The sequence below is a fragment of the Sphingopyxis sp. GW247-27LB genome, from assembly GCF_002277025.1.
Taxonomy (GTDB): Bacteria; Pseudomonadota; Alphaproteobacteria; order Sphingomonadales; family Sphingomonadaceae; genus Sphingopyxis.
On record NZ_NIWD01000005.1, the window covers coordinates 1 to 57,671 of the forward strand.

The 57,671-nt window shown below is 59.2% G+C and carries 55 protein-coding genes (1 of these 55 running past the window's edge); 20 read left to right on the forward strand and 35 right to left on the reverse strand.

What is annotated here, in order from left to right:
- The 4 genes from CD928_RS04515 to CD928_RS04530 form a co-directional block, all read left to right on the forward strand.
- Positions 1–687 (forward strand): TonB-dependent receptor (locus tag CD928_RS04515; RefSeq protein WP_141237085.1); only part of this gene is annotated, 687 nt, incomplete at its 5' end.
- A 111-nt stretch (positions 688–798) separates the two neighbouring features.
- Positions 799–2,313: an IS21 family transposase gene (gene istA / locus CD928_RS04520; protein ID WP_095385560.1), complete on the forward strand. Its 1,515-nt coding sequence runs from the start codon at positions 799–801 to the stop codon at positions 2,311–2,313.
- Entirely contained in the window at positions 2,300–3,028 is a 729-nt protein-coding gene (gene istB / locus CD928_RS04525) for an IS21-like element helper ATPase IstB (protein WP_095385564.1), read from the forward strand. Before istA ends, istB begins: the two co-directional genes overlap by 14 nt.
- A 268-nt stretch (positions 3,029–3,296) precedes the next feature.
- Complete coding sequence (locus CD928_RS04530; RefSeq protein ID WP_176473449.1) at positions 3,297–3,950, forward strand: NADP-dependent oxidoreductase; 654 nt, start codon at positions 3,297–3,299, stop codon at positions 3,948–3,950.
- A gap of 47 nt (positions 3,951–3,997) precedes the next feature.
- On the opposite strand, the gene CD928_RS04535 is transcribed toward CD928_RS04530, so the two are convergent.
- The 3 genes from CD928_RS04535 to CD928_RS04545 all read right to left on the reverse strand — a co-directional run bounded on the left by CD928_RS04535 (position 3,998) and on the right by CD928_RS04545 (position 8,283).
- Positions 3,998–4,843, reverse strand: coding sequence for an SDR family NAD(P)-dependent oxidoreductase (locus CD928_RS04535; RefSeq protein WP_095385570.1), 846 nt, complete (start codon positions 4,841–4,843; stop codon positions 3,998–4,000).
- A gap of 89 nt (positions 4,844–4,932) precedes the next feature.
- Complete coding sequence (locus CD928_RS04540; protein WP_095385573.1) at positions 4,933–5,979, reverse strand: CaiB/BaiF CoA-transferase family protein; 1,047 nt, start codon at positions 5,977–5,979, stop codon at positions 4,933–4,935.
- A gap of 57 nt (positions 5,980–6,036) precedes the next feature.
- Positions 6,037–8,283: a TonB-dependent receptor gene (locus CD928_RS04545; protein WP_095385576.1), complete on the reverse strand. Its 2,247-nt coding sequence runs from the start codon at positions 8,281–8,283 to the stop codon at positions 6,037–6,039.
- Between the two features lie 29 nt (positions 8,284–8,312).
- On the opposite strand from CD928_RS04545, the gene CD928_RS04550 reads away from it, so the two are divergent.
- Positions 8,313–9,752, forward strand: coding sequence for a CaiB/BaiF CoA-transferase family protein (locus CD928_RS04550; protein WP_095385579.1), 1,440 nt, complete (start codon positions 8,313–8,315; stop codon positions 9,750–9,752).
- Positions 9,753–9,836: 84 nt separating this feature from the next.
- On the forward strand, positions 9,837–11,126 hold the full coding sequence (locus tag CD928_RS04555) for an MFS transporter (RefSeq protein WP_176473450.1): 1,290 nt from the start codon (positions 9,837–9,839) through the stop codon (positions 11,124–11,126).
- Between the two features lie 6 nt (positions 11,127–11,132).
- Here CD928_RS04555 and CD928_RS04560 read toward each other — a convergent pair whose 3' ends face one another.
- The gene (locus CD928_RS04560) at positions 11,133–11,939 is read right to left on the reverse strand and encodes a FadR/GntR family transcriptional regulator (protein WP_095385584.1); all 807 of its coding nucleotides are present in this window, start codon (positions 11,937–11,939) and stop codon (positions 11,133–11,135) included.
- Between the two features lie 228 nt (positions 11,940–12,167).
- On the opposite strand from CD928_RS04560, the gene CD928_RS04565 reads away from it, so the two are divergent.
- Positions 12,168–12,860 carry a pentapeptide repeat-containing protein gene (locus tag CD928_RS04565; protein ID WP_095385586.1) on the forward strand — a complete coding sequence of 231 codons (693 nt, stop codon included), beginning with the start codon at positions 12,168–12,170 and terminating at the stop codon, positions 12,858–12,860.
- A 302-nt stretch (positions 12,861–13,162) separates the two neighbouring features.
- Here the strand turns inward: CD928_RS04565 and CD928_RS04570 are convergent, their stop codons facing one another.
- The 5 genes from CD928_RS04570 to CD928_RS04590 all read right to left on the reverse strand — a co-directional run bounded on the left by CD928_RS04570 (position 13,163) and on the right by CD928_RS04590 (position 19,668).
- On the reverse strand, positions 13,163–15,181 hold the full coding sequence (locus tag CD928_RS04570) for an FAD-dependent oxidoreductase (protein WP_095385589.1): 2,019 nt from the start codon (positions 15,179–15,181) through the stop codon (positions 13,163–13,165).
- Positions 15,182–15,354: 173 nt separating this feature from the next.
- Positions 15,355–16,020, reverse strand: coding sequence for a TetR/AcrR family transcriptional regulator (locus CD928_RS04575; protein WP_217983716.1), 666 nt, complete (start codon positions 16,018–16,020; stop codon positions 15,355–15,357).
- An 82-nt stretch (positions 16,021–16,102) separates the two neighbouring features.
- Entirely contained in the window at positions 16,103–16,951 is an 849-nt protein-coding gene (locus CD928_RS04580) for an alpha/beta fold hydrolase (protein ID WP_095385595.1), read from the reverse strand.
- Positions 16,952–16,996: 45 nt separating this feature from the next.
- Entirely contained in the window at positions 16,997–18,556 is a 1,560-nt protein-coding gene (locus tag CD928_RS04585) for an acyl-CoA synthetase (RefSeq protein ID WP_217983717.1), read from the reverse strand.
- A 116-nt stretch (positions 18,557–18,672) separates the two neighbouring features.
- A complete protein-coding gene (locus CD928_RS04590; protein WP_255247035.1) occupies positions 18,673–19,668 on the reverse strand; it encodes an alcohol dehydrogenase catalytic domain-containing protein in 996 nt (331 codons plus the stop codon).
- A gap of 218 nt (positions 19,669–19,886) precedes the next feature.
- Here CD928_RS04590 and CD928_RS04595 point away from each other — a divergent pair, with 218 nt between their 5' ends.
- From CD928_RS04595 to CD928_RS04605, 3 genes are read left to right on the forward strand one after another with little or no spacing between them, the layout of a single operon-like run.
- On the forward strand, positions 19,887–20,669 hold the full coding sequence (locus CD928_RS04595; RefSeq protein WP_176473462.1) for an NUDIX domain-containing protein: 783 nt from the start codon (positions 19,887–19,889) through the stop codon (positions 20,667–20,669).
- A gap of 53 nt (positions 20,670–20,722) precedes the next feature.
- Positions 20,723–21,499: an SDR family NAD(P)-dependent oxidoreductase gene (locus CD928_RS04600; protein WP_095385603.1), complete on the forward strand. Its 777-nt coding sequence runs from the start codon at positions 20,723–20,725 to the stop codon at positions 21,497–21,499.
- A gap of 29 nt (positions 21,500–21,528) precedes the next feature.
- Positions 21,529–22,317 carry an enoyl-CoA hydratase/isomerase family protein gene (locus CD928_RS04605; protein ID WP_095385606.1) on the forward strand — a complete coding sequence of 263 codons (789 nt, stop codon included), beginning with the start codon at positions 21,529–21,531 and terminating at the stop codon, positions 22,315–22,317.
- A gap of 205 nt (positions 22,318–22,522) precedes the next feature.
- Here the strand turns inward: CD928_RS04605 and CD928_RS23710 are convergent, their stop codons facing one another.
- The 14 genes from CD928_RS23710 to CD928_RS04670 form a co-directional block, all read right to left on the reverse strand.
- Positions 22,523–22,957, reverse strand: coding sequence for a fumarylacetoacetate hydrolase family protein (locus CD928_RS23710; RefSeq protein ID WP_255247049.1), 435 nt, complete (start codon positions 22,955–22,957; stop codon positions 22,523–22,525).
- Entirely contained in the window at positions 22,947–23,387 is a 441-nt protein-coding gene (locus CD928_RS23715; protein ID WP_255247036.1) for a fumarylacetoacetate hydrolase family protein, read from the reverse strand. The genes CD928_RS23710 and CD928_RS23715 overlap by 11 nt, the downstream gene beginning before the upstream one ends.
- A gap of 20 nt (positions 23,388–23,407) precedes the next feature.
- On the reverse strand, positions 23,408–25,039 hold the full coding sequence (locus CD928_RS04615; protein WP_095385609.1) for an FAD-dependent monooxygenase: 1,632 nt from the start codon (positions 25,037–25,039) through the stop codon (positions 23,408–23,410).
- Positions 25,040–25,122: 83 nt separating this feature from the next.
- On the reverse strand, positions 25,123–25,617 hold the full coding sequence (locus tag CD928_RS04620; protein ID WP_095385612.1) for a nuclear transport factor 2 family protein: 495 nt from the start codon (positions 25,615–25,617) through the stop codon (positions 25,123–25,125).
- Positions 25,618–25,671: 54 nt separating this feature from the next.
- The gene (locus tag CD928_RS04625) at positions 25,672–27,003 is read right to left on the reverse strand and encodes an MFS transporter (RefSeq protein ID WP_095385615.1); all 1,332 of its coding nucleotides are present in this window, start codon (positions 27,001–27,003) and stop codon (positions 25,672–25,674) included.
- A 191-nt stretch (positions 27,004–27,194) separates the two neighbouring features.
- Positions 27,195–27,557 carry an SgcJ/EcaC family oxidoreductase gene (locus CD928_RS04630; protein WP_095385617.1) on the reverse strand — a complete coding sequence of 121 codons (363 nt, stop codon included), beginning with the start codon at positions 27,555–27,557 and terminating at the stop codon, positions 27,195–27,197.
- Positions 27,554–28,456, reverse strand: a complete 903-nt coding sequence (locus CD928_RS04635; protein WP_095385620.1) for an NAD(P)-dependent oxidoreductase — start codon at positions 28,454–28,456, stop codon at positions 27,554–27,556. The genes CD928_RS04630 and CD928_RS04635 overlap by 4 nt, the downstream gene beginning before the upstream one ends.
- A complete protein-coding gene (locus CD928_RS04640; protein ID WP_095385623.1) occupies positions 28,453–29,214 on the reverse strand; it encodes a short-chain dehydrogenase/reductase in 762 nt (253 codons plus the stop codon). The genes CD928_RS04635 and CD928_RS04640 overlap by 4 nt, the downstream gene beginning before the upstream one ends.
- Before the next feature lie 21 nt (positions 29,215–29,235).
- Entirely contained in the window at positions 29,236–30,042 is an 807-nt protein-coding gene (locus tag CD928_RS04645; RefSeq protein ID WP_095385625.1) for an SDR family NAD(P)-dependent oxidoreductase, read from the reverse strand.
- Between the two features lie 38 nt (positions 30,043–30,080).
- On the reverse strand, positions 30,081–30,887 hold the full coding sequence (locus CD928_RS04650; RefSeq protein WP_255247037.1) for an enoyl-CoA hydratase-related protein: 807 nt from the start codon (positions 30,885–30,887) through the stop codon (positions 30,081–30,083).
- A gap of 284 nt (positions 30,888–31,171) precedes the next feature.
- Positions 31,172–31,765 carry a peroxidase-related enzyme gene (locus CD928_RS04655; protein WP_095385628.1) on the reverse strand — a complete coding sequence of 198 codons (594 nt, stop codon included), beginning with the start codon at positions 31,763–31,765 and terminating at the stop codon, positions 31,172–31,174.
- 47 nt (positions 31,766–31,812) lie between these two features.
- Positions 31,813–32,742 (reverse strand): electron transfer flavoprotein subunit alpha/FixB family protein, encoded by a 930-nt coding sequence (locus CD928_RS04660; RefSeq protein ID WP_095385630.1) that lies wholly within the window; start codon positions 32,740–32,742, stop codon positions 31,813–31,815.
- A gap of 114 nt (positions 32,743–32,856) precedes the next feature.
- On the reverse strand, positions 32,857–33,606 hold the full coding sequence (locus tag CD928_RS04665) for an electron transfer flavoprotein subunit beta/FixA family protein (RefSeq protein WP_095385632.1): 750 nt from the start codon (positions 33,604–33,606) through the stop codon (positions 32,857–32,859).
- Between the two features lie 124 nt (positions 33,607–33,730).
- Positions 33,731–34,636 carry a VOC family protein gene (locus CD928_RS04670; RefSeq protein WP_095385878.1) on the reverse strand — a complete coding sequence of 302 codons (906 nt, stop codon included), beginning with the start codon at positions 34,634–34,636 and terminating at the stop codon, positions 33,731–33,733.
- A gap of 257 nt (positions 34,637–34,893) precedes the next feature.
- Here CD928_RS04670 and CD928_RS04675 point away from each other — a divergent pair, with 257 nt between their 5' ends.
- The 3 genes from CD928_RS04675 to CD928_RS04685 all read left to right on the forward strand — a co-directional run bounded on the left by CD928_RS04675 (position 34,894) and on the right by CD928_RS04685 (position 38,212).
- Positions 34,894–35,934 carry an amidohydrolase gene (locus CD928_RS04675; protein WP_095385635.1) on the forward strand — a complete coding sequence of 347 codons (1,041 nt, stop codon included), beginning with the start codon at positions 34,894–34,896 and terminating at the stop codon, positions 35,932–35,934.
- Positions 35,935–36,140: 206 nt separating this feature from the next.
- Positions 36,141–37,331 (forward strand): CaiB/BaiF CoA-transferase family protein, encoded by a 1,191-nt coding sequence (locus CD928_RS04680; protein ID WP_095385637.1) that lies wholly within the window; start codon positions 36,141–36,143, stop codon positions 37,329–37,331.
- Between the two features lie 32 nt (positions 37,332–37,363).
- Complete coding sequence (locus tag CD928_RS04685) at positions 37,364–38,212, forward strand: MaoC/PaaZ C-terminal domain-containing protein (RefSeq protein ID WP_095385640.1); 849 nt, start codon at positions 37,364–37,366, stop codon at positions 38,210–38,212.
- A gap of 52 nt (positions 38,213–38,264) precedes the next feature.
- On the opposite strand, the gene CD928_RS04690 is transcribed toward CD928_RS04685, so the two are convergent.
- The gene (locus CD928_RS04690) at positions 38,265–38,726 is read right to left on the reverse strand and encodes a MaoC family dehydratase (RefSeq protein ID WP_095385642.1); all 462 of its coding nucleotides are present in this window, start codon (positions 38,724–38,726) and stop codon (positions 38,265–38,267) included.
- A 928-nt stretch (positions 38,727–39,654) separates the two neighbouring features.
- Between CD928_RS04690 and CD928_RS04695 the strand changes: the two genes are divergently transcribed.
- Positions 39,655–40,395, forward strand: coding sequence for a FadR/GntR family transcriptional regulator (locus tag CD928_RS04695; RefSeq protein ID WP_176473451.1), 741 nt, complete (start codon positions 39,655–39,657; stop codon positions 40,393–40,395).
- 2 nt (positions 40,396–40,397) lie between these two features.
- Here CD928_RS04695 and CD928_RS04700 read toward each other — a convergent pair whose 3' ends face one another.
- The 4 genes from CD928_RS04700 to CD928_RS04715 form a co-directional block, all read right to left on the reverse strand.
- Positions 40,398–41,507, reverse strand: coding sequence for an acyl-CoA dehydrogenase family protein (locus CD928_RS04700; RefSeq protein WP_095385648.1), 1,110 nt, complete (start codon positions 41,505–41,507; stop codon positions 40,398–40,400).
- A 19-nt stretch (positions 41,508–41,526) separates the two neighbouring features.
- The gene (locus CD928_RS04705) at positions 41,527–42,813 is read right to left on the reverse strand and encodes an acyl-CoA dehydrogenase family protein (protein ID WP_095385651.1); all 1,287 of its coding nucleotides are present in this window, start codon (positions 42,811–42,813) and stop codon (positions 41,527–41,529) included.
- A gap of 67 nt (positions 42,814–42,880) precedes the next feature.
- Positions 42,881–43,495 (reverse strand): alpha/beta hydrolase, encoded by a 615-nt coding sequence (locus CD928_RS04710; protein ID WP_176473452.1) that lies wholly within the window; start codon positions 43,493–43,495, stop codon positions 42,881–42,883.
- Positions 43,496–43,509: 14 nt separating this feature from the next.
- The gene (locus CD928_RS04715; protein WP_095385881.1) at positions 43,510–44,529 is read right to left on the reverse strand and encodes an NAD(P)-dependent alcohol dehydrogenase; all 1,020 of its coding nucleotides are present in this window, start codon (positions 44,527–44,529) and stop codon (positions 43,510–43,512) included.
- A gap of 160 nt (positions 44,530–44,689) precedes the next feature.
- Between CD928_RS04715 and CD928_RS04720 the strand changes: the two genes are divergently transcribed.
- From CD928_RS04720 to CD928_RS04730, 3 genes are all read left to right on the forward strand, one after another.
- Positions 44,690–45,763, forward strand: coding sequence for an aminoglycoside phosphotransferase family protein (locus CD928_RS04720; protein WP_176473453.1), 1,074 nt, complete (start codon positions 44,690–44,692; stop codon positions 45,761–45,763).
- Positions 45,764–45,806: 43 nt separating this feature from the next.
- Positions 45,807–46,883: an aminoglycoside phosphotransferase family protein gene (locus CD928_RS04725; protein ID WP_176473454.1), complete on the forward strand. Its 1,077-nt coding sequence runs from the start codon at positions 45,807–45,809 to the stop codon at positions 46,881–46,883.
- 193 nt (positions 46,884–47,076) lie between these two features.
- Entirely contained in the window at positions 47,077–48,654 is a 1,578-nt protein-coding gene (locus CD928_RS04730) for an AMP-binding protein (protein WP_095385662.1), read from the forward strand.
- A gap of 7 nt (positions 48,655–48,661) precedes the next feature.
- Here the strand turns inward: CD928_RS04730 and CD928_RS04735 are convergent, their stop codons facing one another.
- A complete protein-coding gene (locus tag CD928_RS04735) occupies positions 48,662–49,603 on the reverse strand; it encodes a LysR family transcriptional regulator (protein WP_095385665.1) in 942 nt (313 codons plus the stop codon).
- 119 nt (positions 49,604–49,722) lie between these two features.
- Between CD928_RS04735 and CD928_RS04740 the strand changes: the two genes are divergently transcribed.
- Positions 49,723–51,003 carry an acyl-CoA dehydrogenase family protein gene (locus tag CD928_RS04740; protein WP_095385668.1) on the forward strand — a complete coding sequence of 427 codons (1,281 nt, stop codon included), beginning with the start codon at positions 49,723–49,725 and terminating at the stop codon, positions 51,001–51,003.
- Positions 51,004–51,024: 21 nt separating this feature from the next.
- Entirely contained in the window at positions 51,025–51,765 is a 741-nt protein-coding gene (locus CD928_RS04745) for an SDR family NAD(P)-dependent oxidoreductase (RefSeq protein ID WP_095385671.1), read from the forward strand.
- 29 nt (positions 51,766–51,794) lie between these two features.
- Here the strand turns inward: CD928_RS04745 and CD928_RS04750 are convergent, their stop codons facing one another.
- The 5 genes from CD928_RS04750 to CD928_RS04770 all read right to left on the reverse strand — a co-directional run bounded on the left by CD928_RS04750 (position 51,795) and on the right by CD928_RS04770 (position 55,369).
- Positions 51,795–52,721 (reverse strand): VOC family protein, encoded by a 927-nt coding sequence (locus CD928_RS04750; protein ID WP_095385674.1) that lies wholly within the window; start codon positions 52,719–52,721, stop codon positions 51,795–51,797.
- Between the two features lie 38 nt (positions 52,722–52,759).
- Positions 52,760–53,566 (reverse strand): tyrosine-protein phosphatase, encoded by an 807-nt coding sequence (locus CD928_RS04755; RefSeq protein ID WP_217983718.1) that lies wholly within the window; start codon positions 53,564–53,566, stop codon positions 52,760–52,762.
- Entirely contained in the window at positions 53,539–54,090 is a 552-nt protein-coding gene (locus CD928_RS04760) for a MarR family winged helix-turn-helix transcriptional regulator (protein WP_095385680.1), read from the reverse strand. The genes CD928_RS04755 and CD928_RS04760 overlap by 28 nt, the downstream gene beginning before the upstream one ends.
- Before the next feature lie 4 nt (positions 54,091–54,094).
- Entirely contained in the window at positions 54,095–54,421 is a 327-nt protein-coding gene (locus tag CD928_RS04765; RefSeq protein WP_095385682.1) for a hypothetical protein, read from the reverse strand.
- A gap of 135 nt (positions 54,422–54,556) precedes the next feature.
- Complete coding sequence (locus CD928_RS04770; protein ID WP_095385685.1) at positions 54,557–55,369, reverse strand: SDR family NAD(P)-dependent oxidoreductase; 813 nt, start codon at positions 55,367–55,369, stop codon at positions 54,557–54,559.
- Between the two features lie 214 nt (positions 55,370–55,583).
- On the opposite strand from CD928_RS04770, the gene CD928_RS04775 reads away from it, so the two are divergent.
- The gene (locus CD928_RS04775) at positions 55,584–56,573 is read left to right on the forward strand and encodes an NADPH:quinone oxidoreductase family protein (protein ID WP_095385688.1); all 990 of its coding nucleotides are present in this window, start codon (positions 55,584–55,586) and stop codon (positions 56,571–56,573) included.
- 10 nt (positions 56,574–56,583) lie between these two features.
- Here CD928_RS04775 and CD928_RS04780 read toward each other — a convergent pair whose 3' ends face one another.
- Positions 56,584–57,671, reverse strand: partial view of an FAD-dependent oxidoreductase gene (locus CD928_RS04780; RefSeq protein WP_095385691.1) — the 3' portion only. 322 nt of this gene lie beyond the right edge of the window; 1,088 of the gene's 1,410 nt are visible here — the last part of the coding sequence; its start codon lies beyond the right edge, outside the window — the gene reads right to left on this strand; the stop codon is at positions 56,584–56,586.

Below are 57,671 nucleotides of genomic sequence, written 5' to 3' on the forward strand. Positions count from 1 at the left end.
TGCGTGAACCTGAAAAACATTCTTGGCCAGATCGAGGCCGATCGTGGTAATCTCCATGGTGGATGGCTCCTCTGCTCGGGTTTGCATGACAGCAACCCATCTTGGCACCTGGATGCCGTGAGCGGGAGCCATCCACCTCATCCGCTTTATTCTGACTTCGTAACGTTGAGTCCCAGCGCCGCACTTCTTGACGACATTATCGCGGGCTCGCTGCTCGGGCTCGAGAATAGTTCTGGACGCCCATATAGCCCCGCTACGACAGTCGCCTTTATCGATAACCGCGATCGCAATATCGCGCGACAGATCTACCAAGGCATTGACCTCGCCGTACGTTACCGCATCGATCTGGGCAGCGGCGATACGGTCACGCTCACGGCTGCAGGAAGCTTACTCAAGAGCCGCCAGCAGCTTCTTGCCGGACAGGCATGGACGCCCCTTGCGGGCACGCTTTTTCACCCGGCGCGCTTCCGAGCTCGCGGCGGCGTGGCCTACAGCGGCGGACCCCTGTCGCTCGCCGCCTACGTCAGCCACATGAGCGCGCTCGACGACAATCGGCAATCAAGATCGGTCCGCGTTCCCGCTTTTACGACGCTTGACCTTACCGCTGGATTACAGATCGGCACTGGCACCCACGTGTCGCTCGCAGCGCTGAATATTCTCGACGCCAAACCGCAGGCGATCGCCTGAGGATCAGCGTGCAATAGGCACCCCCGTCGGGGGGTGATCGGCGTGTAAAAAGGACCCCTTCATCCCGAGGATTTAGGCGGCTGACTGGTTTGATCAGTTGGCGAGAACGGGATGTTGGTAGTGGAGACAGTGGTTCGGATTCGGCGTGAGCATGCGTCTGGGAAGGCGATCAAGGCGATCGCCCGTGATCTTCGGTTATCGCGCAAGGTGGTCCGGAAGGCGATCCGGTCGCCGGAGGCGGCGTTCAACTACCAGCGCACAGTCCAGCCTTTACCGCGGATTGGCCCCTATCAGGAACGGCTCGATGCGCTTCTCGAGGAGAACGAGGCGCGAGGTCGCCGCGACCGGCTGCGGATGACGCGTATCCATGATCTGCTTGCGCGCGAAGGGTTCGAAGGTTCTTATGATGCGGTGCGCCGCTATGCGGCGCGCTGGCGTGTGACGCGCCGGAAGGATGCGGGCGAAGGTGCTCCGGCCTTCATCCCTATGACCTTCCATCCTGGCGAGGCTTATCAGTTCGACTGGAGCCACGAGGATGTAGAGATCGCCGGCAAGCCGCTGCGGGTAAAGGTTGCGCACGCTCGTCTCTGCGCATCGCGCACGCCTTACGTCCGGGCCTATCCGCGTGAGAGCCAGGAGATGCTGTTCGACGCTCATGCTCGGGCGTTCGCTTTCTTCGGCGGCGTGCCGCGGCGCGGTATCTACGATAATATGAAGACGGCGGTGACGAGCGTGTTCGCCGGTAAGGAGCGCGTGTTCAACCGCCGCTTCCTGATCATGACCGATCATTACATGGTCGAGCCGACGGCCTGTTCACCAGCAGCGGGATGGGAGAAGGGCCAGGTTGAGCAGCAAGTCCAGACGATCCGGGGCCGCTTCTTCCAGCCGCGGCTTCGGTTCGCCAGCCTAGCCGAGCTCAACGGGTGGCTGGAGGCGGAGTGCCGACGCTGGGCCGAGCATCACGCCCATCCCGAGCGCAGCGACATCACCGTCGCCGAGGCGCTGGAGATGGAACGACCGGCCCTGCAGCCGATCCTGGCACCGTTCGACGGCTTCCATGAGAGCGAGCACGCCGTCACCGGAACCTGCCTCATCAGCTTTGATCGGAACCGCTACTCGGTCATGTCGACGGCCGCGCGCCGGACCGTGCAGGTGCGTGCCTATGCCGATCGCATCGTCATCCGTTGCGGCGAAGAGATCGTCGGGGAGCATGAGCGCCACTTCGGTCGGAACCGCACCATTTACGATCCTTGGCATTATCTCCCGGTCCTCGCGCACAAGCCCGGCGCGCTCCGTAATGGCGCGCCGTTCCAAGACTGGGATCTGCCGCCCGCGCTGCATCGATTACGGCGAAGGTTGGGCGTCGGGGACGAGGCAGATCGCAGGTTCGTGCGGGTATTCTCGGCGGTGCTCACCGATGGTCTGGAGTTGGTCGAAGCTGCCACGCGCGAAGCGCTGGCGACCGGAACGGCCAGCGACGAGCTGATCCTCAACATCCTCTCGCGGCACAGCGAGCCGGCGACGCCCCATAGCATCGTCACCTCGGAAGACCGGATGCTGCGCCATCCTCCGGTTGCCGACTGCGCTCGCTATGATCTGCTGCGAGGCTATGATGCAGCGGCATGATATGATCGATACGATGCGTGGCCTTGGCCTCAAGGGTATGGCTGCGGCGTTCGACGAGGCCGTCACCACCGGCCTCCAACGCAAGCGCACCATTATGGAGATACTGACCGACCTGCTCCGCGCGGAAGCGACCCACCGGGATGCAGCCTCGATCCGTTATCGCATGACGGCGGCCAGGCTACCCGTGGTGAAGGATCTGGAGCGGTTCAGCTTCGACGGCACTCCGATCAATGAGGAGATGATCAGGTCCCTTCATGATGGCTCCTTCCTGCCATCCCGGCGCAATATCGTGCTTGTCGGCGGCACGGGGACGGGGAAGACCCACCTTGCCATCGCGATCACAGCCAATGTCGTGCGAAGAGGCGCTCGCGCCCGCTACTTCAACACCGTCGATCTGGTGACACGCCTCGAAGAGGAGACCCGGATCGGCAAGGGCGGGACCCTGGCGGCGCAGCTGTCGCGGCTCGACCTGATCGTGCTCGACGAGCTTGGATATCTGCCGTTCGCACGCTCCGGAGGGCAGTTGCTGTTCCACCTCATCAGCAAGCTTTATGAGCGCACCAGCGTCATCATCACCACGAACCTCGCGTTCGGCGAGTGGCCCACCGTCTTCGGCGATCCCAAGATGACCACGGCGCTGCTCGACCGCGTCACCCACCACTGCGATATCGTCGAGACGGGCAACGATAGCTGGCGCTTCAAAAACCGCAGCTGACCGCCACCTTCGCCGCCTTCAAAAATCTATCTTGCGCTGCGTGCGCCTCCGGGCGGGCTACGCCCGCCCTCCGCCGCACGCAGCGCAAGGCTCACCTCGACAAACCCCTATCATATCCGCAAGGGGTCCTTCTTCGACGCCGATCGGGGGTCCCGTTTGAACGCCGTTTGACAATCTGGTTCGCGGAGATTTGGGGTGGAGCACGCACGCGAATGTAACGGGTGACAATGTCGAGCGTCTTGATCGCAGTATCTTTGAGATCCTGCCCTTGACCTCGGCGCTCGGCGCACTGGGTCCGGCAGGTTTAACCGCTTATTTCGGACTATTTGATATTGCGAAGATCCAGCCGGGCGAGACAGTCCTGATTTCGTCCGCTGCCGGAGCCGTTGGTACCATTGCCGGACAGTTGGCGAGAGCGCATGGCTGCAATGTTATTGGGCTCGCAGGTTCCGATGAAAAATGCGCGGACCTTACCGCTACATTCCAACTTGATGCGGCGATCAACTATCGGACCTGCGACAATCTGGACGAGGCGATTCGCGCTGTTAGCCCCGACGGGCTCGACGTTTATTTCGACAATGTCGGTGGAGCGATCACTGACGCCGCAATCCGTTCGATGAAAATCAGAGGACGAATCGCCGTCTGCGGGCAAACAAGCGAATATAATTCCAAGAGCGGCCGCGGCTGGACCGAAACAACGTCCATCATCACCAGGCGGTTAAAAGTCGAAGGCTTTATTCTGTTTGATTTTCAGGATCGTTTTCTCGAGGCTTCGCAGCACGTCAGTGGCCTGCTCCATTCCGGCGAACTGGTCGAAAAGCCGACTATCATCGCCGGCATTGAGAATGCTGCGACGGCCTTTGTTTCACTGTTTGCGGAAAATTCCGCTGGACGCGTGATAATCGATGCCGGCTATCGATAACAGGACCACCCCCCGTCGCGAAAACCTACTTCGCGGGAATTCGAAGGTTAGGCTTTGTCAGCTTCTCCGGTGCTGCTCATGCGGAAACCGGTTGTTGCGGACGCATCGGCGTGAGGGAACAGGCCCGGCCCCCAGGCGAGCAGGCCACCGTCGACCAGCAGTGTCGTTCCGGTGACGAAGCGCGATTCATCGCTACCGAGATAAACTGCGGCATAGGCAATGTCGTCGGGCTTTCCGGTATCTGGCCACGGCTGCTTGCCCTTCATGAAAGTCTTCATATCGTCCTCGGTCTTCACCGTTGCGATCAGCGGGGTCTGGATACCGCCCGGCGCGATCGCATTCACCCGGATGCGGTCGGCGGCGAGCTGAATCGCCGCATTCTTGCAAAGATTGATCACACCAGCCTTTGCCGCCGAATAAGCGGCCGGGCCGCTGCCTCCGGCCAGTCCCGCGGTGGACGCGGTGTTGATGATCGATCCGCCGCCCGTCTCACGCATGGCCAGTGCGCCATATTTGGTTCCCAGAAACACCGAACGCAGCAATATCGCGAAGCTCCTGTCCCATTCTTCGAGGGTCGTTTCGGTAATCATGCCCATCGCGCCGCCGACGCCGGCATTATTGAAGACGACGTCCAGCCTTCCGAAATCCGCCATCGCGAGGTCGATCATCGCCTTGACCTGATCCTCTTGACTGACATCGACACGGATGAAGCGAACCGCGTCGCCGAATCCGTCCGCCTTAGCCTTATCCAGCGTTTCCTGCCCCGTTTGCGGATTGAGATCGGCGATCACGACCTTCGCGCCCTCGCGTAGATACATGTGTACTGAAGCCTGCCCCATGCCGCTCGCGCCGCCCGTGATGACAGCCACCTTGCCAAGCAATCTCTTCGCCATGTCATTCTCTCTCCAACTTGCCCCAACTCACCACGTAATGGGGGTTTTAGTTATGGTGCCAATCACAGGTTGTCGATGGCCGATGCTTCTCAAGGGTGAAACGACGGACGCGGTTTGTCATTGACTGTAACGGAATAGCGGGGTGCCGGCGCAGGCTGGACATAGCCGCCGACCTCGACATAGGTGCCGCGCGCCACATTATGCGGGTGATGTGGCGCATCCGTCATAGACAGGACAGGAGCAAAACAAACATCGCTGCCCTCCAGGATCGCGCACCATTCAGCCTGCGTCTTGGCACGGAAGATCGCGGCAAGCTTTGCCTTTAGCTGCGGCCAGGCGGTGCGGTCATGCTGATTATCGAAATCGGGATCGTCGGCGGTCCCGGTTTTCTCGCGCAGCAGCGCATAAAATTGCGGCTCGGCGGCGGCAATCGAAATCAACTTGTCGTCTGCGGTTTCGTAGACCTCGTAGAAGTGACATCCTGTGTCCATGACATTAGAAGCAGGTATGTCGAGCCAGGCCCCTTGGGCATGAAAGCCCATCACCATCCCCATGAGCAGCGCCGTCCCGTCGGTCATCGCACAATCGATCACCTGACCGCGGCCACTGGCGCGAGCCGCCAGAATGGCCGAGACCATGCCGAACGCCAGCAGCATGCCCCCGCCGCCGAAATCACCGACAAGGTTGAGCGGGATCGCTGGAAGCGCATCACCGCGGCGATTGGCGTTCAGTGCGCCGGTCAAGGCAATATAGTTTAGGTCATGACCTGCCATTGCCGCATAGGGTCCATCCTGCCCCCAGCCGGTCATGCGGCCCACGACCAGCGCTGGATTCGCATCCAGCAGCACTTCGGGGCCAATCCCAAGCCGCTCGATTACGCCGGGACGAAAACCCTCGATCAACCCGTCAGCATGACGCACCAGTTCCTTTACTGCCGCTACACCCTCGCTCGTGCGCAAATCGACCGTGCGCACCTCGCGCGAGCGGGCGAGGACATCATAGGGATCGGCTGTCACCCCCGGCCTTTGCACGCGAATTACGGTTGCGCCATTGTCAGCAAGCATCATGCCTGCAAATGGGGCGGGGCCAAGTCCGGCCAGTTCGACAATGGTGACGCCGGAAAGCGGTCCGGACATGAGTGTCTCCTGCAGAAAAAGGCGGGCAGCGGGATATCCGCTGCCCGCATGGGAGGATCAGCGTTTCACGATGAACTGCAATGCGACGGTACGGGGCATGTTCGCGACGCCGAGCGACGCTCCTGGGATCAGCGATCCTTGTCGGGCATAGGCGATATATGTGCGGTCGAGCAGATTCTTTCCAACCACCGCCACCTGCCAGCTGCCGTCATCGGCGCCGATAGCCAGGCGCGCATCCACAAGGCCATACGACTCGCCCTTGGACACGATCGCCGAGTTCGGGACGGGCCCGACTCCCAGGGTAGCGAACGGCGTATTGTAGAACACGCTCGATTTGAATTGAACCCCGACATCGGCGCTGAAAAGTAGGTCGGCGCCGACGCCGTTTTCGTAACCCAGATTCACATTGCCATTCCACTTGGGCGCGTTGACGGGGCGGGTGTGGTCGTTGAACCGGTTGCTGACGTCGATGCCGCGCTTGGCATCGAGATAGGTCACAGCTCCCGACAGGCGCAGATTGTCGTTCACCTGAAGGCGCCCCTCGGCCTCGACCCCGCGGGCGCGCAGGTCGAGCGGCGGGCTGTCATAGGTGAGGCCGTTGAACAGATAGTTCTGGAAGTCGCTTATATCGGTCTGGAACAATGCCAGGTTGAAGAAGCTGCGGCCAAAGCTCAGCTTCGTGCCGACCTCCCAAGTGTCGGCGACCTCGGGGCGGAAGCGTGCAGTGTCGGCTGATGTCGGAGAATTGAAGAATCCCCCGCCTTTGGTCCCGCGCGCGAAGGAAGCATAGATCAGCGCATCGCTGTTGAGTTTGTACTGCGCGCCGATCGATCCATCAAGGTTCGTCGCCGTGAAAGAGCGGTTGGTCGGCGCGATCGGCGGATATAGGACGCTTGCGAAGGGGCCCGGCTCGATGGTTTCACGAAAGAAACTGGCTTCGCGCTTTTCACTGGTGCCGCGCAGGCCGACGCTGACAGTCAGCGCATCGGTAATGTCGTAGTTCGCCTGCACGAAACCCGAGAAGGTGGTCGTTTTCTGATCGAAATTCTCGGCTATGGCACCAGTCAGCGGCACCTGCGCGGGCGGAAGGCTGCCCCTGCTCGACGCCACCGTCCGGTCGTAGAACCATTTCTCGTTCAGGAAGAATAGTCCGGCCACGAAGTTGAACGGCCGTTCCCCAGGCGACGTGAGACGCAGTTCCTGCGTGAACTGCCTGTTGCCGTTCGACAGCGGATAGGCGGTGATCCAGGTTCCGGGCAGGACGTCATTGTCGAATTGACGATCCTGGAGGAATTTGGAGTATGCCGAGACAGACGTGAGCGTGTAGTCGCCGAGACTATAGTTGATGGTTGCGATCGCCCGGCGTCCGGTATTGCGTTCATTGTTCTGATCGATCAGGTCGTCGTCCGATGCCAGCCGACGGTTGAGATTAGTCTCGAAGCCGAAGAAGCCTGCGGACTCAGCCCTCGATCGAGCTTCACCGAGGCGGTCGAGCACATATTCTTCGGCCGAACCGAGCACTTCGGTCCGATATTGCTGGTAGAGGAGGGTGACGTCGAGCGTGTCGGTCGGACGCCATTGCGCAACCGCACGCCCGGCGAGGCTGTTGGTGCGAATATATTTGTCGCCATTGAGCGTGTTTGTTACCCAGCCCTTCTGCAAAAGTGTCTGGCCGGAAAAGCGCACGGCGAGCGTGTCGCTGAATGGCACGTCGACACCGCCTTCGAGCAGGTGCGACCCGAGCGCCAACTCATAGGAGGCCAGGCCGTTGAAGGCGAAATCGCTCCCTGGCTTGCGGGTCGTGACACTGACCGCGCCAAGGCTGGTGTTTTTGGCGAGCAGCGAAGCCTGCGTCCCCTTGATGATTTCCACCCGTTCAGTGTCGAACAAGGGCTGATTATATTCCGCCTGACGCCCGGCGTAGGTCCCGTCGATGAAAAGCGCCACCGACTGTTCGAACACGTCTGCGCCAGGGCCAGTACCCAGACCGCGGACGAAGAATGTCGCGACATTGTTGGCGCCGCGCTGGACAGTGACACCACTCGCAACCGTGGCAAGATTGTCAAAGGTTGTGATAGCCTTCGCCTGAACGGTTTCACCGCCGAGAACGGCGATCGACATCGGCACATCCTGCAACGACTCCGTGCGCTTACGTGCCGTGACAACGATATCCTGCGCAGAAGTGCTCTCTGCCGCCTCAGCGGAATCCTGCCCGCTCGTTTCTGTTGATATTTGTGCATGTGCCGTGGTCGACACGGTCATGATAACCGCCACCGAAGTGGCAGCAAAAAAATTCGCCTTCATTGTCCTCTCCCTCGATCTGCTCCGCGTTCATGCGGGCAATTTCTTTTGATGCCGAGGTCGACAAAACATCATTTATCTATTGGTTCGACCATTCGACCTTGACATCTTTCAGCATTTGGTATGACCATGTCAAGCACGGATTGCGAAGGGGCAAAGGCTTGCGGCGCGATCGTCAAGGGCGCGAAAAAATCGCGTTTGATCTGGGAGACTGTTGCGTGAGCCAACTCGAGTTACCTGCTTATCATCCGCGTCCCGCTCAAGCCGAAGTGGCGTTGGAAGATATCCGCGTCGTTGATTTCACCCATTTCGTTGCCGGTCCATTCTGCACGATGATGCTGGGTGATTTGGGAGCGGATGTGATCAAGGTGGAGAATGCCGCCCGCGGTGATGACATGCGAATGGCGCAGCCACCGGAAATCGGTGGCGAAGGCGGACCGTTTCTCTGGGCAAACCGGAACAAGCGCAGCATCGGACTGGATCTTGCCAACGAAGGCGGTCGCGACGTTGCCCGGCAATTGATTGCGCAAGCGGACATCGTGGTGGAGAATTTCTCCGCAGGCGTGATGGAGAAATTCGGTCTCGATTATGCGAGTGTCGCGCCTGACAACCCCGGTTTGATCTACTGCTCGATCTCCGCTTATGGTCGCGATGGCCCCTTGGCCAAGCGGACTGGCTTCGACCCGATCGCCCAGGCCGAAAGCGGGCTGATGTCGATTAATGGTGCGCCAGACGGGCCTGCGATGGCGATTGGAACACCTCTCATCGATATCACTTCCGGCATGATGGCCGGCAATGCTGTCCTTGCGGCGTTGTTTGCGCGCAGCAGGACCGGACGAGGTCAGCTGGTTGAGGTTGCGATGTATGATCAAGCGATCACCATGCTCGCCTACCAAGCGACGAACTATCTGATAAGCGGCAGCAACCCTTCCAGGAGTGGCAACTTCAGCCGAACGACCGCTCCCGTGGGCGTTTTCAGTACGCGCGACGGCGATATATTCGTCTGCTGCGCTAACGAGCGCACCTACCAGCGCCTAGCCATCGACGTGTTGGAGCGGCCTGATCTCGTGGAAGATATCCGCTTTGCCACCAACGCGAGCCGCGCCGCCAATTATGATGTGATCATGCCACTGATCGCAGATATTTTTGCGAGCGAGACGCGAGCCACATGGCTTCAAAAGATGCGCGCAACCGGCGTTCCCGGAGCGCCCGTGGCGACTGTTGCGGAGGCGATGACCAGCGCTGAAATCCGCGAACGCGGTCTTGTCAGCCAGATACCACATCCGGTGGCCGGGATGGTGCCCAATATTGCTCCGCCATTTCGCTTGAACGGGACACCTGTCGCGGATCCCCGAGCCGCCCCGACGCTGGGACAGCATAATCATGAGGTGCTGGAACAAGTGCTCGGACTGGACAGTCGGGCCATCGAATCCGTGATTGCGAGCGGTGCGCTCGGTCGGAAGACAAACTGACACGACCCAATGGCCCCATGTGAACGTGGCGGCGGATATGCGGAGAGAATATTGATAGAACCGTGCTCAACGGACGCGCGTACGATGCACGTCAAGGTCGCCAGGGCATGGTATGTCGTCGGCATCTTGACGTTGATCTATGCGATATCGTTCGTAGATCGCTTCATTCTGGCGCTGCTCGCTGAACCGGTCGGACGCGAGTTGCAGCTAGGCGACGGCCAAATGGGTATCTTGTTAGGGGCCGGATTCGCAATAGTCTATGCCTTGGCTGGACTGCCCGCCGCACAGTTGATCGACCAGCGTGAACGCCGAAAAATCGTTACGCTCGGTGTTTCGCTATGGAGTGCAGGCACGGTCATTTCGGCCTTTGCAGACGGCTTTGCCATGCTCGCTACCTGCCGCGCCAGTGTGGCGCTTGGCGAGGCTGTGCTGACGCCAGCAGCCATTTCATTGATTGCCGATCTGTTTCCGGCGCATAAGCGTGCACTACCTATGTCGGTCTATGCATCGATGAGCGGGCTCATGACGATTGGATCATTCGTTATCGGCGGCGCGACGCTCGGTATTGCGACTTCTTTGGAAGCTCAAATCGGCCTCTCGCCGTGGCGCGGGACGCTCTTGATTGTCGGCTTTCCGGGTCTGCTGCTGGCCTTGCTGTTCTTCTTAACCGTTCGCGAGCCGCTGAGAAGCGGCGGTCCCGCGACCATCGAAGACACCGCGTTTTCGGCATTTCTGCGCTACCTCTCAGCAAAATGGAGGTTCTATCTGCCATTCTATCTCGGATCCGCGCTTCTCGTCATGTATGCCTATGCCAACCTTGCATGGTTGCCTACGCTGCTTGTACGAGCCCATGGCGCAGACCCCGCGACCGCGGGCTATCTCATCGGCCTGACATTGCCCGCCGCGATGTTCGGCATATTCTTCTTTCCTTGGCTATCGACCCGCCTGGATCGAGCTGGTGAAGGTACCGGCATCGTAAAGGCCTTTCTTATCGCTTCGATCGCGGGGGCACCTTTCCTCATACTCGCCCCCCTTGCCGGCACGACGACAACGCTGCTTCTGGGCGTTTCGGGAGGCATGATCTGTCTGGCGACCACAGGTTCGTTAGGCCCCTTGGCGATGCAGGCATTTGGACCAAGCCGGATGCGCGCGCGCCTGATGGCACTGTCGTTATTATGCACGAGTATGCTCGGCTTTGCGATTGGCCCAACGGCAGTCGGTCTCTTGTCCACACAATGGCAGGGAGATCCGATGTCGCTTGGACGCGGACTGTCGGTGCTGGGCATGGTCGCCGGCCCCGGCGCTATCCTATGCTTTGCATTGGCGCTCAGGGGAACGCGCCAGATGCTAACGGCGAACAATGCCATCGGCTAGGAGGCGCTAGCCGTTCCGCGTCATGTACCGGTTGCCAGCCGGGTGCCCGAATTCGTCGCGTAAACGCACCAAATGCTCCAACGAGATATCGGAAATCTCGTTGTGAACACGCACTGCCTCTTCCACGTCGCCTTGCTTCAGCGCGGTGAGGATTTCACGAAACGCAGGCGCTATAGGCAACAGCGGCACCGGCCCGGTCACCTTGCTATAGGCTCGTATGACTTCCGACATCGCAACTGTGATAGCTGAAAAGACTTCGTTTCCTGCAAATTCAGCGAGCTCGTTCGTGAAATCCACAATACGCTCGCGACGTTCCGGAACGTTGCCATCGTCGGTCAAAGCCTCGATCACGGCGATCTTCGGTATCAACTTGCCGAAATCGCCGGGGTCTGTCCGTTTGGCGGCAGCACGGATCGCTACCTCTCCTATCATACGCCGGGCATCCATGAATGTTTCCAACGAGACGCGGCCGAAATCAACCATATCACGGAATGACTGGCTGATCACACCGATCCCGCTTTCCACGACGAAAGCACCGCCACGACTGCCCTTGCGCAAATCAATCAGTCCAAACATTTCGAGGCTGCGCAACGCTTCGCGCACGGCCGTGCGGCTCACTGCAAACATATCGGCCAGTTCCCGTTCTGGCGGTAGCCGGTCGCCTGGATTCAGTTCGCCAGCTATCATTTGGGAGCGGATGCTGGCACAAATTTCCTCGAAAATCCGGCGAGTCTTGATCGGCTTATATTTTCCAGCCGGCGGCGCTCGCTTGGTGCGTTTCTTTTCGTCTGTCGACGATTTTTCGGAGGTCATGAGTATCTGGAACTCTACTTGATGATCAAATGATCCTCACCGTATCGCCGGGTCGGCCATGACACAAGCCGACCGCCGGATTGTATCAGGCCGAGCTAAAGAAAAAGCCATTTTATCTATTGCAAACGCGGATGCCGAAGCGCCCGTGCCGGACCAGAGGCGGCAGCAAGCTCGTGCCCATGCGCGGTGACAGTGGATAACACAGCGAGACCAAGCTACCAGTCCCCGATGGATAATCTGTTTTCCGATCGCTCCGTTTGCAAGCGGGCGTTGGCGCGAGCCGACATCGAGCACTTACTCAGACAATCATCACCCTCTCATCTGATCGACTGCGATCTGGAGGAAGCCGATCTTGCCGGCCTGGACCTGTCTGGTTGGACATTCGAGCGTTGCAGCCTGCGCCGCGCCGATTTCGCAGGCTCGAAGCTGGAAGGAACGACTTGGCGGTCGTGCCGCGCACCTCTTGCCCAATTTACCGGGGCCGATTTGAGCGATGCAACCGTTATCAGCTGCGACTTCAATAATTGCATCCTACGGCGATCGACCCTCGCCGCTGCGACCTTCGAGCGATGCAAGCTGACAGGCGCGGATATGTCGGAAGCCAAAGCCCTCGACGTTCGCTTTGAGGAAACCTTGCTGATCCACGCCAAATTGCCAGGATACTCTTTCCGCAAGCAAACCTTGAAGAAGATCGATTTCGGACAAGCCGATCTGCGCAAATGCGACTTTCGCGCTTCAATATTCGAGGAATGCAGTTTGCGCGATGCGGTCTTGACGGGTTCGCGCTTCGACGGCGCCGACTTGCGAGGCGTTGACCTCGGCGGCTTGCGGCTTGTCGATGCCAGCCTGTTTCGCGGTGCGACGATCTCACGCGAGCAGGCTGGCCAGCTCTTGAGCGAACTGGGGCTCAATGTGCGGTGAGGCCGAGCCATATCTTGCCGGATTGTGACTTCCGATCAATTGGCCTCACTTAGAGTGAGTTCGAAACCACCAAACAGCGAAATCCGCCGATCTGCGCTTGCAATGGGCGTCGTCGCCAAAGAAAAACCGTCAAATTAGCTTTGGCGGAAGAGATCGTCTGCCCTTCATGCAGTCGCATTCGAACAACGAACTCGTCGATAGTCGTATGTCCGCCTCGCTCAATGTCGCCCAGTTCGTAACCCCACGGGCAAGGAGCGCCGCGCATTTTTCCGCGACCGCTCATACCGGTCGTCCGCGGTGTCCTAAACTTGCCGAGCTACGTCATAGGCACGCGCGATGTTGGCGAAGATCGTGCCCGCGTTCTCCGACACGGCGTCATGTGCATCGCCTACGACGAAAGTTTCCGCGCCGATCCCATTCGCAAGTTCGAGCAGACTACGGTCGGACCGGCGATCACTAGCGAACACGATCGTGTCGATGCCGTCGAGAAGTTCTCGCCCGGCGTCTGTGACCAACCAGACGTCATCGTTCCCGCCGACCTCGATACCGCGCACATCCTTGACGCGCCGCACGCCCTTCGCGTTCTGCCGGTTCAGAAGATACCAGCGATCATGCCCCGCCAGTTTTTGGGCGAAATGGCCATGAGCCTCCGCTACGATCACGCTGCGGCCACCCTCAGATAGATAGTCGGCTATCAGCATTCCGTTCTGATCGCCGCCGATGACAAGGATATTGTTGCCCGGCTCCATATGGTCTTCAAGAAGCTCGTCGACCATCATAATCTGAATGTTGGCGGCCTTCATAACGATGTCGATCATATTTTGAGGCACTTCGGGGATGCTGCCGCTGGCTATGAAGACGACATCCGGAGAAATCGCGCGAAGCAGCGCTTCGTCGACAGTGGTTCCCAGCTTCACATCCACCCGATATTTTGCCAATTGCCCCTCATACCATGGAACAATATCGGCGATTTCCTTACGGCCCGGAATCATCGCCGCGAAATTCATCTGGCCGCCCAGCCGGTCGCGCCTTTCGCACAATGTTACGTCGTGCCCTGCAAAGGCTGTTTGACGCGCAGCCTCCATACCAGCCAGCCCACCACCAATAACCAGAACCTTCTTCGACGCATCTTTCGCGCTATCGCGAACATCGACGCAGACCAGTTCGCGTCCGACCCGAGGATTGACCACGCAGCTTGCGGCTCCGCCTCGACGTAGATGTTCGTCGATACAGCCGCGGCAATCCGCCAGGCAGGGCCTGATGTCCCCCAATTCGCCCCGACGAGTCTTGCCGAAAAAATCGGAGTCCGCAATCGAGGGGCGCCCCATGCACACAAAATCCGCTTTGCCCTCAACAACCAGATCGCGCGCCATGCGAGGATCCTTGATTCGTCCGATCGTGCCAATGGGAATAGAAACCGTCGGCTTCACCGCCGCGGCAAGATCGGTGTAGCACCCCTGCGGCTCATACATCGGGGGAATCGTCAGCTTGGGAGACCCGACCAGCCCTGCAGTTACCGTGATATAATCTGCTCCCGCCGCCTCGGCTAACGGGGCCAGGCGACAGCTATCCGCGAGCGTCCAACCATCTTCGCCGAGATAGTCATCGCCATTATATTTGAGACCGACCGCTATGCGGTCGCCCACAGCCGCCTTCACGGCTGCGACGATACGAAGGAGAAAGCGGGTACGATTTTCGAAAGAACCACCATATTCATCAACACGGCGATTAAACAGCGGAGTGAGAAAGTTGCTGATAAGATAGCCGTGCCCCGCATGTATTTCGACGAAGTCGAAGCCGGCTTCGGCAACCCGCGTCGCGCCTTGCGCGAAATAGCCGATAATCTGTTCGATTTCTTCCAATTCCAATGCGCGGTTGACCTGGGCGGTCTTGCGCCCGCCCCCGTCTGCGCGTGCATTTCGGACGTTCGACGACAAGCCGGAGGGTGATAACAGGTCGCCACCCGGGCCAGTTCCTTCCGTACCGCCGCCGTTCCAGAGCTGAATGCCAAATTTCGTGTCATATTGATGGATAGCGTCGACCATTCGCCGCATCGAAGGAATAACGTGGTCGCTATAGAGTGCCAAGCCGTTGATCCGCGTGGGCACTTCCGGCGGTATGACCTGCGAGGCGCCGATCGCCATCATGCCCGGCTCACCCTTCGCCCGCTCAGCGAAATATGCGATCATTCCGGGAGTTACTTCGCCGTTTTCATCGACCTCAATGCCTGACGACATCCCGGCCATCATCAGACGATTGGCGACCTGCATCGGGCCAACCTTCATGGGCTGAAAAAGCTCTGGTAGAAACTCCATCGTCATCTCCCGTAATTCCTGCCGCGCGACACAGCGACGGCCCGATGTTTATTACTTGCCGACAAGCAATCATCTTTCGAACTGATTGTCCATACCAAACTTTCACGGACCGTCCGATCCGCGTCATCGGGCGGGAAATGCGTCTGCAAGCAGGTTCGATATTGGGCGAGGCGCGCGCGTCAGAGATTGACGTCCGCGTGCGCGAACAGCCTCCGTATCAATTCGAGGAGGTCCATCGCGAGTTTGTCGCCTCCCGCCTCTCCGGGTTCATCCCGCATGGACTCACTGATCAACGCAATGATCGCCCGTGCCTGAACATTGGCGTCAATATCGCCACGGAATTGCGATGCCGCCTGTGCCTCGCAAATGTGGACTGCCAACCGGGAACGCCAACGCCGGGTCATGTCTTCAACGGACGCGCGGAGTTCCGGCATGCCGAAACGCGCTTCGTGCCGGATGGCATGGAACGCCGCCGTGCCTTCGGGCAAATGTCGGGCACTCGCGACGTGAGCCCCAACCAAAGCTGTTACGGCATCGACACCGGTCACTCCCAGAGTGACATCGTCAAATACCTTCGTCATCCAGCTGTCCATGTCGTTGAGCAGTGCCTGAACCATGCCCAGCTTGGTCTGGTATCGCTCGACTGGAAGCCCGCGACTGTAACCAGCCCGAATTCCCACCTCGGCGAGACTCGTGCCGCGAATGCCATTCTGCCCTATCAGAGTAGCTGCTGCCTGCAGCATCCGGCGCTGCGATTCCTCGCGCCGATCCGCCTGTGTGCGATGCGGCGCAGTCGCGGAAGCCTGACGCGCCCTTGCATTGGAGTGTTCCGAATTAGCGTCCATTTGCCCGCTATAAGTCATCATTCCTCAATAACAAGGCCGACTTGTCGTCCGACAAGTAAATCGCATGTCGGTTTCCGGGTGATCAGGCAGCATCGCGACTCAAGAAGTCCGCAACTATCGTGTTGAACGCCTCTGCCTTTTCCCATTGCACCCAATGGCCACATTTCGGAAAGAGATGCACTTCGGCATTTTGGATCACTTTACCAAAATAGAACGCCCCATCCGCAGGATTGACGCGATCTTCACGGCCCCAGAGAATCAGCGTCTCATGCTCGATTTCCCAGAGTTTTTCCTGCCAGAAGGGATCGAGAATGTGATCGCGCCAAGGCGGCGCAGCAATCACGTCTGGACGGGTGGCCGCCTTGACACGTTCCTTCACCAGTTCCGGCGTGATGACCGACTGATCATACACGAGCATCTCAAGGACGCCGCGCATCTTTTCTTCGCTCGGCCCCTCCCCTGCGTAAAAGGTCGCCATGCGGCAAGTGCCTTCGGTCGGGAAAGGCGTGAACATCGGCAGCATGCCGCCCGGCCCCATCAGCACCATACGGCGGACACGCTCCGGAAAGCGCAAAGCGATGCTCAGCGCTTGCCCGCCGCCCATCGAATTGCCGACTATGTCCGCCTGCGCAATACCCAACGCGTCCATCAGGCCTAACGTTACATCAGCATAGCGGCCCATCAGGCCCCCACCGGGTTCGATCTTGTTTTCCGACGAGCCGAAGCCTGGCATGTCGGGCACGATGACGCGACCGAGCCTTTCAGAAAGCGGCCCGATGTTGCGGATATAGTTGCTCACGCCGCCCGATCCCGGCCCGCCACCATGCAAAAGCAACAGCGGTACTTCGCGATTCTCGCCGGACTCGACATAGCTGATGCGGACACCGTCGATCTCGATCGTGCGTGCATCCAGATTGGTGGACAGCGTCATGTATGTTTCCTCTCGCGAAATTGTTGCATGTGACCGTTCAGATCTTCAGGCTCTGGACGCGTCCTTGGCCTCAGCCTTTGTCCAATAGCCGTCCCGCAGAAGGCGCTTGTAGAGCTTTCCGGTTGGGTGACGAGGCAACTCAACCATGAAGTCGATCTGGCGCGGGATTTTCAGTTTGCTCAGCTTGTCGGCGAGGAAAACCTGTATCTCATCGGCCAGCCCCGGACCTGCATCTGCCCAATCGAGCGGTTGAATTACCGCGACCAATCGTTCGCCCAGATCTTCGTCCGGTGCGCCCACCACCGCGGCGTCGGCGACCTTGGGGTGGCCGATGATCGCGTCCTCGATCTCCTGCGGATAGACGTTGACGCCGCCCGAAATGACCATGAAGCTCTTACGGTCAGTGAGGTATAGATATCCCTCCTCGTCCACCCAGCCTATGTCACCCAAGGTACTCCAGCCCAGAGCATTATAAGCGTCGCGCGTCTTTTCAGGATCATTATGGTATGTGAACGGCATACCCCCGGAAAAATAAATCAATCCTTCGCTGCGGGTCGGCAGTTCGGTAACACCATCGTCTGCGCAGATATGAATCTGACCGAATGTGGCTTTGCCGACAGACCCAGGATGCGCCAACCATTCTTCCGGTGTGATCGAGGTGAGACCGTTGAATTCAGTGCCGGCGTAGAATTCATGGATAATCGGCCCCCACCACGCCATCATCGCTTGCTTGACGGGAACCGGGCAGGGTGCAGCGGCATGAAAGGTCAGGCGGTGCGACGATAGATCGTAGCGCGTACGCGCATCCTCGGGCAGCTTGAGCATTCGTACGAAATGGGTTGGAACCCATTGTGAATGCGTCACCCGTTCCTGTTCGATCAGCGCAAGACCATATTCGGCGTCGAATTTTTCCATCACGATGACTGTTCCGCCGACGCGATGCGCGCACATCGACCAGCGTAACGGAGCGGAATGATACATTGGAGCGGGTGAGAGATAGATCATGTCGGACCCGAAGCCGAAGCTGTTGACCGCAATGCTGGTAAGCCCATCCATTTCGTCCAGCGCTTGTTCCGGCAGCGCGAACTTCACACCCTTCGGCCGCCCGGTCGTCCCCGAAGAATAGAGCATCGGCGTGCCGCAGCTTTCATCGGCAATCGGCGTGACCGGAAATTTTTCCCGTTCGGCCATATAATCGCGCAAAACAGGGTCCGTTCCGTCCACATTATACCCGACGCAGCCGGGTACCAAAGCGAGTACATCGGTCGCGACATCGCGCAGCGCAAGCGACGTAAAAAGCACACTCGCACCGGAATCCGAGACGATGTAGGCCGCTTCCGCTGGCGTCAGGCGATTGGAAATGCACGTATAATAAATCCCGGCGCGATCGGCCGCCCAGCTAAGCTCGAAGTAGCGGAGATGGTTCTCCATCAATATGGCGATTACATCGCCTCGCTTCAGTCCTAGCGAACGCAGCAGATGTGCGGCCTGGTTGGATCGCTCCTCAAGTTGCCCATAGGTTACCGCCTGACCACTGGGAACCATCTTGTACGCGATATGGTCCGGTCTCGAGCGTGCGTGGGCCGAAGGGTGAATTCCGCTCATACCTCTCCTTCATGCCGGGCTTGCGCCCGTGTTTTTGCTGTTGATCATTGAAGCGAATGTCGCTCTCGAATTGGTCTTACCTAAAAAGCGAATGCCTTGTCCATCCGTTTTGGCAATCAGGGGCTGATCACCGTTTTGAGAATGCCGGGGCGTCGCTCGTCAAGCGCGCGATAGGCGTCTGCCCCCTCCGACAGCATTAACCTTGTGGTGATGAAGCGTTCAGGTTTTAGGCGACCTTGCTGGACAAGAGGAATCAGTTCGCGCCACATCTCGGGTGGTGAAGTTGTACCGATGCGAAAAGTAATGCCTCGCGACAGGCAAGCACCCATCGGGAATGGAAATTCCATATTCTTGTTGACGCCCAGTACGGACACAGTGCCCTCGCGACGCGTCAATGCGATGGCAAGCTGGATCGTGGCATCGTGCCCAACGGCCTCGACCACGCAATCGACCATCAAGCCCTGAGTGGCGGCTTTGATCATTTCCATCGCTTCGTCCGGGCTCAGCGCTTCCGCTCCCAACGATATCGCCCAATCGCGCCGCTCAGGAATTGGATCGATGGCGAACACTCGTGATGCGCCCAGCACGAACGCGCTTTCTATCGCCATCAGGCCGATTGGCCCCAGCCCGATAATCGCCACACTAGCGCCCGCCCCGATCTCGGCTTGACGGCAGCCAAACCATGCCGTTGCCTGGGAATCGGTAAGCATCAACGCTTGGTCGGCGCTGACTCCTTCGGGGATCAGACCAAGGTTGAAATCTCCCACCGGAACACGCACCAACTCGGCCTGACAGCCCTGAAGCGATGGCCCCAGCCCGAACACCTGCTGCCGACCGTTGAGGCAGTTTCTTACATTGCCTGCAAGGCACCGGCCGCATGCGCCGCAACCGATCGCGCCCGGCAGCATGACTTTGTCGCCCGTCTTGAGCCGATTCACTCCCGAACCACTCTCCACGACCTCACCAATCGCCTCGTGACCGATGCAGAAGCCCGTGCCTTCGATAAAAGCCGCACCGTCTCCATGGTAAATATGCAAGTCGCTGCCGCAGATGCTGCAGGCGTCAACTTTGACAATAACGTCCTGAACCGATTGTCCCTTCGGATCGTCCACGCTTTCATATCGAACGTCGTAAGGCCCGAAATAACATAACGCCTTCACATCTCATCCCCGATTTTCGCGATCGCACATAGCTCCGCGATCGACCGCGATGGCCGATTCCCTGCAGATTGACCGATTGGTATTACCAGTATAGGCCTTAATCAAGCGGCGAAAAACCGCAATCATGGAAGAGGCAACATGCAACACGGCCAGAGAGGCGAGCCATCGTGATGGCGCACGATCCGACACCCGCTATCAAGGCAGCAACAATCGTCCTTTTTCGCCAGAGCGATGCTGGGCCAGCCGAACACTTAATGATAGAGCGCACAGCGTCGATGGCGTTTGCGGCGGGCGCGCTGGTGTTCCCCGGCGGCAGAATCGATGCTGACGATTATGCGATCGCCCAAAACGATGCGCTGCTGCGACATGCACCGTCCGAAACCGAGGAGCGCGCAGCGCGCATCGCCGCAGTCCGTGAAGCAATCGAGGAAACTGGCACGGCGATAGGCGTGGACGCGAATCTTTCCGACGACACCATTCGTGAATGGCGGACCGCGCTGAAGGGACACCAGCCCTTCAGCGAGTTGCTCACTGATATTAAATGCATGCTTGACCTGTCGCGTCTGGTTCCTTTCGCAAGATGGTGTCCCAATCTGGGCGAGCATCGTCGTTTCGATACGCGCTTTTATATCGCCCGGATAGCGGGCGGCGAGCTGCGCGAAATTGAAGTCGACACCGACGAAGCGTCGCGCCATCGCTGGCTGACCGCGCGCCAAGCGATCGACGGCGCCGCGGCTGGTGATCACCGGATTATCTTTCCGACGATGCGCAATCTCGAACGACTGGCGGCTTATTCGCGGTTCGACGACGCACTCACGCATCTAGCCACGGTGCGGCAGCAGACGATATCGCCCCAGATACGCGACGTCGACGGCGAGCAATGGCTGTGCATCCCGGAGGACGCCGGCTATCCGGTGACCCGTGCACGGCTCGCGGACGTGATGGCGCCGTGACGACGGTCGGTAGATACGTTGCGCCTCCCTCCAGCAAAAATGAGCAATCCAGCATGAACATCGATCCGGCATTGCGGTCAGTCAGGGGTATGGTGGCACTTGTCACCGGCGCTGCGAACGGCATGGGTGCAGCCACTGCCCGGCTCTTTGCCTCAGAAGGAGCAAGCGTAGCCGTGATCGACCGCGATACCCAGGGGATCGACCAGGTCGTGGCAGCGATCCGGAACGACGGCGGCTCGGCGGACGGCTGGACTCTCGATGTCGGTGACGGCTCCGCAATTCGAGAGGTCGTAACAGCCGTCGCCGGCCGGTACGGCGGTATCGACATCGTCATCAACAATGCGGGCATCGCAGGTTTCATGGCCATCGATGATGAAGGCTATGACGCGTTCTGGGACCGTATGCTCGCCGTCAATTTGTCGGCCCAGCAACGTATCGTTCGCGCTGCCCTGCCTTGGCTGCGTCAGTCGCGCGCGCCGCGAGTGGTCAATATCGCATCCACCGAGGCGTTGGGCGCGACGCCGCTGGACAGCGCCTATGTCGCAACCAAGGCGGGTGTGGCGGGCCTTACCCGAGCGCTTGCGGTCGATCTCGGCAAGGACGGTATCCTCGTCAACGCGATCTGCCCCGGCCCCATCGACACGCCGATGACGGCCTTCGCCACCGAGCAGGACAAGAAAATCTTCGCAAATCGTCGGACCGCGCTGCGCCGTTATGGCCGCCCGGAGGAGGTGGCACAAATGACCCTCAGCCTCTGCCTCCCCGGCGCGTCCTACACGACCGGCGCCGTTATTCCAGTGGATGGCGGCCTCATGGCACGCAACGCATAAGAAACCAATGGCAGCGAGGGCGACGAACGATGACAAATTGGACCCTGCGGCAGGATGGAAACATCGCGATCGCCACATTTCTGAGGCCTCCGCGTAATTTCATGAGCTTTGCAGCGCTGGGCGAACTGGCGGCGCTGCTTACGCCACTTGGCGACCGCGATGACATCTCGGTGATCCTGATCGAAAGCGCGCTGCCCGGCTATTTTGTTGCACACGCCGAACTTGACGACCTCGCCAAAGCCGCACGCGGTGAGCCCGTCGAAGGCGAACGTTCAGCCTGGCGAACCACGCCGCAGTTACTGGAGGATCTGCCGCAACCGGTCATTGCCGCCATCGACGGCCAGGCCTGGGGCGGCGGGACCGAACTTGCGCTTGCCTGCACATTGCGAATTGCGTCGACCATCGCCAGTTTCGGCCTTCCTGAAGTGGCCGTCGGCCAAATCCCTGGCGCGGGAGGGACCCAGCGCCTGCCCAGACTGATCGGAGCCGGACGCGCACTCGATATCATCCTAAGCTGCCGTAAGATCGATGCCGCAGAAGCGCTGCAGATCGGGCTTGTGCAGGCCGTGTTGCCGACTGCCGATTTCCGGGAAGCGGCGCTTGAATGGACACGACGGGTTGCGCGCCACTATCGGCCCGCGCTGGTTTCGGCCAAGCGGGCAGTGATCGACGGACTGCAGCTTCCCTTGAGCGACGGCTTCGCACTCGAAAAGGAACTCGTGATCCCGCGCACCGCGGACCCCGTTTCAATCGCTCACCGCGACGCACTAGCTACTCGCTATGCACAAACGCCTCCGCAAATAGTCGTAGATTTCTGATGACCGGCCTGTTTCAAGATCAAGCGATGGCATACGCGCTCCACTGGCCATAGACGGGCAAATAGCCCTGAAACCTCCAACACTTGGCGACCTGTTAGCGGTCCCTCGACTTTCTTCGAATGTTTTCGTCTGTGCCTTTGCAAGCGCGAGAAAATCCAGGGGTCTCAGTCTCATAGCGTCACCGAGGTCACGTCCGTTGCTTCATTCAGTCCTGCCCGATAATCGGGTTGCGCAACAGACCGATACCCTCGACCTCGACCTCACAAACATCGCCCGGCTTCATCCAAAGCGGCGGCGTTCGCGCGGCGCCGACGCCGGACGGTGTGCCAGTGACAATGACGTCGCCGACGTTGAGTGTCATCACCTGGCTTATCGTCGAAACCAACGTAGCGACGTCGAAGATCATATCAGCCGTATTGGCGTCTTGTACCGCAACGCCGTTGAGGATTGTCCGGATGCGCAATCCGCGACAGCCGGGGGGCAGGACCGAGGCCGGAACGAACGACGGTCCAAAAGCCCCTGTGGAATCGAAATTCTTGCCCATCGTCCATTGCGACGTGCGGCGCTGAAAGTCGCGCACGCTGGCGTCATTAAATACCGAATAGCCCGCGAGATGGTCGAGAGCGTGATCAGGTGCGATATCTCGCCCTTGCCCGGCCTATCACGGCCGCCAACTCGCCCTCGAAATCGAGCTGGTTCGAGGCACGAGGGCGAATAATCGGTGACCCATGGCCAATCAAGCTGGAAGAAAACCGCGCAAAGACGGTTGGATAGTCTGGCACCACCATGCCCGTTTCACGGGCATGGTCGCTATAGTTAAGGCCAATGCAGATGATTTTCGAAGGATTTGCCAAGGGAGGCAGCAACGGTGCTTCCGCGATGTCCATCCTGCCAACCCAGCGCGTGATCGCCTGCGCAACTGCCGTCCAATCCCCACCAGCGGCGATGAATGTCTCAATCGATCCCAGATAGCCGGGATCCTTCTCGTTGAGAGCAGCCCATGTATCATCGCCAGCATCGGCGACCGCGATACCTTCTCCATTGCCGGTCCGATATCGCGCAAACCGCATGATTACTCCCTCATTTTGCCTTAGGCAGCGACCGCAATCGCGCGACTGCCGTGTCCAGTCACTCGCGTGGCCAGTGCGGCCGCATCGTCCGGCGGAGCATCGCCTCGCCATGCTATATGCAGGTCCGGCCGCAACAAGAGCAACGAGCATTCATAGACTTCGCGCACATGCGGTTCGTCGAGCCGAACAACCTCCAACGGTGCGCCGATAACAGCGAAAGCCGCTTCGATCGCTGCTGTATCGGCTCCATTGGTCAAATCAACCAAGGTGAAATCCTGACTCAATACGTCTTGCATCGCGCGGCCGTCCTTGAGCCAGATGTGAGGGATGCGAATTCCCGGACGCGTATGCGGTTCATAGATGGTGGTCTGCCATTCGGCGACATTGCCGGCTTCCTCGGCGATCAACGGCGACCCGGCGTAGGAATAGCCGAATTCGACCCCGATCATGTCGTGCACGCGGCGATGATGCTGCAACGCCAGCGCTGTCACCTCGGCGCGTACAGCCTCGCCTTCGGGTGTATCATCGCGGATTTCAGGCCGCACCGCGCGGCGCCAAAAACCCATACCCTCTGCCGCCCAACCGGAGGCATCACGGTTGCGCAGCCCGACCGGGCGGCGCTCCTGCTCGTAGCTTTCCAACAGCTCCGGCCCACCCCAGCCCTGGACCGCTCCGGCGAGTTTCCATGACAGGTCGATGGCGTCGCCAATGCCGCTGTTCATGCCCAACCCGCCGGTCGGGATGACGAGATGCGCGGCGTCGCCCGCAAGGAACACTCTGCCTTCGCCGTAGCGTTCCGCTACCAGCAGATGCAGCCGCCATGTCCCCACGTTGAGAAGCTCGAATTCGAACGGAAAACCTGCGCGATCACGGATTTCCTGCTCAAAATCGGCGTCCTCCGGCAGATCGGCGTTGAGCGTGAACTCCTTTCGGTCGCCCTGCGCGATAAAGACCGATCCCGCCGCATCGGCGACGTAATAATGTCGCCCCTTGCCCATTGGGATCTTGTCATACAGATCGTCCGACCGGAAACATATCTGCCGCATCTGGCGAATTCCGCCCACACCCTCAAGCTTGATGCCGAGCGCCTTGCGCACTAGGCTGCTTCCGCCATCGCATCCGACGAGATAGGCGGCGCGCGCATATTCCTTCGCACCATTAGCCGGTGCAAGCGTCACGGCCACGCCGTCGCAATCCTGCGTAAATCCATCCAGCGCGCAGGCATAGCGCACGGTGACGTTGGGGGTTTCTTCAGCCACTTCCTTCAGCAGCGGCTCGAGCTTGTTTTGAGAGACCAGTTGGTAGGGTTCCAACGGTTCGCCGATGCCCCTATGTGACGCGCCGGCGTCGCGGCACTCCGCCACAGAGGGATAGTGCAAGACGGCTAGCGGAGGATCGCACAAGCGCGTCACGATGAAGACATTCATTGCCGCATCCGCCGGATAGCCGAGCGCCCTGATCCGATCGGCGAGGCCCATCCGCCGGTAGATTTCCATTGTCCGCGCGTTGGAGCGATCCATCTTGGGCCAAGGCCCCGTGGTCGACTCCCGCTCTACGATCAGGCACTTCACGCCCCGACGCCCCAGGTCGATCGCCAGCGTCAGACCGACGGGGCCTGCACCGGCAATCACGACATCATATTGCTGTTCCAAAAGTCTCGCTCCTGATCGTGCTTAGGGGATTGGCGTCCGTCGGATCCTGATCGGTCCGCCGGTCAACCCTTTTCCAGTCGCCATCAAGCGGGTCCGATCTTGCGGCCGAAGGCGAGACCCGAGGTGACGGGGTTATAATATTCGCGCAGTCGGCGGATCGTGCCACCTTCAATATCGAAACGGAAAACATAGCGGTTGCGATACTCACGGCCCGAAGACATCACGATGTGGCCGCGGCTCTCGACGAATATGGTGTTTCCGCCCTCGACCCTATGAAGTTCGATATCCGACGCGCCCATTTCGCCCTCGGCAGCGTGCGACTGTTCCGTGAACAGGGTAATTTCGGCCAGCCCGGCATAGCGGCGATACGCCCCTTCCTCCGTCCGTCCGGATTCGTTGAATGGTATCTCGATCACACTATCGGCGGTGTAGAGTGCCATCGTCGCCAGAGCGTCCTTGGCCAACGCGGCGAGGAAGAATCGCTGTACGACGCGTTCCGCCGGCGACACGTCGGCCTCCTCCAGAGGCGCGCCATCAACCGATAGGAAGGTGGCGGCGTCGTCGGTCAATCGGGTCATTTTCTTCTCCGGCAAAAGCTTAAGAACAGGGATCCTTCAAGCGATGAAAGGTGGTCAGGGAAGCGGTGCACGAGCAAGTCCTCGGCGGGCGAAAAAATAGCAGAGTCCTGCCGCTGGGGTCATCGCCAACCCGGCTATCAGTAACGCGTAGCCGAATGCCATTCCGTCGCCTTCCCATCGCCCTGCAATCTTGGCAATGAGCGGCGGCCCCAAGCCATATCCGATCAAGCTTTGTGACAGCATCACGAACGACATCAACCGCGCGCGCAAGTGGGGAGGACCATAGGTCTGGATCGCGATAGGCAGCAATGAAGCAATGCTCGCCCCCATGAAGACAACGACTCCCATTCCGCCGAGCAGCAACGCTTCCGAGGGCATGGCAGGCGCAAGCGTCATGACTGGTGCGCCGACCAGGCAGCCAAGGACCAACCCTAGGATTATCGGGTCGCGCCAGCCACGGCGGCCCAGAACAACTACCAGCCGAGGCCAGAAGATGGCGCCAAGCAGCCCGAAGCTCATACCGACCAACCCGAAACTGTATCCGGCGGACGCCGCGTCTGCCTCGTGACCACGGATTAGCAACGTCGGGGTCCAGGTCATGATCCCGAAAAGATAGGTAACGACTAGCGCTGTTCCGAGATAAAAGGGCAGGTAAAAGGCTGCGTTCGAACGCAGATATGACAGAAACGCTCCGAAGCCGGAGTCCTCCATGCGCACGGCGACGGGGCCGTCGAAACGGCCGCGCACCGGTTCCCGTACTGTCAGGGCAAACAAGATAGCCAGCACCAGCGCAGGCAAGCCAGCTATCACCAACACGATGCGCCAGGGCGCCAGACCCACGCTGGGCGAAACGGACTCGGCGAGTTGCAGGGCGGCCGCTCCGATGATGAGACCCCCCACACCCATCAGAGAACTCATCGCCGCATAAACAGCCGTCGGCAGAACGCGCTTCTCGCGCGGGAACATATCGGCGATCAACGAGACCGCCGCCGGCGTCAGAACCGCTTCGCCCAAGGCAACTCCGGCACGAAACACCGCAAGCATTCCAAAGCTGCTGGCAAAACCGGATGCAATGGTCATGCCGCTCCACAGCACAACCCCCGCGACGAGAATGCGCTTCCGATTGGTGCGATCAAGGAAATGGGCAAGCGGGATGCCAGCCAATGAATAGACCACGGCGAAACTTGTACCGATCAGCAGGCCTAGTTGGGTGTCGCTGACATTCAGGTCTTGCCCGATTCCGGCCGTGAGCAAGCTCAGGATCAGGCGATCCACGAACGAGAATATGAACAGCAGACAGAGCAGAGATACGACATACCAGCCGCGGGCGCTGGACTGGGTCACGGAGATCTCGTCGGCGGAGGATTTGGTGACGATGGCATCCATCGTTCAACGATGACCCGAAACGCCGTGGTGCAGGCACATATGCCCCGTACGGCGCGTCGATACCGTGCACTTTCTTGTCATTTGGCTGGTAACCCTCTCAATTGCTTCCGGACGAACTCGCGCTTTGCACGATGTAGACGCCAAGAATGGAAGGACCATAGCCATTGGTATTGCCTTTCGCCAGAGGATTATCATCCGGCGGGTGAAACGTGGTGGCAGGCGATACGCCATCGCCCATTGCGCAAGAGGAGGGTCTGGGTCAGGCGCATCTCGAGCTCGCCGCGCGATGGACTGGAAAAAATTGCGCGAACAGCCAGAATGAATACATCATCGGCGACATGCTCCACTTCCAGATTCTCGAACGTCACGCGCAATTCGCCTGATGCGAATACTGCTGTGAAATAGTCGTGAATTCCCTCGCTTCCCCGCAGCAGGGTCGGCTGTGATCCAAGGAACAAGGCTTCGGCGGTGTAAAGGTCGACGAGCGCGTCGACATCCTGTTCGTGAAATGCATGCTGCCACGAATGCAGCACTTCACCGGCTATAACGGTCATGGGTTCCCTGTCTCCTTGGTCTGGAACTGGATCAACCGAAACAGACTATCAACGAGGCTTGTCACCATTGCCGGGCTGCCGCTTTGCCGCGCAACGTCCGTTATTATGGCAAGATCTTTCATCAGAATATCGAGCCGTCCGGCCATTGCGGAATCGACCCGCCCGCCGAACAGATCGACCAGTCCGTTGATAAGGAGGGTTATATTGTCATTTTCGCCTGCTTCGGACGCGCGACCATATTCGCGTAGCATGTTGGAATCGGCGAAGCCGCCCGATAGGGCTCGCGGCAGGCTGGCGATATCGAGACCAAATCGTTGACCGAAAGCGAGCGCTTCGGCGATGCTGGCGATCGTACCGAAATTGATGATCTGATTGCACGCTTTGGTTGCCTGCCCGGCGCCCACCGGGCCCATCAAGGTCACACGGTCGGCAAAACACTCGAGGATCGGCCGCGCAAGATCAAGATCGGCGGGATTGCCGCCAGCCATGACTGCAAGCGTGCCGGCAAGCGCTCCGACCGGCCCGCCCGAAACCGGCGCGTCGAGCCAGGCAATACCGCTCTTGTCCTTCACCAGCGCCGCGAGATCACGCGTCTTTTGAGGGTGGATAGTCGAATGATCAACGATCAGCCTCGGTCGCATTGCCGCCTCGGTCACGCCGCCGGGTCCTAATATGATCGCCTCGACCGCCGCAGCACTATCGACGCATAAGCAGACGACGTCACAGCGTGCCGCCACATCGGCGGGAGACGAAGCCACGGCCGCTCCAAGTGCAACCAGAGGGGCCAACTTCTCCGCGCTCCGGTTCCACACCACGAGCGGCAGACCGCGGCGTGCGACGCGTTCTGCCATCGGCGCCCCGATGTTCCCCAAGCCAATAAAGCCCGCCCGGATCGTCATGGCTGACCGCCATCGACGGTGAGGATAGTCCCGGATGTATATCCGGAGCGCGGCGACGCGAGGAAAGCGACAGCACTGGCGATCTCTTCCGGATGAGCGAACCGTCCGAATGGCATTCCCTTCACCAATTCCGGCCAGCGATCGCCATCGCCAAGTTCGCGCTCCGCCTGCGTCCGCATCAGCATCCTCAGCCGGTCCGTCCCCACAGGCCCAGGATTGATGCCGACGACGCGCATGCCGTCCTTTGGCGCGGATCGGCCAAGCGCGCGGGTGAAGGCCATCAGCGCGGCATTGCCGCTGGCGCCCGCGATATAATCGGATGGGAAGCGTTCGCCAGCCGAGCCAATGACGTTGACGATCACACCACGCCGTACCTTCAAGGTTGGATAAAGCAAACGGGCGAGGCTGATATAGCCGAAGACCTTGAGATCCCATGCCGCACGCCATCGAGCGTCGTCGATTTCCGCCAATCCGCCAGGCGGGATCGCCCCGGCGTTGTTGACCAATATATCAATCGCACCTGCCCTTGCCGCGACATGTTCCACCTCAGACGTCTGCGAAAGGTCAGCGGGCAGCATCATGACGTCGCGCCGCGCGCGAGATCCCACAGTCTTCACGGCCGCGTTCAGTGCGTCGGACGAACGCGCCACCAGAACCAGATCGCACCCTTCATCAGCGAGTGCCAGTGCAGTCGCCAACCCGATCCCTTTGGACGCGCCCGTAACCAAGGCGCGGCGCCCCGCCAATTCCAGATCCATCGACTTCTCCCTTATCGTCGATCAGTTCGGGACCATGCACAGCCCACCGCACACAGACACTATTTGCCCCGTGATATATCGCGCGGCGTCGCCGGCGAGGAATTCGACGACGCCGGCGATATCCTCGGGCTCTCCCAGGCGGCGAAGCGGGATCATGGCCGCATCCGACGGGGAGGCAAGGTTGCGTTCAGCAGCTTGGGCCTTAACCCGTGCGGTCGCGATTAATCCCGGCGCGACCGCGTTGACGCGGATGCCATGCTCGCCCAGTTCGGCCGCCAGATCGCGTGTCAGATGAGCGACCGCTGCTTTGGATGACCCATAATGTGAGAGTCGCCCGCCCGCAGCGATCATTGTCGCCCCGACCGTCGATGTATTGATGATCGTACCGCTTTTCCGCGCAACCATGTAAGGGATTACGGCCTGCGAGCAGAGCACCGCGGTCAGATAATTGACGTCGAAATTCCTGCGGATGTCGCCGACCGTCATGCTCGACGGAATGCTGATGTCGATCGGTGTGATCGCGCCCCCCGCAACATTGACAAGGATATCGACGGGCCCCAGCTTCGCGACGACTTGATCGAAGGCGCTTTTGACCGATAGTTCATTGGTAAGATCGGCCTCGACGCCCAGACCGCGACGTCCGACGGCCTCGATCTCGCCGACGACGCTCGCTGCCGTCAATGCCTCTCCGAACGCGGCCGCCCCATCCAGATCGAGATCGAGTATCGCCACGTCCGCGCCGGCTTGTGCCAACCGCAACGCCGTCGCACGACCTATCCCCCGTGCACCGCCGGTCACTACCGCGACCTTACCAGCAAGTTCCGCCAACTTTCTCGCTCCCTGTTGCTATGGTTTATCGGTATGTGTCAGCGTCCCGCCCAGACGGGCGCGCGCTTTTCTTTGAAGGCTTCAATACCTTCTCGCGTATCCTCGAGCGTGGTCAGTTCATCAGCGAGTTCGAGCGACAACGCTTCAATGATTGCCCGGGTCGCCAGCGGCTCAAGTGCTGCGAGCGCCACCCGTTTGGTGGCGCGTAGGGCCAGCGGCGAGCACCGGAGCATCGAGGCCGCATAACGCCGGGCAACATCAAGCAGCTTTCCAGACGGCGCGACTTCCGTCACCATACCGTGGCGATGGGCTGTCGCGGCATCAATTCGGTCGCCTGTAAGCAATAATCCCATCGCGGCGTGCCACGGCATGCGCCTGACCAAGCCCGCAGCGCCGCCGCCCAAGGCTGCGAACCCTACTCGGGGTTCGGGCAAGGCAAAGGATGCGTGTTCGTCGGCAACCACCACGTCGCAGGCCATCGCAATTTCCCAGCCCCCGCCCATCGCAAGACCATTCACGGCGCAGATCATCGGTTTGAACAGATCGTGCCGTCGCGACAGCCCTGCCCAGCCCGTTTCAGGCATCGGGTCGAAGAAGCCATCGACCAAATCATGCCCCGCACAGAAGGCCTTGCCCGCGCCGGTGATGATGGCAATCCAGAGGTCTTCATCCTCCGCGAATTCGTCGAACACTGCTGACAATTCATGGCAAGCAGCGGCGTGGAGAGCGTTCAGCACTTCGGGACGATCAAGCGTGATCAGCAGAATGTTGCCTTCCCGCTCGGTCTGTATGAATTGTCCCATCCGCATCTCCAGCTTCACCGTTATCGAGCGCGCATTTGCCATAAGCCAATGACAACGTGGTCAGACAAAGCTTGTAGCATATGTCTTACCATTGGAGGCAAGCTAAAATTCGCGGGCAACGGCGCGAGAAAAACACGATGAATATCTTAGGTCATAGCATTCTCGAATTTGCCATTCGGTCCTTCCGCCAGCGTGGTGGCAATGCGAATTCGCGAATTCAGCGGACCGGACGTGATTGAGCTCGCGCACATCGAGATGCCCTAGCCTGGACCGCGTCAAATTATCGAAACGTTCACGCCCCGAAGCCCCTCATCGCATCCCGTCCGTCACACGGATTCCACGGCGGGCGCTTCAGCGCGTGGCAGGCGGCCGAGCATGAAATACTCCTCGTTCGCCCGCATGCCGGTGACGTTGACCATCCGATTTGACATACCGAACAAACCGACGATTGCGCCTATGTCCCAAATGTCCTCGTCGTCGAAACCGACCTCGTAGAGCGATGGGAAATCGTCATCCCCCACTTCCGCCGGCGTCAGGCAGACCTTCATGGCGAAGTCGATCATCCGACGCTGCCGTTTGGTGATATTCGCCCGTCGATAATTCACCGCAACCTGGTCTGCGAGCAGACTGTTCTTCTCGTAGATCCGCAGCAGTGCGCCATGGGCAACGACGCAGTAGATGCATCCGTTAGCGTTGGACGTGGCAACTACGATCATCTCCTTCTCACCGCGGGTGAGGCCGCCTTCGCGCAACATCAGGGCGTCGTGATAATCCAGAAAGGCCAAAAGCTCCGAGGGCCGGCGCGCGAGCGTCCTTATGACGTTCGGAATGAAGCCGCTCTTTTCCTGCATTCTCAGAATACGCTCCCGAAGGTCGGTGGGAAGACCGCCAATCTCAGCGAACGGGTATCTATCTGTCATCGTGATGTCCTGACAAGCCTTGATCGATCATGCCGGAAGCCCGTCGCTCAGATATTGCCGGTCAATTCGGGCACGGCAATGAACAGATCGGCGACGAGGCCGAAGTCCGCGACCTGGAAGATCGGGGCGTCTTCATCCTTGTTGATCGCGACGATCGTCTTTGAATCCTTCATGCCCGCAAGATGCTGGATCGCGCCCGAGATGCCGATCGCGAAGTAAACCTGCGGAGCGACGATCTTGCCGGTCTGGCCGACCTGATAGTCGTTGGGGACATAGCCCGCATCGACCGCGGCGCGCGACGCGCCGAGCGCGGCGCCGAGCTTGTCGGCGAGCGGCACGATGACTTCCTGATATTTCTCGGAAGAACCCAGCGCGCGGCCACCCGACACGATGATCTTTGCTGAGGTCAACTCAGGACGATCCTGCTTGGCGATTTCGGCGCCGACGAAGCTGGAAATACCGGCGTCGCCGCCCGCGCTGACCGCTTCGATCACGCCCGAACCGCCCGACGTCGCCGCCTTTTCAAAGGCGGTGCCGCGAATGGTGAGGACGAGCTTTGCATCGCTCGATTCGACGGTGGCGATCGCGTTGCCGGCATAGATCGGACGCGTGAAGGTCTTGGGCCCTTCGACCGACAGGATTTCCGAAATCTGCATCACGTCGAGCAGCGCGGCGACGCGCGGCGCGATATTTTTGCCGGTGGTCGTCGCCGGCGCGACGAACGCGTCGTGCGAGGCCATCAGATCGGCGACGAGCGGCGCAATATTTTCGGGCAAATTGTGACCGAAAGCGGCGTTGTCGGCGACATGCACCTTGCCCACGCCGGCGATTTCCGACGCGGCCTTGGCGACGCCATCGACGCCGGCGCCGGCGACAAGCAGATGGACTTCACCGAGTTTCGACGCGGCGGTCACCGCGGCGAGCGTGGCGTCCTTGACGGCCGTGCCATCATGTTCGACCCAAACCAGAGTTTTCATCTCTTACGTTCCTTCTTCCCTTCCCGTTCGCATCGAGCGAAGTCGAGATGCCCCTCGGCTTGGCGTACTCTCGATGGGTGTCTCGACTTCGCTCGACACGAACGGGGGATAGATTCAGCTGTGGACGCCAATCGCTTTCAGCTTGGCGACCAGTTCATCGACATCGGCGACCTTGACGCCGGCCGAACGCACGGGGGGTTCGGAAACCTTGACCGTCTTGACGCGCGGGGTCGTGTCGACGCCGTAATCGGCGGGGGTCTTGGTATCGAGCGGCTTCGACTTTGCCTTCATGATGTTCGGCAGCGAGGCATAGCGCGGCTCGTTCAAACGAAGGTCGGTGGTGACGATCGCGGGAAGCTTCAGCTTCACCGTTTCGAGGCCGCCATCGACTTCGCGGGTGACGCTCACGCTGTCGCCATCGACATTGACCGCACTGGCGAAGGTGCCCTGCGCCCAGCCGGTCATTGCGGCGAGCATCTGGCCGGTCTGGTTGTTGTCGCCGTCGATCGCCTGCTTGCCGAGGATGACAAGGCCGGGCTGTTCGGCATCGGCAATCGCCTTGAAGATCTTTGCGAGCGCGAGCGGTTCGACGTCATCGTCGGTCTGCACCAGGATCGCACGGTCGGCCCCCATCGCGAGCGCGGTGCGGAGCGTTTCGGCCGCCTTTGCCGGGCCGACGGACACAGCGATAATCTCGGTCGCGACGCCCTTTTCCTTCAGGCGGATCGCTTCCTCGATGCCGATCTCGTCGAACGGGTTCATCGACATTTTGACATTGGCGAGATCGACGCCGGTGCCGTCGGACTTGACCCGCGGCTTGACGTTGTAATCGAGCACCCGTTTCACGGGGACGAGGATTTTCATGGTAATGCAACTCCGGTTTGATCTCGTTGGGATCAATTTTCGCGTGTCAGGCTAATTCGCCGATAGCATCCGACGAGCGCCGCTTTGAACGACGGCAAGCGGGAACCAGCTTGAACGTCACTTATCAGCCAATTCGTTCGATTTCGCCGATCTTGGCCATCCCCGGTTCCGGGCGACCATCCCAATAGTCGACCGACTCTATTCCAGCCGGCATAGCGCGCGGTTCGCGCGGAGCATCTTCGGGAAATTCCTCCATGCCATAGCTATATTCCACGGTCATGCCATCCGGATCGAGAAAATAGAGGAAGACAGATTCCGAGGGCGGATGCTTGCCGGGTCCAAACACGATGGGCACCTCATTGCGCTTCAGACGGTTGAGCCCTTTCCCGATGTCATCAAGTTCGGTTGTCATGAAGTTGATGTGATGGAAACCCGGCACCTCGCCTCGACCGACACCTAGGCTATGATGATAAGGATTGGGGAAGCAGCGCAGGAATGTCACCATACCTTCGATCCTGTCTGACGCCCTGAAGTTAAGGTCGTTGAGCAGAAACTCTTCGGTTTTCTCGCGATTGGCGCTGTTGAGGACGACATGCCCTAACCGTGCTATCTTTGTGTGCGTGACCGTAAAGGGGCGTGCAGCATCGTTCATGTCCGCATAGAATTCGAAGGTGGCACCAGTAGTTGGCTCGGTGGCGCGAAACGCTTCGCCGAGGCCGAGTTCTGCAGCCTCACCAGCGCTGACCGCCACAGTCGCGATGCCAATCGAGTTGAGATGTTCGCGCACTGCGTGCAGCGCGTTGGCGCTTTCCATCTCCCAGCCGAGACGCTTCAGACCGGGATTGGCGGCTTGGTAAAGCGCAAGATCATGGTGCTTGCCGCTGCAACGCAAGAAAGCGACATTGCCAGATGCTTCATTATCGCCAGTGAGACCAACGATCTCTTCATAAAAGTGTCGCGAGTCCCCCAAATCCGTCACGTTCAGCGCAACATACCCTAGTCGCTTAAAGCGGATGTCGCTTATCGCCATTTTTTGCTCCTCAGCCCATCTCGCGCACAACGCGTAGAACATGGACGATAGGTAATACCAATCCTCTTCCAGTCAACCCACTTGTCTTGAAACCCCCCCGGCTTCGGATAGAGAGAATGTGGCACGGCCGTGCCGTCAACCTCCGTAAACGTGCGCGTTGCCCGTATTGGTATTGCCATTCGGCATCAATGGGCTAATTGTTCTACCGCATGCAAGGCTCCGGATAACAAGAGTCGCAAGATAGGAGAGAACGGGGCGTGAATGTGATTGCCGACATCCAACGCAACCACCTGCCCGCCGCAGATTCGATCTGGCTTGCAAAGAGCAAAGAAACCGCCATCGAGCCCGAGCTGCCAATCATCGACCCGCATCATCATCTATGGCGCGCGCCCCGTGCGCAATATCTTCTCGACGAGTTTTGGACCGATATCAACACTGGTCATAATGTCATCGCGACAATATGCGTCGAGTGCTCGGAGAACTACCGCACTTCCGGGCCCAAAGCCTTCCGGCCCGTCGGGGAGACCGAGTTTGCGGCCGCTATCGGCGATAAGGCGGATCAACTTTTCCCGAAGTCTCGACTCAATGCTGGAATCATAAGTCGTGTCGATCTCGCCGATGGTGATGACGCGCGCGCACTTTTGGAGGCACACATCGCGGCAGGACGCGGACGCTTCAAAGGCGTTCGCTTTTCCACACATCGGAATCCGCGTCCTGAAAAATGTACCACCGCCCGCACGCCGCCGCCCGGACTGCTTCTCGGCGCTCCGGTGGGCCGCGGAGTTCGGCATGTCGCGGAACTGGGGCTGGTACTGGATTTATGGCTTTACCATCATCAGCTGTCCGATGCAGCGAAATTCGCGGGAGAAAATCCCGATGTCAGCTTGGTGTTGGATCATCTCGGGGATCCCCCCGGCTTCGGCCCTTATGCCGGACAACGCGAGGAAGGGTTCGCGGCGTGGAGAAAGGGGCTGTTGGAGGTCGCTCGCCATCGCAACGTCGTAGTCAAGCTCGGAGGTCTGGGCATGAAGACGCTCGGCTTTGATTTCCGCGAATGGTCAGCACCGCCATCGGGTGAAGAACTCGCGGTGACATGGCGGCCTTATATCGAAACGGCTATCGAAGCGTTTGGCCCCGAACGCGCCATGTTCGAGAGCAATTTTCCTGTCGACCAGATGTCATCGCCCTATGTCGTGTTGTGGAACGCGTTCAAGCATTTAACACGCAACTATTCCGCCGACGAGCGAACTGCGCTCTTCAGTGGCACTGCGGCGCGGGTCTATGCGATCGACCTGTGATACACGGCTTGAAGCAGATTCATGCAAGAATAGGCGCTGGCAACCAGCGCGAGCTGGAATGCAGGGCAACGTGTCACGCGACGCCTTCGCAAGGAGTGCTTCGAGGACAGGAGCGCACGGAACACATGTTTTGCCGCCCGCTTTCCAACGCCGGCGCGACCCAACTGAAGCATTTGAACCACGATAACGACAAATGAGGATGAACGATGGCGGATGACAATATAAAACGCCCTTGCGAAGGCATCAGGGTGATCGAATTTTGCACGATGGTTTCCGGCCCTTTCGCAGGCCAAATGCTCGCCGACCTTGGAGCCGAAGTCATCAAGGTCGAAGCCATCGGCGGTGATCCGATGCGCTACGTTCGACCGGAGCACAAGGGTATCGGAGCGCTGTTCCTGCACGTCAATCGCAACAAGAAGAGCATTGGCCTCAACCTGAAATCATCCGAAGCGATCGGCATCGCGCGGGCGCTGGCGGCAAACGCCGATGTCGTTATAGAGAACTTCCGACCGGGCGTGATGGACCGCCTGGGCCTTGGCTATGAGAGTCTCAAGGCAGAGAATCCGGGTCTTATCTTCGTCTCCATATCTGGGTTCGGGACCAGCGGTCCTTACGCTGACCGCGCAGCTTATGACCATGTCATCCAAGGATTGACCGGGATCATGAGGGTGGCCGGGACGGCCGGCAAACCTGTGCCGGTACGCAACATAATCGTCGACAAGACTGCGTCGATGTCCGCTACGAATGCGATACTTGCCGCCCTGTTGCAACGCGAACGCGCAGGCGGTGGCGGCCAGCGCATTTCAGTATCACTGCTCGATTCCTTCGCGGCGTTCAGCTTGCCGGAAATGATCGTCAATCACACCTTTCTCGAGCCTGGCGCGGACACCCGGCCGCCCGTTGATATATACCATCCGCTGGAGACGAGCGATGGCTATGTCATCGGCCATATTCAACTCGATGCTCAATTTGCCGCCGCTTGCCGAATATTCGGACGCGAGGAATTGATCGAAGACCCCCGCTATTGCACCATGGCCGAACGCGCTATGCACTTTGAGCAAATGTGGTCTGAGTTCGCTGCGCCGGCGCGTACCATGACTACCGGCGCAATCATCGAAGCTGCGAACGAACATAGCCTGCCGATGGCGCCCATCAATACGGTCGAGGAGTTTCTCGAGGATCCCCAAGGGCAGCATAGCCGCGCCCATTTCGTCCATCAGGATCCGGAGCTTGGTCCAATCCGATTGCTGGGATATCCCGCCACACTCGAGGGTTCGCCCGCACGAGTAGAAGCGCGTGCGCCTTTCCTCGCCGAGCACACGGTGGAATTGCTTCACGAACTTGGTATCGATGATGCGACGATAGCTACCTATAAGGCAGCTGGCGCAGTTCAATGATACGGCCATAAGACAGACGGGGAGTCCTCGACATGGTGATCGCTTATGAAGATATTCTTCAGCTTACCGATACCTGCCAGTATAGTTGGACCGAGCGCGATGTCATAACCTATGCACTGGGCATCGGCATGCCCGGCGATCCGCTGGACATGCGCCAGTTGCCGTATGTTTATGAAGCTGCATTACGCGTGCTACCGACCTTCGCGGTCACATTGGGCTTCAATCACGGCGCGATGCGGGGAGTCGGTATCGATTATCGCCATGTATTGCACGGCGAGCATGCCGTTACCGTCCACAAGCCGATCCCCTTGTCAGGAAGCGTCTCCGGCACGTCGAAGATCGTGGGCGCCTGGGACAAGGGTGTCGGCAAGGGCGCCGTATTCCGTCAGGAAATGGTGCTGATGCTCGACGGTGATGCGACTCCCATGGCGACGGTGACAACTACGTCCTTTGGCCGAGCCGAGGGAGGCTTCGGTGGCCCGACCTCGGGACAACCTGCGCCCCACGCAATTCCCGACCGCAGGCCTGACAGGTCCATAGAACTACCGACGCTACGCAATCAGGCCCTGCTCTATCGTCAGGCGGGAGACGCCAACCCTCTGCATGTTGATCCGGTAGCGGCGCAGGCAGCAGGTTTCCCACAGCCCATTTTGCACGGACTATGCACCTACGCCTTTTGCCAGCGCGCGATACTCGAAGCCTATTGCGATTTCGATGCAGATCGGCTGATGCACCATGAGGTGCGCTTTTCAGCGCCGGCATTCCCCGGTGAAACCATCTTGGTCGATATGTGGCGAGACGGGCCGATCATTTCTTTTGAAGCAAGAATTCGGGAGCGCGACGTCACCGTCATCAGAAATGGCAAAGCTATCATTTCATAAGCGCAACGCGGCGAACAATAGCAATCCACTGGTCGAAGCCGCGGTCGCGCCATTACCGTTCTTCATCATCTCCGAACAGGAGGAACAACATCTCTGCCACCATGGCCGGTCGCTCTTCACCGGCAATTTCGATAATAAATTCATGGGTCGTCATCCAGCCACCGCGCTGAGGTTCTACCGACAGCAATTTGCGGCGCAACCTAACGCGAACGCCGGCGCGCACCATGTTGGTGAAACGAAGACGATTGATGCCATAGTTCAATCCATTTTTGACGCCCCGGACTTCAAGGATCGAAGCCCCAAGCGCCGGTATCAGCGCAAGCAAATGATAGCCGTGGGCGATTGTGCCCCCGAATTCCCGTGCTGCGCGGTCACGATCAATGTGAATCCATTCATCATCCCCGGTCAAATCGGCGAAGCGATCGATTTGTTCCTGGGTGATCGAAACCCATTTCGACGGCGCGAGGTCGACACCAACCAGCGATGGAAGTTCCGATAAATTTATGCTCTGCATCGATTTTCCCAATTCAATAGTTTGCGCCTGATTTGCGTCGAAGTGCGATAATATCGAGTGTGAAGCATATCCCTTACCCTGCCTAAGGGGCGTCTATGAACGCTAAGCGGCTCTTGGCGCATTGACTCGGGTCACGCCGCTCGGCCAATGCGAGTGCCAGACTCGCCTCCCCTATAAAAAGCCGCAAAAAATAGCGAGCTCATCACAGGGTTATTGATCGCCTTTGTGGAGCCGAGAAGCGCAAGTTATGTTATCGATCGATGAGTGCGGCACAGACTCTCGCTCGCTTCCTGAAATGATTCCACCCAATTTCGATAATCCTCTAGCCATTTACCTATATTGGACTTACCATTTAGCTGTCAATCTCAGCAAGCAATCCAAGTCGAACCGGAGCCAGATTACGAAAACGGAGTTATCAGAACGAGAGGGAGATGAGTGGACGACCTTGATCGCAAGCAAACTCTCATCGTTTGGGTACGGCAGTTACCGGGTTTACGGCAGCGCGCGTCCATGTGCCGACGGCCGCGTCGAGGGCGGCGCTTGGAGCTCTGGCTCGAACATTGGCAATCGACATCGCGCCCCCGCTTGGTGAATGCGGTCACGTCAGGCGCGTTCGATACGAAGATGTCAGATCGCATAGCACCGGACGCGCGCCGCAATATTGGGCCAAGTAGGCTCGCACGGTGGCAGTTGGAAAATAGCGGACGCGGAAGATATGGTCGCGATCATCACACTCGGCCGGCGAAATCCTATATTGACGGGTCTGAGCATCTATACCGACGGTGGGCATGTGCGCCTATGATACGGCAGGCGGTGGCATGATTTCAAACGGCTGAAAATGAGGGATTGCATCTTCCATCAGTCTTATAAGAGACGTACTAGGACCAATGATGATAGGCATCTAGGTTCGTCAAATGAAAGCGGGGATATGAGCAACAGGTTGTTTGAAGAGATTTCCATCAAGATACGGCGCGATCTCGCGTCCGGACAATTGAGACCGGGAGATAAATTGCCTCCCGAGCGAGATCTCGCGGAGCAAATGGGCGTCGGACGGCCTGTCGTTCGGGAAGCATTGCGTGCGCTGGAGGCGTGCGGGCTACTTGAGTTTCGCAAAGGAGCCACCGGAGGCGCATTTGTTCGCCCCGGGGATGCTGCTACAATGACTCAATCGATCTCCGATTTGATTTTCCTGGGCGCCATTTCCCTCGATCAGCTTACGGAGACGCGTATCGGGCTGCTGCGACAGGCTGCGGAGTTGGCTTGTCAGCGTGGCAGCGAGGCCGAGTTCGATGCGCTCGATGCCAATATCGAAGAAATGATTGAGGCGCACCAGCTCGGCATAGCCGACGACATTCTCATCATCATCATCCAACGATTCTATCAGCTATTGAGCCAAGCGGCGCACAATGAAGTTCTCACCATGATGATTTCTGCATTGAGCGGCGTGATAGCTCAAGTGTTGCTCAAGCATCGCGTAGGCTGGATGGAAGAACTCATCGATGTCCGTCAGCGCATTGTGCAAAAATTGCGCGCCCGCGATTCAGCAGGTGCCGCCAGCGAGGTGACCGAACACCTCGAGGCGCTTCATGCATTCGTGGCGGAGCATGCCCAGTCGCTGCACACGCTCGGCATCGATCCGGTGCCGGCACCGACACGCTCCGCCGCCTGAATTCAGGCCGCTTCGCGCTCGAGGAAACTGACCACTTCCTCGCGCTGTTGACGTGGGGAACCCAGCAGTTCCGCATTGCAACGTGCCCGCTTGTAGAAGAGGTGGTTCTTCATCTCCCAAGTGAAGCCAATTGCCCCAAACACCTGGATGTTGCGATACGTCGCATTGCAATAAGCCTCGCTAGCATAGCTTTGGGCCATCGTCGCCGCCAGCGTGGCGCGCGGGTCGTCGACGCTGAGGGTCCATGCGGCATATTGCACGGCCGCTCCAGCACATTCCGCCTGCCCCGCGATCTCTGCGAGTTGGTGCTTGATCGCTTGGAATGCGCCAATAGGACGACCGAAAGCGACGCGTTGTTTCGCATAATCGACGGCATCGGTAAGCGCCGCCTGCGTGCCAGCGGCGCTCTCCGCCGCAAGGAGCAGGTACAGACGGTTGCGCACAAACGGCCAAACCGATGCAGCATCGCCCTCCAGCAATTCAGCCGCCGCACCTTCCAGCCGGACGCTTGCGACCTGCCGGGTGATATCGCGCCATTCCAGAAGTTCCGCGGCGACGGCAGCGCGATCGACCACAAAATAGCGGCGGGCTCCGTTAAGCGATGCCGCCACGATGATCTTGTCGGCCGCAGCCGCATCCACGACAAAAGAGCGATTGCCGGTAAGAATATATTCGCCGCCGCTAGCATTGGCGATTACCTCGTCGGCTCCGGGCTCGTAACTGCCGCCGCTATCGGCGATGGCGAAGGCCAGCTTGGTCTCCCCGGCTGCGACCAACCCCAATAGGGCGGCCTTCTGCTCCTCGCTCCCGCCCGCCAGAATCGCCCAGCTTCCCGCCAATGTACCGAACAGCGGCGCCGGCGCGAGTGTGCGCCCGGTCTCGCCGATAATCATGACGAGGTCGATGTAATCCATTCCAAGCCCGCCATAAGCCTCAGGAATGATAAGGCCCGGCCAGCCCATGCCGGCGATCTTTTCCCAAAGTTCATCGTAACCGCTTTTGGCTACTGTGGCGCCGGGAACCAGCAAAGAAGACAGATCGACTTCTTTGTCGAGGAAATTTTGGGCGGACGCGCGTAGCGCCTCATGGTCGTCGCTCAAAGAGAAATTCATATCCTGCTCCCTCGTCAGTTCAGGCCGCCTTCACATTCGGCTTGTTGATTTCATTGAACGGCACGCGCGCGGTCGGATCGACGTCGCGCGGCAAGCCTAGCACCCGTTCCGCTATGGTGTTTTTCAGGATTTCCTGCGTACCCACGCCCAGCGTCGTCGCGGGACTGAACCAATAGGCGTAATCCCAATTGTCGAACAGGCCGAAGTGCTTCGGCGGCAGCGGCAGCACATCCTTATTATACACCATGCCAGCGACACCTTGGCTGCGCTTGGCCAGGTCGGTCATCTTCTGACCGTGCGGCGATGCCACCATCTTGCCGACATTGCCTTCGATTCCGGCCGGCTTCCCGTTGATCTTGTTGCTGAGGTGACGCATGCTGAGAAGACGCAACAATTCGCCCTCGACGTAGAGCGCTGCCGCTTCATCGCGGATGAGAGGGTCCTTGATGCGACCGGTTTGGATCAGGCCGTTCATCAGCTCTCGAGCGCTAGGGCCACTGCCCCAGACCGCGCCAGGCTTGGTCATGCTCTGGCGCTCGGTCTGGAGCTGCTCCATCGTGATTTGCCAACCGTCGCCTTCCTTGCCGAGCATGCGTGAAGCTGGCACGCGAACATCCTCGAAAAAGACTTCGTTATACTCATTCTCTTCGCCGGTCATATCAGCGATCGGACGCACGGTGATACCCGGCATGTTCATGTCGATGACGAATTGGGTCAGCCCTTTATGCTTGGGTGCCGTGCTATCCGTTCGCACCACCACGACTCCGATCTGCGCGCGGTCCGCCGCCGAATTCCAGATTTTCTGACCGTTGATCACAAAATCGTCCCCGTCCCGGCGCGCGATCGTACGCAGCGCCCCGAGGTCGGAGCCTCCGGATGGCTCGGAGAATAGCATGCACCATAAATACTCGCCCGAAAGCGTGGGCGGCAACAGCTCCTGACGCATCTCCTCCGTGCCCCAAGTCAGCAGCGACTGCCCGCACTGGTTCACACCGATCGGATTGGAAACGGCCGGCATGATAACGCCGGCACGAGCGAACTCCTCCTCGATAATGAGCATGAGTTCGGGATCGGCGCTCAGTCCCCAAGGTTCGGGCCAGTTGGCCGCGGCCAAGCCCCGTTCCGCAATCTGTTTTCCGGATGGAGCGGGATGATTCTTGAACCACTCCCGGATTTCGATCCGACGCGGATCGTCTTGTGCTGGAAAATTAAAATCCATGACTGAGTCCTGCTCCTCTAATTGTTTGGACTTACCATAGACGAGGTGCACGACCTTGCCAACCTGGCGAACAAAGAAAATTGTCATGCAGCAAGTCTTTTATTCCGTATGGAATCGCGGTCTTCGTGGTCTCAAGCCGCGTTTCGCCCGACAGCTACGAGCCCTCTGACGCGACGCGATCGCTTAGCCACATACGCAACGAAGCGATGACAGCATCTGGCAGCTCATGGCCTCCATCATGATCGAAAGCTGTTATAGTCATCGCATAACGCCCGAGCGCCGCCTGCCCTTGCTGGGCAAGTTCATGACCAATGATAGGATCATTGCGGCCATGCGCCCAGAAAACGGGCTTGCCGCAATGCCTCGGAACAATTGGAAGAGCCTTGATCGCGGGTTCGAGCAGGCGGCCGCTGGCTATGCCGCAGGCAGTAAACAGTTCGGGCCTTTCAATCAAAGCCGTAAGCGCGACCACCCCTCCTTGCCCGAACCCGAGCAGGATAAGCGGTGTATCGCCAATTCGACGCCTGATCGCAATCGCACGTTCGATGATCGCGGCGCGGCTCGCCGCTTCCTGATCAAGTCGGGGTCCGGCAGCGGGCCTGCCATCGGCGAAATCCACCTGAAACCATAGGCGGCCGCCACCAGCGCCCGTCGGACTTTCAAACCGCCCGGCCAATGTCTCCATCACCATTCCGGGAGACAAGGCAGGTTCGAACATCGCGCGTGCGGTTGCCTCATCATGGCCGAGACCGTGCAGCGCCAGAACCACCGCCCTCGCCGTGCTCATGCGTCGAGTACCACGACAAGCTTGCCGAAATGTCCTGCACCTTCCATCGTGCGCAGTGCCTCGGGTACATCGCTGAACGGAAACACCCGGTCGACCACCGGATGCATGGCGTGGCGCGAGATTGCCGATGTCATCTCTTCAAAATGCCGACGACTGCCCACGGAAATGCCCAGAATGCGAAGATTCTTGCCGAATATCGCGGGCATCAGCAGTTCCTGCGAACGTCCGCCCAATATACCGATCACCAAGATATTGCCGCCCACAGCCGCAGCTGCCAACGACTGGTTAATAGTACCCGCGCCGCCGACTTCGACGATATGGTCGGCCCCGCGCCCTCCAGTGATATCAAGCACCGCGTTTCCCCATTCGGGGGTCTCCCGATAGTTGACGAGATGATCGGCTCCCAGTTCTTTCGCCCGTGCCAGCTTCGCATCACTGCTCGATGTGGCGATGACCTCGGCGCCCAGCATCTTGGCGAATTGCAGCGCGAAGATCGACACGCCGCCTGTCCCCTGCACCACCACGACGTCGCCGGACTTGATCCCGCCCTCGACGACGAGCGCGCGCCATGCGGTGAGGCCGGCGCACGGCAGCGTCGCCGCCTCGATCCAGTCGAGATGTCCAGGAATCGCCGAGGCATAATCTGCGTTGAGCACGATCTCCTCCTGCAATATTCCGGGATGCGACGCGGAGCCCAGGGAGACCGCTCGATTTCTCGCCGTCGGCGGACCTTCTATCCAACCCTGAAAAAAGCTGGGACAGACACGATCGCCGATCACAAATCTCGTTACACCAGCACCGACGGCGACAATTTCTCCTGCTCCATCGGAAAATGGGATCTGCGGCAGCTTGCCGAATGGCGTCTTGTTAGTGACGGTGACGAGATCGCGATAATTGACGGCGGCGGCGCGCAGCCGGATACGGATCTCTCCGTCTCCCGGCGCACCGGGCGCGTCGACTTCGGACATTACTAGATTGTTGATGCCCCAGGCGTCACGATTCTCCCATATCCGCATCATAACCTCCTTCGCATCCGCTTCGCTGAGCGGTTTGCAACTCCACGTTTGCCGTCGGTCTTCGCCAATTCAGCGACGGCCGGTTAGGCTAAGGTGCAGCGGCTCTTGCCATAATTGAATTGGTATGACCATAATATATTCAAGAGAGCTGGGAGAGAATATGACGACGATCGAGACAAGCGCGCGGCTGCCGCGCAGCTTCGACGAATTCACGGCAGATTGGTTCTCCAAGGCCTTGTCGCGGCAATTCCCCGGGGCGATCGTGTCGGGGTTTTCGCGCAATAGCGAAAGGGTCGGCACTTCAGCCTCGTGCCGATTCGAATTAACCTATGCCAATCGCGGCGAAGGCGACGATGCACCGAATGTCGTCTATCTGAAGGGTGGGTTTACCGAGCAGCAACTCAATCGGTACTGGATGGTGCTGCAACAGGAAGCACGCTTCTACAGCGCGCTGTCACATGATGTTCCGACGACCATTCCCCGCCATTATTTCGCAGCAATAGACGAAGAAAAGCAGGGCATCACGATGCTGGAGGATCTGGTATCGCGCAATGTGCGATTCGGCTTCTGGGGAGAGCTTACGGTAGACGATGTCGCCGGACTTCTGGAGCAATTCGCCGCGCTGCACGCGCGCTGGCTCGGCGATGCGCGACTGCCCTCGCTGGCCGGATGGGAAGTGCCCCAACGCGAGTTTCTGAAATATCTTGTGCGTGACAAGCATTGGGAGGAATTGACCGGTCGCGCCTATGGGCCGGAGCTAATCGAAGCCATTCCCGAGCCGCGACTGGTGCGTGCCGCGTTGGAGCGCCTATGGGCGCTCAACGACGCAGCGCGACGAACGCTCGTACATGGCGACGCACACGGCGGCAATATGTACTTCGCGCCCGACGGGGCTCCCGGCATCCTGGATTGGCAGCTGTGCTTTGCCGGTACGCCGATGCACGACGTTTCATGGCTTATAGTCAGCGGGCTGAACATAGAAGACCGCCCCGCCGAGGAGGCCCGATTGCTCAAGACCTATGCGGCGGCGGCGGCCGCGCACGGCATGGAGATGCCGGATTTCGATGCTATCTGGCTCTCGCATCGTCAACAGATGGTGCACGCTTTCGTCTCGGGGGCCTGCGAGCCCAAGGAATCGGGGCCAGTGGAGGCAATCAACGCCGCCGCCCGAGTGGCTATCGCGGCCGCGAACGATCACGATGTGCTCGATGCGCTGGGTGTTGCGGGAATCTGACACAATCGAAACGTCCAACACGCAGAAACGACGGGAGAATAGGATGAATCTGAGCACCACCAGAATGCACCTTCCGATGACGCTCGACGAAGTGACGTCTGAATGGCTCACGGATGCACTCGGCACACGCTTTCCCGGTGTGCGCGTCGCGGAAGCTCGTAGGGATTTAGAGCGGGCCGGGACATCGACATCGGCACGCTTCTCGCTGGATTATGCCGACCATGCCGGTCATGTCGACCTGCCGTCGTCAGTATATGTCAAGGGCGGCTTCGATGCCGTCATGCGACGCCGCGTATGGGCAGCACTGATACAAGAGGCACGCTTCTATGCGGAACTCAGTGCCGATATTCCGCTCAATATTCCCGTGGTTCATTTTGCGGGGATCGACGAGGACGCGCGACAGGGCGTGCTGATTCTCGAAGATATGACGCTACGTGATGTGCGTTTTGGCCATGCTACCGACGAAACTTCCGTCGACACGGTCGCCGCGATCCTCGAAGGCCAAGCTAGATTGCACGCTCGCTTCTGGGGCGACGAGCGGCTGGCCGCCTATCGCGAATGGGCGGATCCGCAGCGTGCTTATCTGCGCTATCTGTTCCGTCCGAAGCATTGGGAAGCGGTGCAACAGCGTCCTTACGGCGATCTGCTCGCGAAAGTCATCGAGTCGCCCGAGCAAGGGCTTGTCATGCTGGAACGGATGTGGGCGCTGGACGATGCCAGAACATCGGTTCTGCTTCATGGCGATTGCCATGGCGGCAATCTTTTCTTCGAGGCCGACGGATCACCCGGGTTCCTCGACTGGCAATGCACCTTTCCCGGCGCGCCAGGGCATGACCATGCCGAGACGATCGTATCGATCCTCGATACTGAGCTCCGGCGCAGCGCCGAGCGCGACCTCATCAAGCACTATCGGACCGCGCTCGTGGCCAGCGGTGTCGCCGATGCGCCAGACGTTGATGACCTGTTCCTGTCGTACCGCCAGAATGTGATGCACATGATGGCGTCTTCAGTGTTTAATCCATATGACATGCAGACCGAAGAGGTCACGAACATCACCGCTACGCGTACGCTACACGCAGCGATCGACCTTGATCTCGCCGATGCCCTGGCTGCCGGCTGATCATAGCTGCTGGCGCTGGTTCGATTCTCAGGAAGGTACTCGGGCGACTACGGGAATGTGCTTCGCCCGCATCGTGCATTATCGCAGCAGGTAGGTCGCGAAGCGCCCGGCAGCATCGTAAATTTGCCTTATAGCTAAGGCTTGAACACTGATCTTTGGCAATACTAACAGGTTGCTTTCGTGGAGGCAGGATATGTCGCAACACCTCATCAACGTGACATCTACCGGAACATTGGGTCAAATCGCGATAGATGCCATCGCGCGCTATCCAGATCGACCGATGATTTCGGATGGCAAGACCATCTGGACTTATCGCGATCTGGGACACGCGATCGGCCGATATATGACGGCGCTGCGCGGCATGGGCGTTGAACGGGGCGAAGGCATCGCGGTGCTTTCCGCCAATCGTGTCGAACCTTGGGCGCTGTTGTGCGCCGCCAATTTGATGGGCATTCGTTATACACCGATGCATCCGATGGCGGCCGAGGACGACCATGTCCACATTGTCGAGGACAGCGGCGCGACGACGCTGGTTATCGACGCCGACAAATTCGCCGAGCGCGGTGTCGCGATCCGCAACCGCGTTGAAAGCCTGGACCGGCTGGTGTCGCTGGGGGAATGTGACCAAGCCATCGATCTGCTGGCTGCGGCCACCGACGTAGAGCCGCTTCCGCTCGAAGACCATGCACAGAGCGAGGAAACTGCATATTTGGTTTATACCGGAGGCACGACCGGACGATCCAAGGGCGTCATGCTATCTCACCGCTCGCTGGTTACCATGTCGACGGTGATCGCCTCGGAATGGGAATGGCCCGCAACACCACGCTATGCGATTGTGACGCCGATCAGTCACGCAGGGGGCATAAATCTCTATCCCATCATGTTCCTAGGCGGTTATGCACGCTTGCTTCAGGGATGGGACACTGAGCAATTCTGCGCGACGGTCGCTGAAGATCGGTTGAACTGTGCCTTTCTGGTGCCCACGATTATCAACAACCTGATCGATGCGTCCGAAGTCCGCGCTCGCCACGACCTCTCGTCGATTGAATTACTGATTTATGGCGCAGCTCCCATGTCGCCTGATCGCTTGCGGCAGGGGATCGCCATTTTTGGCCAAGTCTTCCTGCAGCTTTATGGTCAATCAGAATGCCCGCAATGCGTCACGACTTTACGAAAAGCCGATCATGATCCTGATCGTCCCGACCGCCTGGGCTCTTGCGGACGACCAACTCTTCTTTCGCAGATCAAATTGTTCGATCGGGAAATGCGAGAGGTCGCGCCCGGTGAACCAGGTGAGATTTGCGTCCGCGGACCGCTGGTGATGAGCGGGTATTGGAATCAGCCCGAACTGACCCAAGCGGCTTTCGCCGGCGGTTGGCTCCATACCGGCGACGTCGGCATACGGGACGCCGATGGGTATTTGACCATCGTCGATCGCACCAAAGATATGATCATATCCGGCGGCTTCAACATCTACCCTCGCGAGGTCGAGGATGCGCTGGCATCGCATCCCGCTGTGTCGTTAGCGGCCGTAATCGGCGTACCCGACGCCCGCTGGGGCGAAGCGGTGAAGGCTTTCGTGATAATGCACCCCGGCGCTTCAGCAACGGCCGCCGAATTGCAGGCGCACGTGAAGAAAAAGCGCGGTGCCCCATGGGCACCAAAATCGGTGGAGATCGTAAAGGATATCCCGCTGACTGGACTTGGCAAACTGGACCGCAAAGCGCTGCGAATACCCTATTGGGAAGGTCGAGACCGCGCAGTCTCATAATGATGGGTTAGTGGCGCGCCGCCTGGAGAAATCGATCCGCGCCCGCCCGCCGCGCCGCAGGGCTGGCTAGCACCACCAGCGCGGTACTTAGTCCCAAATCGGGCACGTCACATTCGCGCATGCCAGGTGGCGGCGGTCCAAACCAGCCGAGTGACACGACGGGCTTGGACAAAAGCGCGCCGTAGTGCGCGAGCGCCGGGCCATCCGCTTCAGGGAGGTGAAGAAGACGCGCCCCGACTTCGCTAAGCCGCCTTGCCACTGCTTCCGATATTCCGATGCCATGCGATCGGTTGATTGTTCCCACCTCCATACCATGGAGCTCGGTCAGTGTTAGAGGCCCCTGCCCTGCCGGAACCAACGACGTCGGCATCATCACGCACACCGGCCGTTCGGCAAGAATCCGACGCTCGACATCTTGCGTAGCGAAAGGTTCGGCGACCGAAGGCGTGGCGCCGGTATTACTGATCAGTTCAAGGGTGATGGCGATATCGATATCGTTGCGGGCCAGATCCGCAAAAAGTTGCGCGTGCGTGCGCCCGTGCACGCGCAGCGGGACGTCGGGATTGGCGCGTATGAATGAATCGATCAGATCGCGGCGTTCCATGATCTGGGCGCTGTGATGCGCCGTACCGACGCGCAGTTCATTGGCACGAATCTCGCGGGCGGCCTGATTGATAAATTCTGTTTCGAGTATCATCCGCCGCGCCTTGTCGAGGAATAGACTTCCTTCCGCGGTCAATTCGACGCGGCGGCTCGAGCGAGTGAACAATGCAAAGCCAATCCGCCGTTCCAACTCGCGAATTTGCGCCGATAAAGCGGGTTGACTGATATGCAGGATGCGCGCGGCGCGACTGAAAGACCCCGCATCGGCCACGCCGACAAAGGCACGATAGGGGCGAGCGTCCAGATCCATCAGCGATCTATAACCAATCCAAATCAATAGCGCCATAATCCGATATTAGACAGAACCAATCCAACCGCTAAATCCCCAATCATTAAGGGGCGCATCCGATCCAAAAATCGGCGCGTAACCGGCCTGTATGAGCGAGATGAGAGGAGACCACGACGATGTGGAGTTTTGCCACCGATCCCGAATTCCAGACGGAACTTGACTGGATCGAGCAATTTGTGCGTAATGAGGTCGAGCCGCTCGATCACATACTGGGCAGCCAGTGGAACATCCGTGATCCGCGCTTCAAGGCCCTGGTTCGCCCGCTCCAGGCCAAGGTGCGCGAACGGGATTTATGGGCCTGCCATCTCGGTCCCGAACTGGGCGGCAAAGGTTATGGTCAATTGAAGCTTGCTCTGATGAACGAGCAATTCGGCCGGTCGCGCTTCGGACCGATCGTGTTTGGTTCTCAGGCGCCGGACACGGGCAATTCCGAAATCCTCGCTCATTATGGCACGCCCGAGCAGAAAGAGCGTTTTCTTGACCCGTTGTTGGCAAATGAGATCGTATCCTGTTTTGCGATGACCGAACCTCAGGGCGGCGCCGATCCATTGGTCCTGACCATGTCGGCGGTTCCCGATGGCGACGAATGGGTGTTGAACGGCGAGAAGTGGTTCGCGTCGAACGCGCGCTTCGCCAGTTTCTTCATCGTTATGGCAGTGACCGACCCGGATGCCCTGCCGCATCGACGGATGTCCATGTTCATCGTCCCGGCCGAAACACCGGGATTGGAGATTATCAGGAACTACGGCTTCTACGGCGAACCCGAGGATGTACACGGTCATATGCGCTGGACTGACGTACGCGTACCGAAGGAGAATATGCTGGGCGGCCGCGGCGATGCATTTGTCGTGGCTCAGGTCCGCCTGAGTGGCGGGCGCATGCACCATGCGATGCGCACGCTGGCCGAAGCAACAAAATGCTTCGAGATGATGTGCGAGCGCGTCGTGTCGCGCTTTACCAAAGGCGAGCAACTCGCCAAGAAACAAATGGTCCAGGAAAAAATCGCCGATAGCTGGGTGCAACTCCGGCAGTTCCGCTTGCTAATTCTTGAGACTGCTTGGCTCGCCGACAACAATCCGGACTGGAAATCGGTCCGCAAGAATGTCGCGGCAGTGAAGTCGATCATGCCAAAAGTGTTGCACGATATTGCCGAACGTGCGCTGCATCTCCATGGCTCGCTCGGCATCTCCAGCCAGATGCCGTTCACCGACGCGTTGGTGAATGCCTATCACGTCGGGCTCGCCGACGGGCCTACCGAGGTACACAAAGTGACGGTTGCGCGCGAGGTTCTTAAGGATTTCACACCAGTGAACACGATGTTCCCCGACTATATGCGCTACAAGAAGGAAGAGGCAGCGCTCGCCTATTATCGTGATGCGCTGGCAGCGGTCGCATAGGTCGGAGAAGAGGGGATAGAGATGAACGAATTGGATTTCACCGGCAAGACGGTGCTCGTCGTGGGTGGATCGAGTGGAATCGGCAATGGCATCGCTCGCAGCTTTTTTGCACGGGGAGCGACGGTGCATATCTGGGGTACGCGCGCCAGTGCCGCCGACTATAGCGCCGATGAAGGCTCGAATCTGTCGGGTCTGCACTATGCATCCGTCGATGTCAGTGACCGTGATGCTATCTTCGCCTGGCAGGCTCCTTTTGAAAAGCTCGACATATTGGTCCAGTCCCAAGGCATTGTCGTCTATCGGCGCGGGGAGTTCGAGATCGAGGGTTGGGACAAGGTGATGGCCGTCAACCTTGATAGTCTGATGGCGATATCGATGCGGTTTCGCCCCATGCTGTCAGCCGGGAATGGCGGGGCAATCATCATCGTCAGCTCGATTTCGGGCATTCAGGCGAATATCGGAAATCCTGCCTATAGCGCGTCAAAGGCGGGCGCGATGTCGCTGACGAAGGTACTGGGCAAAGCTTGGGCGCGCGAGAATATCCGGGTCAACGGCATCGCCCCCGGACTTGTGGATACCAAGCTAACCAAAGTCACGACCGAACACCCCGATCGCCTCGCCGCAACTCTGGCTACTATTCCCGACGGACGTCAGGGCACGCCCGAGGACATGGGCAATGCCGCCTTGTTCCTGGCCTCGCCTTTGGCCGGCTATGTCACGGGGCATACGCTCATCGTCGATGGCGGTCTCAGCCTGACCTAGTCGTGCCTGCCGATCCTGGCATCCCCCGCTCAGGATGCCAAATCGGCTGGCGCATCCAGTCGCTCGACTCCCCCGATCTTGCTGAACGTTCCTTCAGGCGAGCCACCCCAGCTGTCGAAAGATTCAGGTACTACCGGAAATAGACGCGGGTCGCGCGGCGCCTCTTCCGGAAATTCCTCCATCCCGAAACTATATTCGACGGTGATGCCGTCTGGATCAAGGAAATAGAAGAACACCGAATTCGAGGTCGGATGACGGCCCGGTCCATATACGATCGGCACCGCGTTATTGCGCATCCGTATGTTGGCCCGACCGATATCGTCGATGTCGGTCACCATGAAGTTGATATGACCAAGTGTCGATGACTCACCACCGCCCACGCCGAAGCTGTGATGATAGGGATTGGGGAAGCAACGCATGAATGTCACGACTGGCCCGATGCGATCCGATATCCGGAAATTGAGATGGTCCATGAGAAAGGCTTCGGTTTCGGACTTGACCGGACTGCCTAACACAACATGGCCGAGCCGGGCGATGTGTGTGTGCGTCGGCCCATAAGGCGTCGGCGCATCGGTCATTTCGGCATAAAATTCAAACGTTGCCCCGGTTGTCGGCTCGCTGATCCGAAAAGCTTCGCCCAAGCCCAGGGTGGTTTGCTCAACAGGGTCGATGGGGAGGATCGCAATCCCCAGTTCCTGCATATGCGCGCGCACGGCGTCGAGCGCGGCGCGGCTTTCCATTTCCCAACCGATGCGTTTGAGGGCAGGCGCGGCACCGCGCGTCAGTACCAGATCATGGTGCCGATCGCTGCAACGCAAAAATACCATTTCGCCGTCGGCCGACCTCTCCACGGCTACCCCCACCATCTCGCGATAGAATTCCGCCGAGCGATCAAGATCGGTTACCGTCAATGCGATATAGCCGAGCCTCTTATAGCGAATATCTGATACAGCCATCGCCTTCTCCTCCTTCTCCCAAAAAACCCGCTCTCCGCTCACATCAGCAGGCGATCGCGCATTGCCTTACGCTTTCCCGAGTCCAAACCGGCATGGATCGCAAGGAACTCGTCAATGCCTCCGAACTTGCGTTCGAGACGTGAGTAGGCCTGCTCTAAATAATCGGCACGTACGTGCGTCAGAAGTTGCAGGCTTTCATCCGACAGCGGGGCGCCCGCGATTTCGGCGAACATCTTGCGTGCGTTCGTCACAAGCCTTCGGGTGATCCGCGAAGATGTTTCCAGATAGTCAGTTTCAATCGCATCGCGCGGAACGCCCAACGCATGGAGTAGCAGCGCCACTGCCACGCCGGTCCGATCCTTGCCCGCTGAACAATGTAACAGCGCGGGGGGAGCCCCGTCCGCGAGCCGATTGAATAATATGGTCAGCGCCGGCGCGACGGCAAGTGGAATAGAGCGATAGATGCGGTGCATCAACGCGAGCACGCGCTGCGGACTGCCATCCTCGCGAAGTTGTTCCCAGAAGGACCCCCGCGCACGCACATCTGTGCCGACATCGAAAGCGATGACCTCGGCTCCCTGCCCGACCCAGAAACTGTTGGGCGTCGCGCCGCTCTCCGACGAACTTCGCAAATCCAGCACCAGTCCGATGCCGCAACGTTTCAGCGTTTCCAGATCATCATCTTGAGGGCGGCTGATCATGTCGGAGCGAAATAGTCGGCCAAAACGGATCACCTTGCCATCGGCCGCGGACAGCCCTCCGACATCCCGAAAATTGGGCGCGCGGCGCAAACTGGGAGAGGATAAAGGGAATTCCATTACACGCTGTCCGAACTGGGTCCGCAAGACCCAGGCTCCCGGGACTTATCAGCAACAACGGCCTGGCCGAGATTCCGAGAAATGACGTCAACGCAGCGCAGGAAATGAACAATGTCGGCGGGGGACAGACAGGCTAGAGCTTCCCGTTCCTGCTCGATGCCTATCGCATCGAGGGTTCTCAGGGCCTCGCCCGCGTCCGCGCCCAGAAAAACGCGCAGCGCGCGTCCGTCGCAGGGGTCGGCTCTTCGTACAAGCCAATTGTCCTTCTCAAGCTGCGCAATCAATCGCCCCGCCGTCACCTCTCCTACTTCCAGGATTTCAGCGATGCAGCGCTGGCTCTGTCCTTCATTATAGCGAACAACCGATATGACATGCCATTGCGCGCGTGTCAGGCCGGATGCGCTGGCGCGCGCATTATGCCGCTTTCGCATTAGCCGCGCCATTCGCCCGATCCTGAACCCCAGATGGATCGAACCGGCTTTTCCTTCCCCGACATTTTCGGGAAAGGACGCCTCCAGATCCGCGCCACCAAGGTTCTGACCGACTGTCATGAGATCAGCGCAGTTTTGCTACCTCACGGCGCGTCAGCGACGTCACGAGATTTTCCCCGTCGATACTCAGCGTTGCGCCGGGAATTTTTGCCGCGCTTTCCCCCAGAATAACGGTAACCGACGCCACCGACCCGTCGGAGGCGGGAACGACATTAATGACCGGGCCGATACGTGCGCCCGTTTTGTCGCGAACGACCGTCCGGATCTGGATCGAGGACGCCTGGAGCCTTGTGGCAGTTGTCGGTTGCGACGCATCGTCAGTGGCTTGCGCCATAGAGGCGGCAGGCGCCGTCATCGACAGAGCAACACCCAGCAGGACGAAAGAACGCATCGAAATATCCTTTTTATATTTGCCGCAAGACGCACAGCCATGGGCACAGAGGGCACAACGTAAAGATGATGTGCTTTGCACAGTATAATTGCCACCGGCTTATTGGCAATACCAAAAGGACCGGGCCAGGCTGATCTACAATGGATCGCGCGGATCCCATGCCCAATAACGCGCCACTGCCCCTGCATCGACGCGCAGGTCGCTGCCCGTAATCATCGCCGCATCATCGGAAACAAGGAAGGCAATGGCACGGCCATAGTCGCTGGGTTTGGGCAATCTTTGCATGGGAATACGTTTAGCAAAATTGGCCATCGCGTCGGAGAGCCCTGGCGGTGCCGTCACGTCCCGACCCCACCGCCGACCGCGCTCGAACTGTTCATCCGGGTCGGTCGCGGTCGGCGTCATGCTGACCACTCGAATTCCGTAGCCTACCAGCTCCATGGCGGCGGAACGCGTGAAGTTCATCAACGCTCCTTTCGAGGTGCTGTAAGCGATGTTGCCCGGCTCCCCTTGGTGACCTGCCGTCGAAATGATGTTCACGATGACACCGTGACCGCGATCGATCATTCCTGCGGAGACATATTTGGTAAAAAGGAACGCTCCATCCAAGATGATCGAAGTCTGACGCTGCCATTCAGCGTAGCTCATTTCAACCACGCCCTTCTTATTGAAGATCGCGGCGTTGTTGACCAGAATATCGATTTGTCCGAAAGCATCCAGGCCTGCGTCGACCGCATGTTTGACTTGCGCTTCGTCAGTGACGTCGCAGGTCACGCCAATGGCGCGACCGCCAGCTGCTTTGACAGCGTTGGCGCAATCCAGCGCATTGGCATCCACAGCATCCACGGCGATGATCGCCGCTCCTTCCGCAACCAAGCCCTCGACGATTCCGCCGCCGATATTGGGACTTGTGCCCGTGACCAGAGCTACCTTCCCTTCAAGTTTCATACCTGTTCCTCTCCTGTTCCGGACGGCCTTTCCGGACCCCACTGTTTTGACTTATCGCAGAGGATTGGTATGTCCAATACAAGTTTTGCTGTGAAGTGCTTCGCCGCTCGCCGGCCTCAAGCTCTTTCGATCAGATCAGCAAAAACTTGCTCCTCTAGGTAATACCATTAAACGGTTGGGGTGTATTCAAGCCTCGAAGATACGGGAGATCGCGATGAAGGCGTGGAGAGCGGAAGAATTCGGGACGATCGCTGATGTCCTGACTTTACAGGACGTGGAAATCCCCCAGCCTCCGCCCGGCTTTGTTACGATACGCGTACTCGCAGCCGGAGTAGCGCTACCGGACGCGCTCATGCTGAAGGGCAACTATCCCCTGGTCTCCAAACCGCCAGTCTCGCCCGGGATGGAAGCGGCGGGCGAAATCGTCGCGCTCGGCGCGGGGGTCGCCGGGCTGGCGATCGGGGATAGAATCGCGACAATCACCGCAGCAGTGCTCGGCTGGGGCGGTTTTGCCGAATATTGCCTTGCCGATGCGATCAAGGCGTTCCCGATCCCCGCCGGCATGTCCGACGCGGAAGCCGCGGGGTTCACGATACCATTCAAGACGGCGCATGTTGCGTTGGTTCACCGCACCCAGCTGAAGGCGAATGAAACTTTGCTCGTACTGGGCGCCGCGGGTAGTTCGGGCGCCGCTGCCATCCAACTCGGCAAGGCGCTGGGAGCGCGGGTAATCGCCGTCGCCGGTTCGGTAGAGAAGTTGAACTTTTGCAAGAATAGCGGGGCGGACGAGCTGCTCGACTATCGTACTGCGGACGATATTATAGCCCAGATTCGCAAAATCACCGATGGTGAAGGCGTGAATGTCATTTTCGATCCGGTCGGCGGTCCACTGGCCACTGATATGACGCAATGTATGGCGCCGCATGGCCGCTTCGCTATTATCGGCTTTGCTAGCGGCGGCTGGGTTCAGCTCGATCCGCATCACATGGTCCTCAACAATTATTCGGCAGCGGGCGTCTTTGCTGGCAATCTAACCGACGCGGAAAGCCGCCAGACGATTGCCGATCTGACCAAGCTGGCAGAAACCGGAGCCATCGCCACCAAGATAGGCCGAACGTTCGCATTCGATCAGGTTCGCGACGCGATCGCGCTTCAGGAAAGTGGAGACTTTACCGGCAAGCTGGTGGTGCAGGTAGCTACCTAGCACCTCGACACTACGCGGCGTTTCCGGCGGCCGCACGTCCTGCGATACGCCCGAACACGGCTGCCTTGGCCATAGCCGACGCGCTGTAATAGCCCGCGCCATGGAAACCGCCGATCACTTCTCCCGCGGCATAGAGGGCAGCGATGGGTTCGCCGTAGACGGTTCGTACATTCATTTCGGGATCGACCTTGAGCCCGCAATAGGTGGTGGTCAGAACATTGCCAGTCGGGATCGCGTAGAAGGGGCCCGTATCTATGCAAGGGCCAATCCCGCCAAAATCCGAAATCAGCCGCCCGAACTCGGGTTCCATATCGCCGATTGTTGCGGCAGCATTATAGCGTCGAACCGTATCCTCCAACGCCGCAACGTCAACACCGATCGCGGCGGCGAGGGCGGCGATCGTATCTGCCTTGCGGACATAGCCCTGCTCGAGAGCGCCTTCGAGGTTCATCACGGTCAGGTCCCGCCGCGCTTGGGCCATCAGCTTAGCGTCGAATAGCTGAAACGCGATCCCATCGGGCTGCTTGAGTAGTTCCTGACTGATCTGCTTGTAGTTAAGTCCTTCGTTGATAAAGCGTCGGCCAGTCTTATTGACGATGATCGCGCCATTGCTGAACGGCAATAACAGCATGGGTTCGTCGTCGGGATTTTCGTCGATCTCGGGATAACGATTCAGCGTGCCGCCGAAGCTCGCCTCAACATACCCCATATCGGCATGTGCGGCACCAAGCGCGCTCGCCATGCGTAGACCGTCACCCGTGTTGTGACGTCCGCCCAGTTTCATGGCCCCAGCCCAATCTGGGGCATAGATTTCGAGTAGCTCACGGCTACGATTGAACCCGCCGGTTGTCAGCACCACCCCGCGCGAAGCGTGGACCGTCCGATCCGCGCCGTCATGATCGATGGTTGCCCCGACCACGCAGCCAGCACCGTTCGTGACGAGACGATTGGCGGCCGCACGAGCAAGATATAGTGCTCTGTCGCGCTTTACATAGTTTTGATGCAACACCGTCACCGCCGCGCCTTGGCCGGTCGAGTGCATGCGGTCTACCTTGTCCAATATGCCGACCCGATAGAGTTCAAACTGCACGCCCTGTT

Coding starts and splice junctions, on each gene's coding strand:
- CD928_RS04695 (WP_176473451.1), top strand. CDS start 39,655: ATGAGCAACAGGTTGTTTGAAGAGATTTCCATCAAGATACGGCGCGAT.
- CD928_RS04760 (WP_095385680.1), bottom strand. CDS start 54,090: ATGACAGTCGGTCAGAACCTTGGTGGCGCGGATCTGGAGGCGTCCTTT.
- CD928_RS04555 (WP_176473450.1), top strand. CDS start 9,837: ATGCACGTCAAGGTCGCCAGGGCATGGTATGTCGTCGGCATCTTGACG.
- CD928_RS04580 (WP_095385595.1), bottom strand. CDS start 16,951: ATGACGCTGTCCACCAATCTGGATGCACGCACGATCGAGATCGACGGT.
- CD928_RS04775 (WP_095385688.1), top strand. CDS start 55,584: ATGAAGGCGTGGAGAGCGGAAGAATTCGGGACGATCGCTGATGTCCTG.
- CD928_RS04680 (WP_095385637.1), top strand. CDS start 36,141: ATGGCGGATGACAATATAAAACGCCCTTGCGAAGGCATCAGGGTGATC.
- CD928_RS04650 (WP_255247037.1), bottom strand. CDS start 30,887: ATGGCAAATGCGCGCTCGATAACGGTGAAGCTGGAGATGCGGATGGGA.
- CD928_RS23715 (WP_255247036.1), bottom strand. CDS start 23,387: ATGCGGTTTGCGCGATATCGGACCGGCAATGGAGAAGGTATCGCGGTC.
- CD928_RS04640 (WP_095385623.1), bottom strand. CDS start 29,214: ATGGATCTGGAATTGGCGGGGCGCCGCGCCTTGGTTACGGGCGCGTCC.
- CD928_RS04605 (WP_095385606.1), top strand. CDS start 21,529: ATGACAAATTGGACCCTGCGGCAGGATGGAAACATCGCGATCGCCACA.
- CD928_RS04665 (WP_095385632.1), bottom strand. CDS start 33,606: ATGAAAATCCTCGTCCCCGTGAAACGGGTGCTCGATTACAACGTCAAG.
- CD928_RS04545 (WP_095385576.1), bottom strand. CDS start 8,283: ATGAAGGCGAATTTTTTTGCTGCCACTTCGGTGGCGGTTATCATGACC.
- CD928_RS04720 (WP_176473453.1), top strand. CDS start 44,690: ATGACGACGATCGAGACAAGCGCGCGGCTGCCGCGCAGCTTCGACGAA.
- istB (WP_095385564.1), top strand. CDS start 2,300: ATGCAGCGGCATGATATGATCGATACGATGCGTGGCCTTGGCCTCAAG.
- CD928_RS04600 (WP_095385603.1), top strand. CDS start 20,723: ATGAACATCGATCCGGCATTGCGGTCAGTCAGGGGTATGGTGGCACTT.
- CD928_RS04750 (WP_095385674.1), bottom strand. CDS start 52,721: ATGGCTGTATCAGATATTCGCTATAAGAGGCTCGGCTATATCGCATTG.
- CD928_RS04770 (WP_095385685.1), bottom strand. CDS start 55,369: ATGAAACTTGAAGGGAAGGTAGCTCTGGTCACGGGCACAAGTCCCAAT.
- CD928_RS04765 (WP_095385682.1), bottom strand. CDS start 54,421: ATGCGTTCTTTCGTCCTGCTGGGTGTTGCTCTGTCGATGACGGCGCCT.
- CD928_RS04670 (WP_095385878.1), bottom strand. CDS start 34,636: ATGGCGATAAGCGACATCCGCTTTAAGCGACTAGGGTATGTTGCGCTG.
- CD928_RS04585 (WP_217983717.1), bottom strand. CDS start 18,556: ATGAGCGGAATTCACCCTTCGGCCCACGCACGCTCGAGACCGGACCAT.
- CD928_RS04625 (WP_095385615.1), bottom strand. CDS start 27,003: ATGGATGCCATCGTCACCAAATCCTCCGCCGACGAGATCTCCGTGACC.
- CD928_RS04690 (WP_095385642.1), bottom strand. CDS start 38,726: ATGCAGAGCATAAATTTATCGGAACTTCCATCGCTGGTTGGTGTCGAC.
- CD928_RS04730 (WP_095385662.1), top strand. CDS start 47,077: ATGTCGCAACACCTCATCAACGTGACATCTACCGGAACATTGGGTCAA.
- CD928_RS04595 (WP_176473462.1), top strand. CDS start 19,887: ATGGCGCACGATCCGACACCCGCTATCAAGGCAGCAACAATCGTCCTT.
- CD928_RS04655 (WP_095385628.1), bottom strand. CDS start 31,765: ATGACAGATAGATACCCGTTCGCTGAGATTGGCGGTCTTCCCACCGAC.
- CD928_RS04705 (WP_095385651.1), bottom strand. CDS start 42,813: ATGACAATTTTCTTTGTTCGCCAGGTTGGCAAGGTCGTGCACCTCGTC.
- CD928_RS04630 (WP_095385617.1), bottom strand. CDS start 27,557: ATGACCGTTATAGCCGGTGAAGTGCTGCATTCGTGGCAGCATGCATTT.
- CD928_RS04685 (WP_095385640.1), top strand. CDS start 37,364: ATGGTGATCGCTTATGAAGATATTCTTCAGCTTACCGATACCTGCCAG.
- CD928_RS04740 (WP_095385668.1), top strand. CDS start 49,723: ATGTGGAGTTTTGCCACCGATCCCGAATTCCAGACGGAACTTGACTGG.
- CD928_RS04570 (WP_095385589.1), bottom strand. CDS start 15,181: ATGACGATGGAGTTTCTACCAGAGCTTTTTCAGCCCATGAAGGTTGGC.
- CD928_RS04560 (WP_095385584.1), bottom strand. CDS start 11,939: ATGACCTCCGAAAAATCGTCGACAGACGAAAAGAAACGCACCAAGCGA.
- CD928_RS04575 (WP_217983716.1), bottom strand. CDS start 16,020: ATGGACGCTAATTCGGAACACTCCAATGCAAGGGCGCGTCAGGCTTCC.
- istA (WP_095385560.1), top strand. CDS start 799: ATGTTGGTAGTGGAGACAGTGGTTCGGATTCGGCGTGAGCATGCGTCT.
- CD928_RS04620 (WP_095385612.1), bottom strand. CDS start 25,617: ATGACCCGATTGACCGACGACGCCGCCACCTTCCTATCGGTTGATGGC.
- CD928_RS04535 (WP_095385570.1), bottom strand. CDS start 4,843: ATGGCGAAGAGATTGCTTGGCAAGGTGGCTGTCATCACGGGCGGCGCG.
- CD928_RS04635 (WP_095385620.1), bottom strand. CDS start 28,456: ATGACGATCCGGGCGGGCTTTATTGGCTTGGGGAACATCGGGGCGCCG.
- CD928_RS04550 (WP_095385579.1), top strand. CDS start 8,313: ATGCGGGCAATTTCTTTTGATGCCGAGGTCGACAAAACATCATTTATC.
- CD928_RS04715 (WP_095385881.1), bottom strand. CDS start 44,529: ATGCGGATATGGGAGAATCGTGACGCCTGGGGCATCAACAATCTAGTA.
- CD928_RS04735 (WP_095385665.1), bottom strand. CDS start 49,603: ATGGCGCTATTGATTTGGATTGGTTATAGATCGCTGATGGATCTGGAC.
- CD928_RS04565 (WP_095385586.1), top strand. CDS start 12,168: ATGGATAATCTGTTTTCCGATCGCTCCGTTTGCAAGCGGGCGTTGGCG.
- CD928_RS04540 (WP_095385573.1), bottom strand. CDS start 5,979: ATGTCCGGACCGCTTTCCGGCGTCACCATTGTCGAACTGGCCGGACTT.
- CD928_RS04700 (WP_095385648.1), bottom strand. CDS start 41,507: ATGAATTTCTCTTTGAGCGACGACCATGAGGCGCTACGCGCGTCCGCC.
- CD928_RS04745 (WP_095385671.1), top strand. CDS start 51,025: ATGAACGAATTGGATTTCACCGGCAAGACGGTGCTCGTCGTGGGTGGA.
- CD928_RS04660 (WP_095385630.1), bottom strand. CDS start 32,742: ATGAAAACTCTGGTTTGGGTCGAACATGATGGCACGGCCGTCAAGGAC.
- CD928_RS04725 (WP_176473454.1), top strand. CDS start 45,807: ATGAATCTGAGCACCACCAGAATGCACCTTCCGATGACGCTCGACGAA.